Here is a 56,291-nt window from a genome sequence, read left to right as displayed (position 1 = left end):
GCCAAAAGCAGGCCGACCTCCGAGCGGTAAGCAACCGTTGCCACGAAGTCATTCGGCCGTGGCTGTGGCCGGATTGGTAACAAACGGCAGAGCAATCGCGGGGGTGAGGGCAGTCAACCACGCGATGCTCGAGGAGCACTCGAACCGGTTCAGCAGAGCGGGGCGACCGGTTCGTCCGAGCCCGTCTGCAGGTAGGTGTCCGACACGTAGTGGCCGGAGCCGATGCGGTCCCAGATGTTGCTGGTGCCGAACTTGCCGGTGACCGTGTCGCCGAGGGTGTAGCACTCGATGTTCACCTTGGCGTAGTTCGCCGCGAGGCCCTTGATCGCCGCCGACGTGCTCGCGCTCGCGCGGACGTTCATCGGGTCGCCCGCGGTGCTGACCACGCCGGTCGGGCCGGAACCGGTCCACAGGTAGGTGACGTTCACGTTGCCGTTGTCGGACATGCCGAGCCCGTCCCAGAAGACGCCGTCGGCGAGGTCGATGCCGGCCGGGTTCGCCACCTTGTACCCGAGGCCGCTCTTGCCGCCGTTGTACCCGTTGTAGTACGCGGCGTACGCCTCGGGCTGGCCCTGCGGCAGGTCCTTGAACTTGGTCCGGGTCGCCGCCGGGTTCCAGTAGTCGTCCTGCTCGTTCCACGGGCCGATGTCCCACACCGGCGCGTACTCGCACTTGCTGCCGTCGGTGCGGCAGACGCGGACCGAGTAGGTGCCGGATCCCTTGCCGGACAGGCCCTTCCCGGACGGCAGCGCGACGAAGTGGTCGCGGCTGGTGATCACGTGGCCGTTGGCGGTCGTCCCGCCGATCAGGCCTTCGCGGGTGCCGTAGACCTTGTAGGTCAGCGCGGCCGCCGCGGCCAGCGCGTTGACCTGCGGCGCGTTGTCGGCGCTCAGCGTGATGTTCTTGACCGACGGCCGCACGCCGTCGGTGGTGCTGTGCAGGGTGACGCGCACCTGCACCGAGCCGACGGCGGACTTCAGCGTGGTGCCCGCGGGTGTCCACTCGGTCCAGTCGTTCACGCCGGTCCGCCCGCGCACGTCGACGTCGACCGACGTGCCCTTCGGGGTGTCGGCGGACAGTTCCGCGCTGACGCGGTTGGCCGGCGCGCCCAGCGTGTGCTCGGCGGTGGTGAGGCTGCCTTCACTGCCGGCGAACACCCGCGCGGTTCTGTGCCACGCGGCGTCGGCCAGTGTCAGCGTCCCGCCCGAGGCGGCGACGTTGACGTCATCGGTGTCCACAGTGGACAAATCCGCGGTCCAGCCCGCGCTGTCCGTCGTCGCGGCGTGGGCGGGGCCTCCGGCCAGCGCCGTCACCGCCCCCGCGGCCAGAACCACCGCGGTCACGCGGCCGGTCTTCCTGATCCGGATCATCCCCGGTTCTCCCTTCGCACCTGTTCACTCGAACGTGGCGAAAGACTGACGGGACGGCGTACATGATCCGTACAAGCAGGTGGTGCCTCAGGCGGAGACGATGTGCGGAGGCTCGGCCGCGGCGGGCTCCGGCGGGCGCGACGACAGCTCACGCCAGATCGCCAGCGCGCGCTCCGAGTAGTCCCGCGAGCGTTCCGGCTGCGCCAGCGCCCGGTGCAGCTCGCCGAGCAGCTGCGAAACCTCCGCCTCCGACCGCCGGTCGCCGTTGCGCCGGTGCACCGAAAGCGAGTTCACCAGCAGCAGCTGCGCGTGCGCGAAGTCGCCGCTGTGCAGGCACAGCTCGCCGAGGTTCTGGTTCGCGTACCCGACGCAGTGGTCGTCGCCGAGGTCGGTGAAGATCGCGATCGCGCGGTCGACGTGCTCGCGGGCCGCCGCCAGGTTGCCCTGGTGCTGGAACAGCAGGCCGAGCCGCTTGAAGGCGTGGGCCTCGCGGTGGCGGTCGCCGATCTCCGCCGACAGCTCCAGCGCGTCGGTGAACCAGCGCTTCGCCGCCGCGTAGCAGCCGCGTGACATCCAGACCGCGCCGGCACTGATGCGGGCCACCGCTTCCCCGTGCCGGTCGTCGGCCTCGGCGAACAGCTTCAGCGCTTCGTGGCAGTGCTCGAGCGAGCGGTCGTCCTCACCCTCGATGCGCAGGATCGTCGCGAGCCCGGTCCGCGCGATGCCGATGCCCGAGGCGTCGCCGACCCGCTCGAACAGCGCCTTCGACTCCTCGAACGCCACCCGCGACTCGGCGTATTCGTCCTGGTAGAGCAGGTACTGGCCGAGGTTGCGCTGCACGATCGCCTCGGCGCGCAGCGAGCCGGTCCGGCGGGCCGCGGCGAGGGCGATCGTGTGCGTCGCGTGCCAGTCGTCCTGGTGGCCGCGCAGGTCGAAGTACGGCGTCAGCGCCGAAGCCAGCTGCCAGGCCAGGTCGTCGAAGCCGTGCTCGGCGGCCAGCGAAACCGCCGCGACGCTCGTGTGCCGCTCGGCCGCGAACCACGCCGCCGGGTCGTCCGGCAGCACGTCGGCGGGCACCGCCGGGCGCGGCAGCTCGTCGTCGCAGTACATGCCGAAGAAGTGCAGCGGCATCCGGCGCGCGGCTTCCAAAGCCAGTGCCAGGTACCCCTCGAGGACCCGGCGAAGCCCGGCACGCGTCTTCGCCGCGTCACTCTGCTCGACGAGCTCGACCGCGTACACGCGCAGGAGGTCGTGCAGGCGGTAGCGCGGCTGCCCGGCGGAGTCGGAGCCGACGAGCTCGACGAGGTGGCCGTCGACCAGGACGTCGAGGACGTCCTCGGCGTCGCGGCGGCCGAGCACGGCGGCGACCACCCAGCCCGGGAACTGGACCGGCCCGAGCAGCCCGAGCCCGCGGAACGCGGTGGCCGCCGACATCGGCAGCAGGTCGTAGGACAGTGTCACGCTCGCGCGGACGGCGAGGTCGCCGACGCGCAGCTCGTCGAGCCGGCGGTGCTCGTCGCGCAGCCGGTCGGCCAGCAGCCGCAACGTCCAGCCCGGCCGGTGCGTCAGCTTCGCGCCGGCCACCCGGATCGCCAGCGGCAGGTGCCCGCACTGGCGCAGGATCGCCGCGGCGCTCTCCGGCTCGGCGGCCACCCGCTCGGCGCCGACGATGCCCTCCAGCAGCCGCGCGCCCTCGTCTTCGGGCAGCAGGTCGACGTCGACGGCTTTCGCCCCGGCGAGCCCGGGCAGCCGGAGCCGGCTGGTCACCAGCACCGCGCAGGCGCCCGCGCCGGGCAGCAGCGGGCGCACTTGGGCGGCGCTCCCGGCGTCGTCGAGCACCACGCACATGCGCCGCCCGGCCAGCCGCGACCGCAGCAGCGCCGAGCGCTCGGCCGGCTCGCGCGGCAGACCGGCGTCCGGGATGCCCAGCGCGTGCAGCAGCTCGGCGAGCACGCCCATCGGCGCCCGCGGCGACGACGACGTGCCGGCCAGGTCGACGTGCAGCTGCCCGTCGGGGAACTCGTCGCGGACGGCGTGCGCGATCCGGACGGCGACCGCCGACTTGCCGACCCCGGGCGCACCCGAAAGCACGATCACCGCCGGGGCGCCGGAGTTCGCGCGTTCCCGCATCAGCGTGACGACCTCGCGGAGCACGTCGTCGCGGCCGGTGAAGTCGGGCAGGTCGAGCGGCAGCTGGCAGACCGGGACGACGTCGGCGGGGCGCGGCGCGAGCACGCTCTCCGGCACCAGCGTCGCGCGCAGTTCGCGCAGCCGCGCGCCGGGTTCGGCGCCGAGCTCTTCGGCGAGGACACGCTCGGCGGCTTCGTACGCTTCGACGGCGTCCACGGTCCGGCCGGCGGCCCGCAGCGCGACGATCAGCTGCGCCCAGAGCTCTTCGCGCAGCGGGTGCTCGGTGACCAGGCCGCGCAGCTCGGCGACGGCCTCGCCGGTGCGGCCGAGGTCGATTCGCGCCCGCAACCGCTGTTCCTGCACCGAAAGCCGCAGCTCGGCGAGCCGGGCGACGGTCGCGCCCCAGCTGTGGTCGTGCGGCAGTCCTTCGAGGACTTCGCCGCGCCACAGCGCGTCGGCCCGGTCGAGGAGTTTGAGAGCGCTCTCGGCGTTCCCGTGCTCGAGCGCTTCCTGCGCTTCGCCGGCCACGGCGGTGAAGGCGAGGTGGTCCAGTTCGCCGGGCGACGCGGTCAGCAGGTAGCCGGAGGCCCGGCTGCTGATCCGCTCGCCGAGGGCGGGGTCGATCTCGGCGAACCGTCTTCGCAGCGAGTGCACGTACGTGCGGATGTTCGCCGCGGCCGAGCGCGGCGCCGACTCCGGCCACAGCACTTCCACCAGCACGTCCGCCGACACGACGATGTTCGGCTGCAACGCCAGCGCGGCCAGCAGCAGCCGGGGCTTCGGCCCGCCGAGGCCGACCACCTGCCCGCCGGCGGTGACCTCCAGTGGCCCGAGGACGCGGATGGTAAGCGAGGTGGTCTCAACCTGCCCGATGAGTTCCCCCATGCCCGGATGTTATTTCCCGCCCAGGCGAACGGATAGATCCATTCGGAGTGTCTGCGCGCAGGCCACGGTCTTTGTACGGGACGTGTACGGCCCGGCGTCACGCTCCCGCCATGAAGCGTTTGAACCTCCGGCGGATCGCCGGGATCGGGGTCGTCCTCGCGGCGGTCGGCGCGCTGGCCGTGGGTGGTGCGCTCGAAGCGTCCGCCGCGGCGACCGGCACCGTCAAGACCGCGGGTGACCCGCTCAACGTCCGCCGGGCGCCCACCGCGGGCGCCACGGCCGTCAAGACCGTCGCCAACGGCGCGTCCGTGACCATCGACTGCCAGCTCACCGGCTCGTCGGTGACCGGGACCTACGGCACGAGCACGTTGTGGGACTACGTGCCCGCGCTCGGCGGGTACATCTCGGACACCTACGTCTACACCGGCTCCGACCAGCGGATCGCGCCGGACTGCGGCGTCGGCACCGGCAGCGGCCAGTGCGCCGGCGCGTGCGCGGGGGAGGCGCAGTACCGCTCGTCCGACTCGCACTTCCTGGTCTACGACACCGATGCCGACGGCTACTCGGCCGTCGTCGCGTACTGGCTCAAGGGCGGCGCCGGGCCGTTCTACGTCTGGAACTCCGGTGGTGAGGGCACGAAGGTCGACAAGGCGGTGAGCGTCCCGCACGGCGGCTGGGTCTTCTACAAGGTCTGCGTCGCGAACTACACGACCGCCAAGCCGGACCTGAAGTCCTGCAGCGACGGCATCACCGACTTCGCGGCCTGACCGCGTTTCCCCTCCCCGAAAGGTCTTCCGACATGGTTCAGGTCAACCGGCGCAAGGTGCTCCTCGGCGGGCTCGCCGCGGTCACCGCCACCGCGGCTTCGGCGGCGCTGCCGTCCTGGGCGAACGCCCGCACCACCGCGGCCGCGCCCGCCATCCACGACCCCTTCCAGCTCGGCGTCGCCTCCGGCGATCCGCTCCCCGACAGCGTGGTGCTCTGGACGAGACTCGCGCCGGCGCCGCTCAACGCCGACGGTTTCGGCGGCATGCCGGACGCGACCTACGCGGTCGACTGGGAGATCGCGGACGACGAGGCGTTCTCCTCGGTCGTGCAGAGCGGGTCGGTGAGCGCGGTCCGGGCGTCCGCGCACAGCGTCCACATCGAACCGGTGGGCCTGCAGCCGGCGCGCGAGTACTTCTACCGCTTCAAGACTTCCGGCTACATCTCCCCGGTCGGCCGGACGCGCACCGCGCCCGCCGCAGGCGCCGCCGTCAACCAGCTCAAGTACTGCTTCACCTCCTGCCAGCACTGGGAGGAGGGCTACTACCACGCGTACAAGGGCGTCGTCGCCGACAACCCGGACCTGGTGCTGTTCCTCGGCGACTACATCTACGAGAAGAAGTCGGGCCGCGCCGCGGCGGACCGCAACCCGCGCAGCCTCGCCGTCGCCGACGACGCGACCACGCTCGCGCTGTACCGCGCCCGCCACGGCCAGCACAAGACCGACGCCGATCTGCAGGCCGCGCACGCGATCGCGCCCTGGGTGGTGGTCTTCGACGATCATGAAGTGATGAACAACTGGAACGGCACCACCTCGCCGGCGTCCGCCGCGCGCAAGGCCGCCGGGTTCCAGGCGTTCTACGAGCACACCCCGATCCGCTCGACCGCGAAGCCGAACGGCGCGTCGATCCAGCTGTACCGCCAGGTCATGTGGGGCAACCTGGCCCGGTTCCACATGCTCGACACACGCCAGTTCCGCAACGCGCAGGTGGCCGACCCGTCGGGCTCGGCGGGCCCGGCCTGCACCGACATGCGCAACACCTCGCGCAGCATCCTGGGCAGCACCGAAGAGGCGTGGCTGCTCAAGCAGTTCGAGTCGCACCCGGCCACCTGGGACTTCCTCGGCCAGCAGGTCTTCTTCGCCACGCGGGACGGCGACGGCAACAAGGCCACCTGCGAGAGCCCCGACTCCTGGCAGGGTTACGAGGCTTCGCGCGACCGGATCGCGAAGGGCTGGGTCGACCGGAAGGTCGCCAACCCGGTGGTGCTCACCGGCGACGTCCACCGCCACTGGGCCGCCGACCTGCGCCTGGACTACTTCGACCACAGCGACCCGCTGATCGGCTCGGAGCTGGTCACGACGTCGGTGACGAGCAACAGCGACGACGCGGCCCCGCCGAGCGCGGCCTGGCTGGCGAACAACCCCCACGTCAAGTACTGCAAGGGCGAGCGCGGCTACGTCCGCGTCACGACCACGCCGTCGCAGATGCGTGCGGACTTCATGACCACCTCCGACACCAGCGTCTACGACCCGGCGAAGGTCGTGATCAAGAACGACGTCAGCTACGTAGTGCAAGCGGGGAAGCCTGGCCTGCAGAAAGTCTGAACCACAACGCTACGCTGTGTGACGTGACCGATGAACTGGGCCTGCGGGAGCGCAAGAAGCTCCGCACGCGGGCGGCGATCTCGACGGCGGCGATCGGGCTCTTCCTGGAGCGCGGGTTCGACGCCGTCGGGGTCGCCGAAGTGGCGAAGGCGGCCGAGGTGTCCAAGCGGACGCTCTTCGCGTACTTCCCGACCAAGGAGGACCTGGTGCTGCACCGGTTCGCCGACCACGAGACCGACGCGGCGGACGTCGTCCGCGCCCGCCGGCCGGGCCAGGGGCCGCTGGCCGCGCTGCGGGAGGCGTTCCTGCGGGGGCTCGACGAGCGTGAACCGGTCACCGGGCTGTGTGACGAGCCGGCCGTCGTCGCGGTGTTCCGGCTGGTCACCGGCACCCCGGCGCTGGTGGCGCGGCTGGCGGCGTTCACGTCGGCGGGGGAGTCGGCACTGGCGGCCGCGCTCACCGAGGCCGGCGTCCCGGCGCGCGACGCGGGTCTCGCCGCCGCGCAGATCGCGGCCGTCCGCCGGCTGCTGGCCACGGCGAACATGGACGCCGTCGCGGCCGGGGTGCCCGCGGCGCGGCGGCTCCCGGAGGCCGTCGAGGCGGCCGAACGGGCGTTCACCTTGCTCTCCTCCGGCGTAGGTTTTCCGTGACCGGCGTCGATCATGACGGATTCATGGGCACGGCCGTGCGCCAAGCACGGTTTCCTCGGGCCCGACGGAGGTAGACTCCGGAAATCTTGACGAGGACACCGGGGGGACCCGCGTCCGACTGGGGGTGACGCGGGTCCTCCCCGGCTTTGTCGGGAAAAGGGCGTGATCTTGACAGTTCCCACGCGCCACTCGTAATCTGAGTGCTCCGCCGTCGTGCCGAATTTTTCGATTCCATGACAAGGCGGGTTCACGTGAAAGCGAAAAGAACCGTTCTGCTGATCACCTTCGCGGTGGCGGGACTGGTGGCCACCGGCGCCGGGGTCTCCTCGGCCGCGCCCGGCGGCGTTTACGACGTCAAGGACTACGGGGCCAAGGGAAACGGTTCCACCAACGATTCCGGGGCCATCGACAAGGCGATCACCGCGGCCAACGCGGCCGGTGGCGGCACCGTCCGGTTCACCTCCGGCAGCTACAAGTCGGCCAACACCGTCCACCTCAAGAGCAACGTGACGATCCAGCTCGACGCGGGCGCGACGATCAGCGGGTCGAGCGCGGACAGTTACGACAAGCCCGAGTCGAACCAGTGGGACGAGTACCAGGACTACGGCCACAGCCACTTCCACAACGCGATGTTCTCCGGCGACAAGCTCACGAACATCGGGTTCACCGGCGCGGGGACGATCGACGGCGGGGGAAACCTCATCACCGGCAACCCGAAGTCCGGCGAGGCCGACAAGATCCTTTCGCTCACTCGCTGTGACAGGCTCACGCTGTCGGGGATCAAGCTGCGCCGCGGCGGGCACTTCGCGGCGCTGATCAACGGCTGCACGAACGTCGTGTCCGACAAGCTCACGATCGACACCGCGAGCGACCGCGACGGCTGGAACATCATCAGCACGACGAACGTCACGATCACCCATGCGAACATCGCGGCGAACGACGACGCACTGGTGTTCAAGAGTGACTACGCGCTCGGCGCGAAACTGCCGAACGGGAACGTCACGGTGAACAACGCGAAACTGTCGGCGCAGTGCTGCGACGCGCTGATGTTCGGGTCCGAGACGTGTGGTGACTTCACCGGCTACCAGTTCTCCGACATCACCATCACCAGCGCCCACAAATCGGGCATCGGCATCGTTTCGATGGACGGCGCGAAGATCTCGGACGTCCATTACCGCAACATCACGATGTCCGGCACGTACTCGCCGGTCATGATGAAGATCGGCACGCGCAAGCGGTGCGGCAACTCGCCGGGGGTCGGCTCGATCAGCGGCATCACGTTCGACAACGTCACCGGAACGCACACCGGCACCAACTTCAGCCCGACGATCTGGGGCGCCGACAGCACGCACCGCGTCTCGGACGTCACCTTCACCGGCGTGCACCTGAACGTCCCGGGCGGCAACGGCACGGCGGGGACCGGCGTCCCGAGCAACGACGCGACCGACTACAACCCCAAGAGCATCGGCACCCGCCCGTCGTACGGCTGGTATCTGCACTACGCGTCGGGGGTGAAGTTCGTCGACAGCTCGGTGGAGTTCGCCAAGGACGACGGCCGCCCGGCGAGCATCGTCAACAACAGCTCCGACATCACGTTCGACCACTTCACCGCGGAGAAGGGCTCGAAGAGCCCGTTCGACATCGGCTTCCAGACGGTGACGGGCTACTGCGTGAAGGACTCGGCCACCACATCAGGCGCGTCCCTCCGCCTGAACACCTCAGGCTCCACCTCCACCTGCTGACACCAACGGACGACACGCGTACTCCGGTGGACGACACGCGTACCTGAGTGGACGACACGCCGGGCGGTCGCTCGCCCGGCGTGTCGTCCGTCTGCGTACGCGAGTCGTCCGGCCAGGTACGCGAGTCGTCCGGCTGGGTACGCGTGTCGTCCGTTGCGGTACGGACGAAGGGGCCCCGGCCTGGTGGCCGGGGCCCCTTCTGCGGCGCGCCTCGTGGTCAGTGGCTGTACTGCTCGTTCATGATGAGGAACGCGCCCAGGCCGTGGAAGTCGTTGGTCTTGCGCGCGCGGGCGTAGTAGTACGACAGGTCGCCGACGTTGGTTCCTTCGCAGATGTCCGTGATGTTCGTCAGGCCGTCCGAGCCCACCGAGACCTTCCGGAGGACTCCGGCGTACCCGCGGTCCGCCACCGCCTGGTACGACGCCGGCAGGTAACCGCGCTGGACGCCGCGGGCCATCGTGAACGTGTACATCGACGACGCCGACGTCTCCAGCCAGTTCTTCGAGTCGGCGCCGCGGTCGACCACCTGGTGCCACCGGCCGGTCGCCGGGTCCTGGTGACGCTCGTAGCCCGCCGCCAGGAACCGCACGATGTCGATCAGGGCCGCGCGCCGCGGGTGGTTGGCCGGCAGGACCTCGAGGATGTCGATGGCGGCCATGCCGAACCAGCCGATCGCGCGGGCCCAGTGGTACTTCGAGTGGTGCCCGGCGCCGGACGCCCACGACTCGGAGCCGTCCTCGTCGTAGGCGTGGTACAGCAGGCCCTTCGCCGGTTCGCGAAGGTGGCTGAAGTACACCACCAGGTTCTTCGCCGAATCCTCGAAGCAGTACGCGCCGTCGTCGAACGCCGCGCCGTACAGCGCGAGGAACGGCTGGGCCATGTACACACCGTCGCCCCACAGCTGGCCGACCTTGCCGGTGGCGTGGAACATGCCGCCGTCGGACGTCCGCGGGTACGCCGGGAACCGCTTGCGCAGCTGGTCGGCCGCCGTTTTGTACTTCGTGCGGCCGGTCTCGGCGAACAGCAGCGGGAGCAGCTGGCACGAGCGCATCGAGTCGAGGTTGGTGAAGCTGTTCGAAATCCCCTTGTCGGTGATGAAGCGGTCGTACCACGCGACGATGTAGTCGAGGTACTTCTTCTCGCCGGTGCGCTTGTAGAAGAGGTGCTGACCGTAGAGGTACAGCCCGAGGGTGTACCCCCAGCCGCCGATCTTGTCCGGGGTGTAGCGCTTCATCGTCGAGTCGATGACGGCCCGCGACCAGTCCGGCGGCGCCGCCGCACCGGCCGGGAGGGCCGCCTGTGCGACGGGACCCGCCGCGGCGAGGGCGCCGAGGGCGCCCAGGGTGCCGGCCAGGACCGCGCGCCGGGTCGGGCGAAGGGGGTGCTCGGACATTCGTCGTCCTTTCGTGCACTGGCCCCCGCGACGCGGTGAAAGGGTGGCCGGGATGCCGATCCGCCGTCCGTCGGCATCCCGACCAGCTCTGGGGGGCGCGGCGTGCTGCCCGTGTCGCCGGAGCGGTGGTCTTCGAGCGAAAGCGCTCTCTGGCCTGAACATCTACTCGCCTCCCGGACGCCCAGTCAAGCAGAGATCGGATCTCTAGCTTCATATATCAGATATTTAACCCGTATGGCGGCAGATTCGGTGTACCGGCAGTCGAAACACGCGAAAAAGGTCGGACCTGAGGGTTGACCGTCCGGCGAACGCAGGAGTACACCACCGAGTGGACCAGACCACTGGAGGTCACTCATGTCAGCCAGGTTCCTCCGCCGGATAGCCGTCGCGTTCGCCGCGGCGCTCGTGGTGTCCGGGCTCCTCGCCGCACCGGCGTCGGCCGATCTGCAAAAGCCTTCCCAGCAGTGGCTTCGCGACAGCCAGGCGGGCCTGTTCCTGCACTGGGGCATGCGCACCTCGCCGGGCTACACCAGTTGCAGCGCCTGGGAGAAGGCGGTCACCGACGGCGGGTGGAGTCCCGCTTACTGGGTCGGCGAAGCCAAGAAGCTGCACGCGTCCTACCTCGTGCTCGCCTCGTTCCACAGCCGGCTCGGCTACTCGCGGGCCTGGCCGTCGAAGATCCCGGGCAGCTGTGCCACCAAGCGGGACTTCCTCGGCGAGCTGATCGCCGCCGCGAAACCCCAGGGCCTCAAGGTCATCCTCTACATGACCAACGACGCCCAGTGGCACGACGAGGGCGGCCACGAGTGGCTCGACTCGGCCGGCTACTCGAAGTACAAGGGCAAGACCGTCAACCTCGACAGCCAGGACGGCTTCGGCCAGTTCAGCTACGACAACTTCTTCGAGGTCATGAAGAACTACCCCGACCTCGGCGGGTTCTGGATCGACAACGACAACGCCTACTGGGAGTCCCACGACCTGTACAAGCAGATCTACCAGCAGCGCCCGGACTACCTGCTGAGCAACAACAACGAAGACACGCCGATCATGGACACGATCAGCAACGAGCAGAAGACCGGGATGAGCCCGTCCTACGACTACCCGCAGGCGACGTACACGGCGATGCCGCGGCTCACCGAGGCGTGCTTCAAGCTGCCCGACAGCGGCTCGTGGTGGTACGGCGGCACGAACTCCTCGGTCGACAAGAAGCTCAACATCGGCCGGCTGGTCACGAACTCAGGCTCGTCGATCAAGTCCTTGATGGCCGAAACGGCGATGGTCAACGGGAAGTTCCCGTCGAACCAGGAGGCGTTCAACAACTTCGCGAGCACCTACCTCGACGGGATCTGGGAGTCGCTCGGCGGCACCGAAGGCGCCGGGTACCTGTACGGCGGCATGCAACCAGGCTTCTGGAACGACGGCGCGCACGGCGTGATCACCATCAAGGGCGACACGCAGTACGTCAACGTGCTGACCAAGCCGTCGACGCGCACCCTGAAGATCCGCGACAACGGCTACCGCGTCGGCAAGGTGACGAACCTGCGAACCGGCACCCCGATCACCTTCACCCAGGGGGGCGGCAGCCTGACGCTGTCGGGTCTGTCCTCTTGGGACACCTACGACACGGTGTTCAAGGTCGAGACCGCCGGCCGCGTCGGGACGTACGACCCGAAGACGGTGACCCTCAAGGCGAGCGCGTCGGCGACCGGCCACAGTGGACAGGCGGCGAGCGACGGCGACTACCTGACCTACTTCGACAACAACAAGACGCTCCCGGTGAACCTGGACTACGACCTCGGCTCGGCCAAGAAGGTCCAGTACCTCGGGATCAACCAGCGGGAGGACTCGGTCAGCTACGCCCGATCGGAGGGTGAGCAGTCCGCGCGGATCAAGGCGTACCAGGTGTTCGTCTCGAGCGACGGCAAGAACTGGGGGAGCGCGGTCAAGTCCGGCACGCTCCCGAGCCACCGCGGTGTCCAGTTCGTCGACCTGTCGGCGGTGACGTCGAGGTACGTGCGGCTGCAGGTGACGAGCACGTACGCGGCGTCCAGCGACAGCACCCGGTACAAGCGGCTGCGGATCGACGAGACCTGGCTCGGGTCGGACTACGCGACCGCGGCGGGCTGAGCGAGGAGGTCGAGGGTGAGGGCCGCGGTCCAGCTGAACGAGCGGGTGCCGTGGCCCTCTCCCGTGCGCGGGTCCACGTACTCGGCGAAGTCCGTGCGGGCGGCCGTCGCGACGAGGTCGTCACGCAGGTGCGCGGCCAGGGCGTGCTCGCCGTGGCGCAGCAGACCCTCCCGGACCAGCCAGCCGACGTTGAACCACGACGGCCCGCGCCAGTAGCGGGCCGGGTCGAACGTCGGCGCGGTCAGGTCGTGGCTCGGGACGCCGTGGACGCTCCCGAGCCGGAACCGCGGGCCGGTGGCCGTCGCCAGCAGTGCCGGGGCGACGGCCAGGTCCGGCAGCAGCAGCGGCAGCAGGCCCGCGCAGGTGTGCTCGGGCGCGAGCGTTCCGGTGCGGACGTCGCGGGCGAAGAAGAAGCCGTTGTCCCACAACGTTTCCTGCATCGCCTTCGCGACGCGTGCCGCGGACTCGCGGTGGCCGGCGGCGGCCGCCGGCAGGCCGAGCTCTTCGGCGATCTCGGCCAGCGCGAGCTCGGCGTCGGCCAGCAGCGCGTTGAACCCCGGGTCCTCCACGGCGAAATCGCCGGGATCCTGGTAACCGCTGTCCCGGTAGGCGGCCGCGAGCCGGACGTACCGGCCGTAGTCCTCGTCGCTCGGGCGGTCGGCCGCGGCGCCGTGCTGCAGGTCGCGGCGGACGAACCCGCCCACCGGCGTGACGCGCGAAAGCGGCCCGTCCCAGGCCGGGCTGTTGTCCATCCCGGACTCCCACGGGTGCACGATCGCCGCGAGCCCGCGCCCGCCCGCGTCCCGCGAAACCCGCAGGTACTCGTGCCAGGCCCGCAGCTTCGGGTACAGCGTCGCGAGGAAGCCGGGGTCGGGCTCGGCGCGGTGCACGGCGAGCACCGCCCGTGCGTGCACCGGCGGCTGGATCAGCCCGGACGTGCGGTTCGCCCGCCAGAAGTCCGGGCCGGGGAAATAGGCCTCCGGTGGTGTGTCCGGGTTGAAGAGGATGTGCGGCACGCGGCCGTCGCGCCACTGCGCGGAAAAGAGCGTCTCCAGCTCGAGCCGCGCTCGCGCCGGGTCCAGGTGACGCAGGCCGAAGGCGATGAACGCCGAGTCCCAGCTCCACTGGTGCGGGTAGAGCCCGCGCGAAGGCACCGTGGACGCGCCGAGCCAGTTGTCCGCCAGGACCGCCGCGGCCCGCCCCCATGTTACGTCCATGTGTCCAATCTATCTCCTACTTATGTCTTGTCAATGGACAAAAGTCCGGGACTGAGATGATGCCACCAGACCGAAGAGGGGGTTCGGGATGACGGCTCCGACGTCGGCCGGCGAGCTGTTGCGGCTGGTCAGGACCGGGCAGGCGACCACGCGCAAGGCCCTGCTCGTGCGCAGCGGGCTGTCCCGCTCGACGCTGACCGCGCGCCTGGAGCAGCTCCAGACGGCCGGTCTGCTGATCGAAGGCGGCCAGGAGGACTCGACCGGCGGCCGCCCGGCGCGGCAGCTGCGCTTCGACGACCGGCACGCCGTGGTCCTCGCCGCGAGCATCGACACGATGCACGCCGAGGCGGCGCTCACCGACCTGTCCGGACGGCGGCTGGCGCACCGCGAGGGCGCCGTGCGGGTCGCCGACGGCCCGGAACCCGTGCTCGGCCGGATCGCCGAATGGTTCGAGGCGATGCTCGCGGAGGGAGACCGGCCGGTCTGCGGTGTCGGCATCTCCGTCCCCGGCCCGGTCGAACCCGGCCGCGCCCGCGTCACGCAGCCGCCGATCATGCCCGGCTGGGACGGCTACCCGATCGACGCCTACCTCGGCGCGCGGTTCGGCGCCCCGGTGCTGGTCGACAACGACGCGAACCTGATGGCGCTGGGGGAGCACCGCGCCCGGCACCCGGACTCGGCCGCGCTGGTGGTCGTCAAGGTGTCCACCGGGATCGGCGCCGGGCTGGTGATCGGCGGTGAGGTGTACCGCGGCATCGACGGCGGCGCCGGCGACATCGGGCACATCCGCCTGCCCGGCCACCCGGAGGCCCGCTGCATGTGCGGCTCGCTCGGCTGCCTCGCGGCGGTCGCCAGCGGGGGCGCGCTGGCCGCCCGGCTGACCGAGCTGGGCCTGCCGACGACGTCGGGCTCGGGCGTCCGCGACCGGATCCTGGCCGGCGAGCCCGCCGCCGTGCGGCTGGCCGAGTTCGCCGGGCGCCAGGTGGGGGAGGTGCTCGCGACGCTCGTCTGCGTGGTCAACCCGGGGGTGCTGGTGGTCGCCGGCGACCTCGCCGAACCGCACTTCGTCGCCGGGGTCCGCGAAGTGCTCTACCGGCGGGCGCTGCCGCGCGCGACACAGCGGTTGCAGGTCGAAATCGGCGGCCGCGGCGAAGCGCTCGGCGGGGCCGTGGTGATGGTCGTGGAGTCCGTGTTCGCCCCGGCCGAGGTGGACCTCAGGCTCGCCGCGCGGGCCTGACCACGGCCGAAGTGCCGTCACGGCCGGGGGAGTCCAGAGTGGACGGAGCATCCGACTTTCGTAGGTGGCGGGGGCCCGGCCGGCGTGGTCCGTAATACGGTCACGAACCGGACTTACCGCGCATTGAGTATTATTCTTCGCGTTTTCCGCACGACAAATCGGATTTCCGTACCACGCCCGTGCGCACGTGAATTCGCGACCAGATAACGGTTCCGCAAGCACTTCCCGCGAAGGGAACGCCGATCTAGTCTCGTCCGGTGTTCTAGGTCCTTCAACTGGGGGCCGCTTTCGAAGAGGGAGATTTCTGTGCGAAGAAGCTCCACCCTGCTCCTTTCGCTCGCGGTGGTGGGTGGCCTGACCGGCGCCCTGCCGGCGACGGCGTCCGCGCAGGGACGTCAGGACATTCCGCAGTCGCACCCGTTGTGGGCGAACGCGCAGGCGAAGGTCGCCGACACGGCGCCCGCGTCCAAGCTCAGCTTCCGGGTCTACCTGAACCAGCGCGACAACGCCGGCGCCGAGGCGCTGGCGCAGGCCGTGTCCGACCCGGACAGCAAGACCTACCGCCAGTTCCTGAGCACCGACCAGGTGCGGGACCGGTTCGCCGCCAGCGACGCGACGGTCAACGCCGTCAAGGCGTGGCTGACCGGCAGCGGGTTCAGCATCGGCGACGTGCCGTCGAACCGCGCGTACGTCGAGGCCACCGGCACCGCCGACCAGACGCAGAACGCCTTCGCGGTCAAGCTGGGCAAGTACAAGGTCAAGGGCCAGACCCTCCGCGCCGCCGACAAGAACCTGTCGGTGCCGGCGAACCTGGCGAACGACGTGCTCGGTGTTGTCGGTGTCGACCAGGCCACCAACCTGTTCAAGCCCGACCACGCCACCGGCTCCGCGACGCCGTCCGACGTCCCGCCCGGGCCCGGCTTCCGCAACGCGAAGCCGTGCAGCGCGTACTACGGCGAGAAGGTCGACACCACCGACCCCGCCTACAACGGCAAGCACCTGCCGTACGCCCCCTGCGGCTACACCCCGGCGCAGCTGCGCTCGGCCTACGGCGTCGACAAGGTCGGCGCGGACGGCAAGGGCACCACGATCGCCATCGTGGACGCGTTCGCCTCGCCGACGATCTACTCCGACGCGAGCACCTACGCGAAGAAGAACGACCCGCAGCACCCGCTGAAGCAGAGCCAGTTCAAGCAGCACGTCTTCCCGGCGAACCCGGTCCTCGAGCCGCCGGACCAGTGCGACGCGGCGGGCTGGTACGGCGAGGAGACGCTCGACGTCGAGGCCGCCCACGGTCTCGCGCCGGGTGCGGACATCCTGTACGTCGGCGGCGAGTCCTGCGAGGACAACGCCCTCGACGTGGCGCTGAACTACGTGATCGCCGGCCACAAGGCCGACATCGTGTCGAACTCCTACGGCGACACCGGTGAAGACATTCCGGCCGACGAGGTCAAGGTCTTCAACCAGATCTCGCTGCAGGCGGTGCTCGAGGGCATCGGCGTCTACTTCTCCTCGGGCGACAACGGTGACGAGGTCCTGCGCCTCGGCACGCCGTCGCCGGACTTCTCCGCCTCGGCGCCGTGGATCACCGCGGTCGGCGGCACGTCCATCGCGATCGGCAAGGACGGCAAGCGGATCTTCGAGACCGGCTGGGAGACCAGCAAGTCCTCGCTGACCAACGGCGTCTACGGCCCGGCGGCCTACACCAGCGGTTCCGGTGGCGGCACGAGCCGGCTGTTCACGCAGCCCTTCTACCAGAAGGGTGTCGTGCCGGACGCGCTCGCGAAGAAGAACCAGACCGGGAACACCAAGGGCCGCGTCGTGCCGGACATCTCGGCGATCGGTGACCCGAACACCGGCTTCCTGGTCGGCCAGACGCAGACCTTCCCGGACGGCGCCTACTACGACCAGTACCGGATCGGCGGCACGAGCCTCGCGTCGCCGGTGTTCGCCGGCATCATGGCGGTGGCCGACAGCTTCGACCACTTCCACCACGGCTTCATCAACCCCGTGATCTACAAGCTGACCTCGCGCACCCCGGCGATCAGCGACGTGAAGCACGTGGACGCCGCGGTGGAGCGCGTCGACTACGCGAACTCGACCGACGCTTCGGGTGGCCTGCTCACCTCGGTGCGCACGCTCGACTACCAGGGTCTGACCATCCACACGACCCCGGGCTACGACGACGTGACGGGTCTCGGCACGCCCAACGGGCTGCTGTTCCTGCTGCTCGTCTAGTTTCGCCTTGATCGGAAGGCCCCCTCGCCGTGTCGGTGAGGGGGCCTTCCGTTATTCGCTGGGACGCCGGGGGATCCGGGGTTATCTTGCGGAGCGCCACCCCGCACGAGAGGAGAGCGTCATGTTCGCCGGTTCCGACCAAGACCTTCCCGGTCAGCGCGAACCCGCCCGGCCGTCCTGAGCCCGCGGAGCTTCGCGCCGGCCAGCACTCCTCGAAAGGGAGTTCATGGCGCTCGAAGCCGAACGCAAGCAAGCCATCATGGAGGAGTACGCGACCTTCCCGGGTGACACCGGTTCCCCGGAGGTCCAGATCGCGCTCCTGACCCATCGGATCCGGGAGATCACCGAGCACCTCGAAACCCACCGGCTGGACCACCACAGCCGCCGGGGGCTGCACGTGCTCAACGGCCGCCGTCGCCGGTTGATCGCCTACCTGCGCCGGACCGACATCCAGCGCTACCGGACGCTCATCGCGCGTCTCGGCCTGCGTAAGTGACCGGAGGGCTCGTGGGCGTCAGCGGACGCTCACGAGCCCGCCAGCGGGATGACCGCGCAGACCGTGGTCCCGCCGGCGCCGCTGCGGACTTCGAGCTCTCCGCCCAGCGCTTGCACGCGGTCCCGCAGCCCCGCCAGTCCCGTGCCGCCCTCGAGGTCCGCGCCGCCGACGCCCGAATCGGTCACCTCGACCCGCAGCTGCGCTTCCTCGATCGCGATCCGCACGTCCACGTGGTCGGTCTGAGCGTGCTTCAACGCGTTCGTCAGCGCCTCCGACGCCACGAAGTACGCCGTCGCCTCGACCGCCGCGTCCACCCGCGGCACTTCGCCGACCGAGAGCGCGACCTCGATCGGGATGCGGTCCGCCAGCGACCGGACCGCCGGGACCAGGCCCGCCTCGGTGAGGATCGCCGGGCGGATGCCGCGGGCCAGCTCGCGCAGCTCGGTGATCGCCGTCTGCAGCTCGTCGACTGTGCCCGTGAGCAGCCCCCGGACGGCCGGGGGCAGCGCGCCGCCGTGCTTGCGGTCGGCCATCCGCAGCAGCAGCACCACGCTGACCAGCCGCTGCTGGGCGCCGTCGTGCAGATCGCGCTCCAGGCGGCGGCGCTCGTCGTCGCCCGCCGCGACGAGCCGGGCGCGTGACGCCCGCACCTCGGCCAGCCGCTGTTCCAGCTCCGCGGTGAGCCGCTGGTTGTCGAGCACCAGCCCGGCGGCCGCGTTCAGCGCGTCGATCGACCGGCTGTCCTTCCACACCTCGTCGTCCTGCACCAGCGCCGCCAGCCCGGTGCCGTCGCGTTCCAGCAGCAGCCGGATCATCTCGGCGTTGCCGACGCGGGCGCGCAGCACCCCGACGAGGAACGCCAGCGGCCACAGGCAGAACAGGATCCGGTAGAGCTGCAGCAGCGGCGCCGACAGCGGATGGCCGTCCCCGAGCGCCGTGCCGGTGCCCGACGCCAGCGCGCCGAACAGCGCGATGACGATCACCGGCGAGAGCAGCCGTCGCTGCGGCAGCCGGCCGGACAGCCACCGGTAGAGCAGGACGACGACCACGCCCGCGCTGATCGCCGTCGCGACGAGCTCCAGCGCGCGGTCGGCGAAGGCGCCGCCCGCCGAGTCGGGCGAAATCGCCAGGAGGTCGCGGGGGTCGTCGTTGAACAGCAGCCCGACCACCCCCGAGCCGAGCACGACCAGGTACGCGGCCACGACGAGCAGCCGCTCCCAGCGCGACCGCAGCCTGCCGTGCGGGAACGCCAGCACGAGGTGCGCGATCACCGGGCTGGACGCGGCCCGCAGCGGCACGGCGATCGTGTACAGCAGCGGGCTGCGCGTGAACTGCAGGTCTTCGAGGAACAGCGCGACCCCGGCGAGCGCGATCAGCACGCCGATCGGGTTGGCCGGGCGGCGGACGTGCGCGACCGCGCCGGAGAGGAGGAACAGGAAGCCGGTGACGGTGCTCAGCGCGGTGTCGAGCGCGGAGTGGCTGCCTTCCGCCGCCTTCAGCGCCAACGCGGTGACGCCGAGCGCAAAACCGGCCGTGAGCAGGCCGGTCATCGCGAGCGTCCGCGGATGCTGCACCACACCACCCTCTCGGTGTGCTTCGCGGATCCAGCTTCGGGCAATCCTGGCGGGACCCCGCGGTGGTCCGGCAACGGCTAACCGTGATTCGCCCGTTCGGGCCGTCGCGTTACACCGGGCGGGCGCGCTTTAGGGTGACGCCGACGAGGAGGCAGCACATGAGCGGACTGGACGCCGACGTCTTCGGCGGGCGGATGCCCACCGGAGGCCGTGACCTGGCGATCGAAACCCACGGGATCGCGCCGGTCCCGGCGGGCAACCGGTTCGGGAAGCCGTGGCGGCTCTTCAGCGTGTGGTTCGCGCCGAACCTGACGATGACGGCGGTCTTCACCGGCACCCTCGCCGCGTCGCTCGGCCTCGGGTTCTGGACCGGGCTGGCCGCGATGCTCGCCGGCACCGTCCTCGGCTCGCTGCCGGTGGCGTACCTGTCCACCTGGGGACCGCGCACCGGCACCGGCCAGCTCCCGCTCGCGCGGCTGCCGTTCGGCCGCGCCGTGGTGCTCCCCGGCCTGGTGCAATGGCTCGGCTCGATCGCCTGGGACGCGCTGGTCGGGCTGTTCGGCGGGGAGGCGCTGGCCGAGCTGACCGGGCTGCCGTTCTGGGCCGCGGTGCTGATCGTGCTCGTGCTGCAGTGCGCGCTCGGGGTGTTCGGCTACGCGCTGATCCACCGCGTGCAGGCGGTGATGAGCGTGCTGCTCGTGCTCGCCTTCGCCGCGCTCACCGTGAAGGTCCTTTCCGGGCACCCGGTCGCCGCCGCCGACACCGCGTCGGGCACCGACCTGGCCGGCGGCGTGGTGCTGTTCACGACGATCACGCTGTCGCTGGCGATCTCCTGGGCGCCGTACGCGTCGGACTTCAGCCGTTACCTGCCGGTCGAGACGTCGTCGCGGGCGGTCTTCTGGGCGACGCTGCTCGGGCTGACGGCGTCGTACGCGATCGGCGAAGGGCTCGGGCTGGCGTTGGGCGCGTCCCTGGGCGACCAGACGGCGGCCGGGGTCGCGCACCTGCTCGGCGGTGGGTTCCTCGGCGCGCTCGCGCTGGCGGTGATCGCGCTCGCGGCGGTGTCGTCGAACGCGATGAACGACTACAGCGGCTCGCTGGCCCTGCAGACCGTCGGCGTCCGGCTGCGGCGCCCGGTGTCGGCGGTGCTGGTCACGGTGCTCGCGTTCGCGCTGATCCTCTGGATGCACAGCGGCGACCTCTCGGCGAAGTTCGAGAACGTCCTGCTGTTCGTGAGCTACTGGATCCCGCCGTTCCTCGGGGTGGTCGTGCCGGACTGGCTCGCGCGGACCCGCGGCGGGCAGCGGGTGGACGTCCTCGCGGCGGTGACCGTCCGGCCCTGGGCGGCGGTGGTGGCGTTCGTCGTGGGGTTCGGGGCGGCGGTGCCGTTCATGAACACGTCCCTCTACACCGGACCGGTCGCCGCGGCCCTGCACGGCGCGGATCTCGCGTACTACGTCGGGCTCGTCGTTTCGCTGGCAGCGTATTTCCTGCTCCGGCGTCCGGTTGACCTCAAGTAATGTAGAGGTTTCACGATGGCGGGGTAGCCCTCTCGAGGAGGAACCCATGCCCACCGCACTGATCACCGGCGCGTCCGCCGGGCTGGGCCGCGCGCTCGCGACCGCCCTGGTGAGTCGCGAGTGGACGGTCGTCGGCACCGGCCGGGACGCGGCCGCGCTGGCCGCGGCGGCCCGGGAGACCGGCTTCACGGCCGTCCCCGGCGACGTCGCCGACCCGGCCCACCGCGCTTCACTGGCCGACGCCTGCCCGTCTCTTGACCTGCTCGTCAACAACGCCAGTTCCCTCGGCGTCAGCCCGCTGCCGCCGCTGGGCCGATATCCCTTGGCGGAGCTGGAAAACGTCTACCGCGTGAACGTCTTCGCGCCGCTCGCCCTGACGCAGCTGCTGTTGCCCGCGCTGACGGCGGCGCGCGGCGTGGTCGTCGACGTCAGCTCGGACGCCGCCGTCGAGCCGTACGAAGGCTGGGGCGGTTACGGCTCGGCGAAGGCCGCGCTCGACCAGCTCACCGCCGTGCTCGGCGTGGAGAACCCGGAGCTGGCGGTGTACGCGGTCGACCCGGGCGACCTGCGCACGGCGATGCACCAGCGCGCGTTCCCGGGCGAGGACATCTCGGACCGCCCGCTGCCGTCGTCCGTGGTCCCGGCGTTCCTCCGCCTGCTCGACGAGCGCCCGCCGAGCGGCCGGTACCGCGCCGCCGACCTTTTGGTGACGGCATGAGCATCCGGTTCGACCTCCCGGACGAGCTGTCGGCCTCGGCGCCCCCGGAGGCCCGCGGCCTGGCCCGCGACGAGGTCCGCCTCCTGGTCGCTTCGCCGTCGGGCGTCCACCACACGGTGTTCTCGTCGCTGGGTTCGCACCTTTCGCCGGGCGACCTGCTGGTGGTCAACACATCGGGAACCCTCCCGGCGGCGCTCGACGCGACCCGGGCCGGCCGCCCGCTGGTCGTCCACTTCGCGACGGAGCTGGACGACGGCGCGTGGATCGTCGAGCTGCGCGCCCCTGGTGGGCCACTCCTCGACGGCCGCGCGGGCGAGCGTGTGGAGCTGCCCGAGGGTGCGTCGCTGACGCTGCTGGCCCCGGCGGTCCCGGGCGCGTCCCGGCTGTGGCGGGCGACGGTGTCCGTGCCGGTCAGGGGCTTGCTGGCGTCGGCAGGCCGGCCCATCCGGTACGGCTACGTCCCGCGGGCATGGCCGTTGTCGGACTATCAGACGGTGTTCGCCCGCGAGCCGGGCAGCGCGGAGATGCCGTCGGCGGCCCGTCCGTTCACGACGGCCCTGGTGACCCGGCTGGTGACGGCGGGGGTGCTGTTCGCGCCGCTGCTGCTGCACACGGGGGTGTCCTCCCCGGAGGCGGCCGAGCCACCCCAGGCCGAGCGCTTCCGAGTCCCGGCGACAACGGCGGCGCTGGTGTCGTGGGTGCGTGAGCGTGGCGGCCGGGTGATCGCGGTGGGCACGACGGCGGCTCGAGCGCTGGAGTCGGCTTCGTCCGGTGGTGTGGTCCGGGCGGCCGAGGGGTGGACGGATCTGGTGCTGGGCCCGGACCGGCCGGCCCGCGTGGTCGACGGGATCATCACGGGGCTGCACACACCGGACGCGTCGCACTTGTTGCTGCTGGAGGCGGTGGCGGGAGCGGGGTTGGTCCAGCGTGCGTATGACGCGGCGGTGGAGCGACGGTACTTGTGGCACGAGTTCGGCGACGTGTCCTTGTTGCTGCGCCACTGACCGACCCCACCGCGGGGCCCGCCCTCCCTGGCAGGGTCCCGGCAAAGTCGGGGCGAACGTGACCGGCGGGCCGCTGCGATGTCGTGAATGACTCATTCACCTCGTCAGAGGTCATGAATGAGTCATTCATGACCTTTCCGGGCCGCTACTGGCTCCTCAGCGACCCACCGGCTCCCGCGCCTGCCGCCGCGACCGCACCAACCCCGCGACCGCAACCACAGCGATCCCGAACCCCACCCCGGTCACCACCGAAGCCACCAAACTTGCGGTCGCCGTCGCCAGGCCGAACGCGCCACCCAGATACACCGGGATGCTGACCGCCACCGGCAGCCAGTTCCGCAGCAGGAACGCCCGGTCCGAAGCGAGCCACAGCACCAGCGCCACGGCTCCGCCCGTCAGGACCGGGATCGCCCAGACGACCAGGCTCGTCGCCGCGTCCATGCCGAGCGACCGGAGCCACTCGAACGACGCCTGGCCCAGGCCGACGAAGAGCACGACCAGCGCCACGCGGACGCCCGTGGCCCCTTGGCCTCCTCGGTGTGCGGTGCTCGTCATGACATCCCTCCCGATCTCGTGGTCACCCATACCACGTTCGGGTGGAGCGAGCGGTTGCCCGGATCGGGGGATTTCCTGACTGGGCGTCCAGATGCCGGGAACATCGGACAGCGGGCTCCGCACCCCGCATGCTCGTCCGGCACCACCTGAGAACAGGTCCCCCGTAGGGGCACTGGCCATCGATGTCAAGGAATCTCACGAGAATTCCCGGGATGCGGATGGCTATGCGCCCCAGTGGGTGACCGTGCGAACCTCGCCCCGAACACCGATCCCCGAAAGGCGACGCCGACGTGCGCACCCACCACAGAACCCGCTTCCTGGCTCCGGCGCTGACGGCCCTGGCCGCCCTGACCGCGGTCGGCCTGCTCGCGGGCTGCTCCCGCGCCGCGGAGAGCGCCGCGCCCGCCGCCAACGCCGGCGCGGCCGCCGAGGTGCGGCTCGGGTTCTTCCCGAACGTCACGCACGCGCCGGCGCTGATCGGCGTCAAGAAGGACTTCTTCAAGCAGGAGCTCGGCTCGACCAAGCTCACCACCCAGACGTTCAACGCGGGCCCCGAAGAGGTCAACGCGCTGCTGGGCAACTCCCTCGACATCGCCTTCATCGGCTCCGGCCCGGCGATCAACGCCTTCACCAAGTCCAAGGGCACCATCCAGCTCATCTCCGGCGCTGTCTCGGGTGGCGCTCAGCTGGTCGTCAAGCCGGACATCACCAGCGTCGACGGCCTCAAGGGCAAGACCATCGCGACGCCGCAGCTGGCCAACACCCAGGACGTCGCGCTCAAGAAGTTCCTCGCCGGCAAGAACCTGACCGGCCAGGTCAAGATCACCAACCTGGACAACTCCAAGACGCTCGACGCCTTCAAGAAGGGCGAGGTCGACGGCGGCTGGCTGCCCGAGCCGTGGGCGTCGCGGCTGGTGCTGGACGCCGGCGCGAAGGTCCTGGTCGACGAGAAGGACCTGTGGCCCGGCGGCCGCTTCCCGACCACCGTCGTCATCGTGCGCAGCGAGTTCCTGCAGCAGCACCCGGACACCGTCCGCGCCGTGCTGAAGGGCCAGCTGGCCGCGATCGACTGGGCGAAGGCCAACCCGGCGGACGCGAAGACCGTCGTCAACGGCGCGCTCAAGGAGCTCGCCGGCAGCAGCCTGAGCCCCGCGGTCATCGACCGCGCCTTCTCCGGCATCGAGCTGACCACCGACCCGGTCCCGGCCGAGTTCCCGCAGCTCGCACAGGACTCGGTCACCGCCGGAGTGGTGAAGACCGCGGTCGCGCTCAAGGGCTTCGCCGACTTCGGCCCGCTCAACGACGTGCTCAAGGAGAAGAACCAGCCCGCCGTGAACGCGCCCGAACTCGCCAAGTGACCCGGAGAGGCAGCTCACGATGACCACCACCCTCCCGACCGGCCGGACCAGTCCTCCCGGCGCGGCCGCGGTGCGCCTGGACGGCGTACGCAAGACCTTCGGCCCGGCCGGGCGGGCGGTGGTCGCGCTCGACGGGGTCGACCTCGCGGTCGCGCCCGGGGAGTTCGTCTGCCTGCTCGGCGCGTCCGGCTGCGGCAAGAGCACGCTGCTGAACCTGGTCGCGGGCCTGGACGCGCCGTCGGCGGGGGAGATCACGCTCACGACGTCACGGCCGGCGGTCATGTTCCAGGAGGCCGCGCTGATGCCGTGGCTGACCGCCGCGCGCAACGTCGAGCTGCCGCTGCGGCTGGCCGGGTTCGGCCGGGCCGAGCGCCGGGCGAAGGCCGCCGAGCTGCTGGAGCTGGTGCGGCTGACCGGCGCGGGGGAGAAGCGGCCGCACGAGCTGTCCGGCGGGATGCGGCAGCGGGTCGCGCTCGCCCGCGCGCTGGCCGCGACCCTGCGGGTCGGCGGCGACACCGAGCAGGCGCTGCTGCTGATGGACGAGCCGTTCGCCGCGCTCGACGCCATCACGCGTGACGTCCTGCAGGGTGAGCTGCTGCGCGTCTACCGCAGCACCGGCACTTCGGTGCTGTTCGTGACCCACGACGTCCGTGAGGCGGTCCGGCTCGGGCAGCGGGTGGTGCTGCTGTCGTCGCGGCCGGGACGCGTCGTGCGCGAGTGGACCGACGTGCCGCTGGCCGATCCCGAAGAGCTCTCCGACGAGATCACCGGGCACCTGCGAGAGGTGATCAGCACCCATGCCGCGGCTTGACCGGGCCGCCGAGGCCGATCTCGACGCGGTCGGCGCGGGCCTGGACTCGCTCGACGCCCCGGCCGGGGAACGCCGTCCGAGCTTCTGGAAGCGCTTCGCCTGGGGGTTCCTGCCGCCGGTGGGCGCGCTCGTGCTGCTCGTGGTCGTCTGGCAGGTCCTCTGGGCCGCGGCCTTCTGGCCCGAGACGCAGCTGCCCGCGCCGCTCGCGGTGTGGGACGAGTTCTGGAGCCGCGTCGTCACCGGTGAGGTGTTCGAGTTCGTCTGGACGTCGGTGCACCGCGCGGCACTCGGGTTCTTCGCGGGGGTGGTCATCGGCACGCCGCTGGGCCTGCTCGTGGCGAAGGTCCGCGTGGTGCGGGCCGCGATCGGGCCGCTGCTGACCGGGCTGCAGAGCCTGCCGTCGGTGGCGTGGGTGCCCGCCGCGATCCTGTGGTTCGGGATCAACGACGGCGCGATCTACTTCGTCGTGCTGCTCGGCTCGGTGCCCTCGATCGCGAACGGCCTGGTCTCCGGCATCGACCAGATCCCGCCGATCCTGCCGCGGGTCGGCCAGGTCATGGGCGCGAACCGGCTGTCCTCGGCCCGGCACATCCTGCTGCCCGCGGCGCTGCCGGGCTTCCTCGCCGGCCTCAAGCAGGGCTGGGCGTTCTCGTGGCGCTCGCTGATGGCGGCCGAGCTGATCGCGCTGTCGCCGCAGCTGGGGGTCGGGCTCGGCGCCTACCTCAACCAGGGGTCCTCGCTCAACAGCATCGAGACGGTGATCGCGGCGATCTTCCTGATCCTGCTGGTCGGCATCGGGATCGAGCTGCTGGTCTTCCGCCCGCTGGAGCGTGCGGTGCTGCGGGCCCGCGGTCTCACTTCGTCGCTCTGAAAACTTCTCGCCCGGTGATGTCGAAGCCACGGCTTCGGCGTCGACGTCCCCTTCGCAAGCCGACGAAGGGAGCAGGCGATGGTGGTTCCGGTGCTGGTGGCGACGGTGGCGGCGTTCGTGGTGAGCGCGGTCTGGTACTCGGTGTTCGGCCGGGTCTGGGCGCAGCTGAGCGTGGCGGGGGCGGCCGCCCGGCCGTCACCGTGGCGGATGGGGGCGGAGTTCACCCGGACGCTGGTGCTGGTGGTGGTCTTCGCGGTGCTGGCCGCCGCGACGTCCTGGCCGGTCCTGGGCCTGGCCGCGCTGGTCTGGGCAGGGTTCCCGGTGCTGATCCTGGCGGGCTCGGTGCTGCACGAGCGCGTCCCGGTCCGGCTCGCGGCGTTGCACGCGGGCGACTGGCTGGTGAAGATCGTGGTCGTGGCGGCGGTGCTGGCGGTGTGGCGATGACGGGCGTGCTCCTCGACGGGATCGCGTTCGGCGAGTCCCCGCGCTGGCACGACGGCCGTCTGTGGTTCGCCGACTGGCTCGCGCACGAGATCGTGGCCGTTGATCCGGGCGGCACGCGCGAGGTGGTCTTCCGCGCGGACTTCCCGACCATGCCGATGTGTTTCGGCTTCCTCGACGGCCGGCCGCTGGTCGTGTCGTCGTCGGACGGCCTGCTGCTGCGGCTGTCCGCCGACGGTTCCCTGGTCACGCACGCCGAGCTGGGCGGAACGGGCTACAACGAGATCGTCGTGGCCGGTGACGGCGGCTGCTACGTCAACGGCGGCGGGTTCGACCTGATGGCGGGGGAGGCGCCGCGCCCGGGCGCGATCCTGCACGTCACGCGCGACGGCGTCGTGCGGCGAGTGGCCGAGGACATCGAGTTCGGCAACGGCATGGCCCTCACCCCGGACGGCTCGACGCTGCTCGTGGCGGAGTCCTACGCGAACCGGCTGACGGCGTTCTCGGTCCGGCCGGACGGCGGGCTGACCGGCCGCCGCGTGTGGGCCGACCTGGGTGAAGGGGTGCCGGACGGCATCGCGCTCGACGCGTCCGGCGCGGTCTGGGTGTCGGACGTGCCGGGCCGTTCGTGCACCCGGCTCCGCGAGGGTGGTGAAGTCCTCGAGCGGCTGACGTTCGACCACGGGTGCTTCGCGTGCGCGTTGAGCGAAGACACGCTTTACCTGGTGACGCAGGAGTGGCGCGGGGTGTCCGGAGTCGGCACGGGGGCGGAGCGGACCGGGCGGATCCTGACGCATCCGGTCGAGGTCGGCCGGGCCTGAAGGCGCGGTGATGCCCCTCACGGAACGACTCGGCGGTGGCGTTCGTTGACGTAACCTACGGCACCGTAACTTACGGCTCCGTAGGTCTCGCCCCGATTCCGGAAGGACGTGCGCATGACCGTTTCCGAGAGCACCGCACTCATGTACGAGCTCGAGGGGACGGTCGAGGAGAACCTCAACCGCCACCTCTCGGCCGCCCAGGAGTGGATGCCGCACGAGTACGTGCCCTGGAGCGAGGGCCGGAACTTCGCCGACCTGGGCGGCGAGGCGTGGGACCCTGAGCAGTCGCGCGTGACGCCGATCGCCCGGACCGCCCTCGAGGTCAACCTCCTGACCGAAGACAACCTGCCCAGCTATCACCGCGAGATCGAGCGCGCCTTCGGCCGCGACGGCGCGTGGGGCACCTGGGTGCACCGGTGGACGGCGGAGGAGGGCCGGCACGGCATCTGCATCCGCGACTACCTGCTCGTGACGCGGGCGGTCGACCCGGTCGAGCTCGAGCGGATGCGGATGGCGACGATGCAGGCCGGCTACGAGACCGAGGACAAGCCGCTGCTGCGCGTCTGCGCGTACGTCTCGTTCCAGGAGCTCGCGACGCGGCTTTCGCACCGCAACACCGGCCGCTACACCCAGGACCCGCTGGCGGAGAAGCTGCTCGCGCGCGTGTCCACCGACGAGAACCTGCACATGGTCTTCTACCGCAACCTGATGAAGGCGGCGCTGGAGATCTCCCCGGACGCGGCGATGCGCGCCATCACCGACGAGGTCCTCGACTTCGCGATGCCCGGCGCGGTCATCCCGAGCTTCGCCCGCAAGGCGGCGCTGATCGCCAAGGCGGGCATCTACGACCTGCGCATCCACCACGACGACGTCGTGATGCCGCTGCTGCGGTACTGGAAGGTCTTCGAGCGCCAGGGGTTCGGCGAGGTCGGCGAGACGGCCCGCGAGGAGCTGGCGACGTTCCTGAAGGGCTTGGACGGCCAGGCCGCGCGCTTCGAAGAACGCCGTGACGCCGCGGCGGCCAGGGCGGCGGCCCGAGGCCTCCCGGCGGTGTGACGGCTGCGAAGTCATGAACACGGCGAAGGCCGCCTCGGAACTTTCCGAGGCGGCCTTCGCTCTGTCTGGACTTGGGGGTCAGCGCCCGCCGCGGCGGCCACCGGCGCGGGTGCCCGACGAGAACGCCGCCGCGCCGCCGCTCGAAGCCGACCGGCGGTTGCCCGCGGCCGGGGCGCCGGAGCGGCGCGAACCACCCGACGGGGCACCGGACCGGCCACCGGCGGCGGCCGAACGGCCCGCGGCGGCACCCGAGCGACCCGAAGTGCCGCCCGAACGACCCGAACCCTGACGCTCCGAGCGAGGCTGCTCTTCGCGCCGCGCCTGGCCCGCCGCGCGGGAGCGCTGGCCCCCGCGGTTCTCCTTCGGGGCGCCGGGGGCGCCACGGCGGCCGCGGCCCGAACCCGGCGCGGCACCCGAGGCCGTGACCTTCTTCGGGCGGTTGTCCACCGGCGGCCGCTTCGGCGACGCCGTGAACGACCGCTCGCCCGGGGCCAGCTCCGCCAGCAGCGGGTGACCCGGGCCGAGCTGGGTCGTGGTCGGCTTGATGCCGGCCTTGCGCGTGAGGTCTCGGACGTCGCGGACCTGCGCGTCGGTCATCAGCGTCACCACCGTGCCGGACGCGCCCGCGCGCGCCGTGCGGCCCGAGCGGTGCAGGTACGCCTTGTGCTCGACCGGCGGGTCGGCGTGGATGACCAGCCGGACGTCGTCGACGTGGATGCCCCGCGCCGCGATGTCGGTCGCGACCAGCGTCTTCGCCGCGCCCGAGGAGAACGCCTCGAGGTTGCGCGTGCGCGCGTTCTGGCCGAGGTTGCCGTGCAGCTCCACCGCCGGGACACCCGCGGCGAGCAGCTTGCGGGTCAGCGCCTTCGCGCGGCTCTTCGTCCGGGTGAACACGAGCGTGCGGCCCGGCGCCGCGGTCAGGTCGACCAGCACCGGCAGCCGGTGGGTCTCTTCGAGGTGCAGCACGTGGTGCTCCATCGTCGAGACCGGCGACTGCGCCGAGTCGACGCTGTGCGTGACCGGGTCGTTCATGAAGCGCTTGACCAGCACGTCGACGCCGTTGTCCAGCGTCGCGGAGAACAGCAGCCGCTGCCCGCGCTGCGGGGTGGCGTCCATGATCCGGCGCACCTCGGGCAGGAAGCCCAGGTCGGCCATGTGGTCGGCCTCGTCGAGCACGGTGATCTCGACGGCGTCGAGCTTCACGTGCCCGGAGCGCATGTGGTCGGCGAGCCGGCCGGGGCAGGCGACGACGATGTCGACGCCGTCACGCAGCTTCGTGATCTGCGGGTTCGCGCTGACCCCGCCGAAGATGGTGGTCGCCTTCAGGCCCAGCGGCTTGGCCAGCGGCAGGATCGACGCTTCGATCTGCGTCGCGAGCTCGCGGGTCGGCGCCAGGATCAGCGCGCGCGGACGGCCGGGCTTGCGGCGCGTCGGGCCGGCGGCGAGGCGGGCCAGCACGGGCAGCACGAAGCCGTAGGTCTTGCCGGAGCCGGTCCGGCCGCGGCCGAGCACGTCACGCCCGGCGAGGGTGTGCGGCAGGGTCGCCGCCTGGATGGGGAAGGGCTCGGTGACGCCCTGGGCGGCCAGCGCGTCCACGAGGGTGGTGGGCAGGCCGAGTTCAGCGAAAGTGCTCATAAGTGCATGCGGGCACGCGAGTGCCCTGGTCTCCATAACCTGAGAAGGGTTGTCCTGCCCGGCGCAGACCCGGGTTCGGCCGCGGCGCGTGGTAGTCGACAACAGCAGCGGGCCGAGGCAGAACTGAGCGGCCCGCATGATCAGTATACCAATGAGGGTGACGTACCCCCAGTGAGATTGCCCGCACTCTGGGGGGCTTGCTAAGTTACCGGTCGGTAATCGAGGAGGCTCACCCATGCTGCTGAACCCGCACGAGTACGACCCGGCCCACTTCGACGCGGAGACGCGCCGGCTGCTCCGGGCCACCATCGACTGGTTCGAGCAGCGCGGCAAGGCGAAGCTGACCGAGGACTACCACAACCGCGCCTTCTACGCGGACTTCCTCGAGTTCGCCGGCAAGGAAGGCCTGTTCTCGACCTTCCTGACGCCGTCCGCGAACGCCGACGGCAACCCGGACAAGCGCTGGGACACCGCCCGCGTCGCCGCGCTGTCGGAGATCCTCGGGTTCTACGGGCTCAACTACTGGTACCCGTGGCAGGTCACGATCCTCGGCCTCGGCCCGGTGTGGCAGAGCGGCAACTCCGCGGCGCGTGAGCGCGCGGCGGCGGCCCTCGACGCGGGCGGCGTCGGCGCCTTCGGACTGTCCGAAAAGGACCACGGCGCGGACATCTACTCCTCCGACCTGGTGCTCACGAAGGACGGCGACGGCTACCGCGCCACCGGCTCGAAGTACTACATCGGCAACGGCAACTGCGCGCGCACGGTGTCGGTTTTCGGCCGGATCGACGGGGTCGAGGGTCCGGACCAGTACGTCTTCTTCTACGCCGACTCCGAGCACCCGAACTACCACGTCGTGAAGAACGTCGTGCCGTCGCAGATGTACGTCGCCGAGTTCCGGCTCGAGGACTACCCGGTGCACGCCGAGGACATCCTGCACGTCGGCGCCGAGGCCTTCAGCGCCGCGCTGAACACGGTCAACATCGGCAAGTTCAACCTCTGCTTCGGCGGCATCGGCATGGCGACGCACTCGCTGTACGAGGCCATCACGCACGCGCACAACCGCGTGCTCTACGGCAAGCCGGTGACGAACTTCCCGCACGTCCGCCGCGAGTTCGTCGAGGCCTACGCCCGGCTGACCGCGATGAAGCTGTTCTCCGACCGGGCCGTCGACTACTTCCGCAGCGCGAACGCCGAAGACCGCCGCTACCTGCTCTTCAACCCGATCACCAAGATGAAGGTCACGACCGAGGCGCAGAAGGTGATCGGCCTGGTCGCCGACGTCGTCGCGGCCAAGGGTTTCGAGGCCGATACGTACCTCGCGATGTCGAAGAACGACATCGACGGCCTGCCGAAGCTCGAGGGCACGGTGGCGGTGAACCTCGCGCTGATCGCGAAGTTCATGCCGGCGTACCTCTTCGCGCCGCAGGAGTACGCGTCGGTGCCGACCCGCACCGACGCCGCGGACGACGAGTTCCTCTTCCGCCAGGGCCCGGCGCGCGGCCTGTCGAAGGTCCGCTTCCACGACTGGAAGACCGCGTACGCGCAGGCCGCGCACATCCCGAACGTCGCGCTGTTCACCGAGCAGGCCGCGTCGCTGGTCAAACTGCTCACCGAGGCCGCGCCGGACGAGGCGCAGCAGGCCGACCTCGACTTCGGGCTGGCGCTGACCGAACTGTTCACGCTGGTCGTGTACGGCCAGCTGGTCCTGGAGCAGGCCGGGATCACCGGGCTCGACGAGCAGGTCGTCGACCAGATCTTCGCGGTGCTGGTGCAGGACTTCAGCGCCGCGGCGGTCGACCTCAACGGCAAGGCGAGCTCGACCGAGGCCCAGCAGGCGATCGCGCTCGCGGCGCTGCGCAAGCCAGTGGTCGACGCCGCGCGTTTCGAGAACGTCTGGGCGCGGGTCCGCGACCTTTCCGGGGTCTACGCTATGACCCCGTGATGGCCAGGGAGTACCGGCTCGGCGTGACGCGGAAAGCCGCGAACGTGGTCGTGAAGGCGTTGCTGGCGCGCGGGATCCCGATCGTGGGGAGCACCGGGTGGCTGCTGACCACGCGCGGGCGGCGCTCCGGCGCCGACCGCACGACCCCGGTCAACGTCCTCGAGGTCGGCGGCGTGCGCTGGCTCGTGTCGCCGTACGGGCAGGTCGGCTGGGTGCACAACCTGCGCGCCGACCCGGCCGCCCGGCTGTGGCGCGGCCGCCGGCGCGAGACGTGGGCGGTCGAGGAGGCCGACGCGGCGACGGCCGGGCCGGTGCTGCGCGCGTACGTCCGCAAGATCCCGGTGACGGCGCCGTTCTTCGACGCGAAGCTCGGCGACCCGGCGGAAGCCTTCGCCGCGGAAGCCGATCGACACCCGGTCTTCCGGTTGGCAAGATCACGAACGTGAACCGAGAGCGGGCGGCGGAGCTGATCTGGGACGCGTGGCTGACCGGGAAACGGCTGGCGGGCCTTCCCGAGGACGCCCGCCCGCACGACGCGGCCGAGGGCATGGCCGCGCAGGCGTCGCTCGCCGCGCTGGGCGGGCCGGTGTCCGGCTGGAAGATCGCCGCGACGACCGTGTACGCCCGGCAGTACCTGACCGTTCCCGGCCCGCTGCCGGGGGTGATGTTCGAGCGGTTCCACCACCACGAAGGCGAGCCGGTGCCCGCCGACACGATGACGATGGGCGTCGCGGAGCCCGAGTTCGCGTTCCGGCTCAAGGCCGATCCCGGCCCGTCGCCGTCGCTGACCGCGGTGCTCGACGCCGTCGACACGATGTTCCTGGCGGTGGAGCTGCCGGACAGCCGCTACACCGACCACCAGGGGGTGGGCGGCCCGCAGCTGCTGGCGGACGTGGCGTGCGCGGGCCGGTTCGTCGAGGGCCGCCCGGTGCCGGGCTGGCGCGACCTCGACCTGCCCCGCCGCCCGGTGGTCCTCCACGCGGACAGGCAGGAGTTCTCCCGCGGCGCGGGCAGCCTGGTCCTCGGCGACCCCCGCCTGGCCCTGCACTGGCTGGCGATGGAGCTCCCCCGCCACGGCGCCCGGCTCCGCCCGGGCGACATCGTGACGACGGGAACGGCGGCCCCACCCTGCCCGATCCACCCGGGCGGCGAGGTGGTCGCCGACTTCGGCGAGCTGGGCAGCGTCGAAGTGCGGTTCGCCGCATGACTTTCCGGGCCGGGTTCGTCGTGGTCGCCATGCTCGTCGTCGCCTTGGACGCCGGGTTCTGGTGGTTCGCGCGGGGCCAGCACCAGCCGACCGCGCGGATCGGCTTCCTCGTCGCCTACGTCCTGCTGCTGGCGGTGCTCGCCGCGGCCGCGGGGCTGGTGCGCTGGGAGGTCGCGGCGCCGCTGGGTGCGGCCTCCACCTCCGGCCTGCTGTTCGTCGGCGCGGCGGCGATCTTCAGCGTCGGCTTCGGGTTCGTGCTGCTGGCCGTCGTGGAGGCGGCGCTGGTCCGCCGTCTTGTGCTCGACGCGTCCCCGGCCGGCTGGCGCAACGGCACCGGCCTGGTCAGCTCGGCGGCGGCGGTGGTCCCGGCGGCGTTGTTCGCGGTCGGTCTCTTCGCGCTCCGCTGACCCGGAACGCCGACGGGCTTTCCCCGAACTCGGCGCGGAACACCCGGCTGAAGTGCGCGGCTTCGACAAAGCACCACCGCGCGGCGATCGCCGCGACGCTCCGGTTCGCCAGCAGCGGGTCGCGCAGGTCGCGGCGGACGGCGTCGAGCCTCAGCCGCCGGATGTGGTCGGTGACCGTGTGCTCCTCGGCCTCGAAGAGCCGGCTCAGGGTGCGCGGCGACATCCCGTGCGCCGCGGCGATGCTCGTCCGCGAGAGCCCGGGATCGGCCAGGTGCCGCCGGACGTGGGCGAGCACGCGGGCGCGCAGGGCGTCCGGGACCTCGTCGACGCCGACGTGGTCGCTGAGCGTGCCGGCGAGCAGGCTGAGCCCGGCGTCGCCGAGGCGGCTGGCCGCGGCTTCGTAGAGGTGCCCGCCCTGCGCGACCGACGCCGTGACGAAGTCCGCGAACACCGCGCCCGGGCCGGAGGTCGCCGGGTAGGCGTGGTCCATCGCGTGCGCGACCGGCAGCCGCAGGACGTCGCGCGGGAAGGCCATCACCGCGGACACCCACTCGCCTTCGAGGCGCAGCGCGTACGGGCGGCCGGTGTCGTAGATCGCGAGGTGCCCGGGTTCGACGACGACCTCGCGGTCGCCCTGCACGACCGTCGCGCGGCCGCGGACCTGGACGCACACCTTGAGCAGGTCGGAGGGGTTCTGCCGGATCGTCCCGCGCGAGCGGCGGACCACCTGCGGCGTGCCGGCGACGGTGAACACGTGGACGTCACCGAGCGGCGTGGTGACGACGTCACCCGAGGGAACGGAGGCGTCCAAGGGCTCGGGGTACAGCTCGCTGAAGGCGCCGCCGAGCTTCGCCCGCCAGGCCTCGCCACGGTGGTACATGGGCGCTCCGGTCGTCGCTGACCTGATCAGGCTAACACCGTGACCCGCAGAATCAACGCGCTCGAATGCCGCGTGAGAAGGCTGGAAGCACGGACCGATCGCGGGAGGAACGCATGCTGGACGACGTCGACTGGCGCGGGGAGATCTTTTCGGGCGGCTGGGTGCCGGCCCACGGCGGCACGCTCCCGGTGACCGAACCGGCCACCGGCGAGGTGCTCACCGAGGTCGGGCTGGCCGACGCGCAGGACATCGACAACGCCGTGACGCGGGCCGCCGCCGAGCAGCCCGCGTGGGCGGCGACGCCGGGCCCGGAGCGGGCGGCGCTGCTGCGCAAGGCCGCGCGCGTCCTGGAGGACAACCGGTCGGAGTTCGAGCACTGGCTGGTCCGCGAGGGCGGCGCGATCCCGCCCAAGGCGGCGTTCGAGGTCGACCTGGTGCTGGCCGAGCTGTGGGAGGCGGCCGCGTTGCCGACGCAGCCGTAGGGGCATCTGCTGCCGACGAGCGAGGCCGGCCGGGAGAGCATCGCGCGGCGCATCCCGCTGGGCGTGGTCGGCGTGATCAGCCCGTGGAACTTCCCGCAGATCCTGTCAGTGCGGGCGGTCGCGCCGGCGCTGGCGCTGGGCAACGCGGTGGTGCTGAAGCCGGACGTCAACACGGCGGTGGCGGGCGGCACGCTGATCGCCCGCCTCTTCGAAGCGGCGGGCCTGCCCGACGGCCTCCTGCACGTCCTGGCGGGCGACGCTCCCGCCGGATCCGCGTTGACGGAACACCCTGGCGTCGCGGCGATCTCGTTCACCGGCTCGACGGCGGTGGGCCGTCTGGTCGGCGAAGCGGCGGGCCGGACGTTGAAGCGGGTCAGCCTGGAACTGGGCGGCAACAACGCACTGGTGATCCTGGACGACGCGGACCTGGAGGCGGCCAGCTCGGCCGGCGCGTGGGGCGCGTTCCTGCACCAGGGCCAGGTCTGCATGACGGCCGGCAGGCACATCGTCCCGGAGTCGGTGGCCGACGAGTACCTGGACCGCCTGACGGCCCGAGCGTCGAAGCTCCCGGTGGGCGACCCGTTCACGGGCCAGGTGGCGTTGGGCCCGCTGATCAACGAAAAGCAGCTGTCCAATGTAGACCGGATAGTCACGGAGACGGTCTCGGCGGGAGCGACGGTCCGCGCCGGAGGAACGTACGAGAAGCTGTTCTACCAGCCGACGGTCCTGGCCGGCGTGACGACGTCGATGCCGGCGTTCCGCGAGGAGATCTTCGGCCCGGTGGCCCCGGTGATCGTGGTGTCCTCGGAGGACGAAGCGGCAACGGTGGCCAACGACACGGAGTACGGCCTGGTGGCGGCAGTCCAGACGGGTTCGGTCGACCGAGGACGCGCGTTCGCCGAGCGGCTGCGGACGGGCATCGTGCACGTGAACGACCAGACGTTGAACAACGACGCGTTCGCCCCGTTCGGTGGAACGGGCGCCTCGGGCAACGGCAGCCGGTTCGGCTCGGCGCACAGCTGGGACGAGTTCACCCAGTGGCAGTGGGTCACCCTGCGGGAGCAGGCCCACGGCTTCCCCTTCTGACGAATCCGCCGGTGCCGGAGTGCGGCCCGCGATCCGGCACCGGTCCGTAACAGCCCGGCGCTCCCGGCGACTCCTTCCGAGCAGGGTGATCAAGCGAGGATCGAGTACGAGGTACGGCATGGGCTTCTCCGTCAAACTCGCTCCCGGCGTCCGGGTTCGCGCGTCCAGCAGGGGGCTGCGGGCGAGCGTCGGGCCGCGAGCAGCGCGTGTGCACGTCGGAGGCGGGCGCACCGGCTTTTCGAGCGGTGCCGGGCCGGTGGGCTTCTACACCTCGCTCGGCGGCGCTCGGCGGGCGACATCGCGGCGGGCGTCCACCGGCGCCTCGTCCCGGTCGCTGGCCGCCGCGGTCAAGGCCCAGCAAGCCGAGACACTGGCCGCCGCTTTGCAGGCGATCCTCGCGCTGCACCGGCCGGATTTTCCGGTGGCCGAACGGCCGGTGGCGCCCGAACCCGAGACACCGGACGAGCAGTCGGTCATCGCCCGGCACCGCAAGGATCGCCTCGCGGGCCTGGGCCTGTTCGCCAGGCAAGCTCGTGCGAAGGCGAGAGCGGAAGCTGATCAAGCCGCGCTGATCGAGCTGGCGAACCTGCGGGAGCAGAACCGGCGACTGCGTGACGAATGGCAGGCGGAGCTCGACGCGTTGTGGCAGCGACTGGTCCGCAACGACCCGGACGTCGTCCTGGGCACGCTGGCCGAAGCGTTCGAAGACAACGAGGCGGCCGCAGCGCCGATCGGAGTCGACGGTGCCGAGGCTTCGGTCGTTGTCCTCGTACCGGGCCCGTCGGTGATTCCCGAGCGGCGGCCGACAACTACGGCGGCCGGGAATCTGTCTCTGAGAAAGCTGACCAAGCGCGAATCGGCGGATTTCTACAAACTACTGGTGTGCGGATACGTCCTCACCACGGCCAAGGAGGCGTTCTCTGTCGCGCCGGGCTTGCGGTCGCTGAGGATTGTCGCCCTGCGCTGCTCGGATGCCGACGCGTATGGACGAGTCGACGCCGAAGCGATACTCGGTGCGCGGTTCACTCGTGACGCGCTGGTCGGTGTTCAATGGGACACCGCCGACGCGGCCACGGTGGTCAACGACACCAGTGCCGAGTTGCAGGCGAAGTTCGTCGGCCCGAGCCGCGAACTCGTCCCGCTCGACCTGCACGGGGAGCCGGACCTGGCGGCTGTGGTCGCCGCGGTCGATTTTGATGAGCTCCAGGGAGCGGTGACCGGCGAGATCGAGCGGGGTGGCCGATGTGACGTCGTCCTTGCCGCCGCCGGGCCGAGGAGGATTCAGGTGATCAAGCTCGTCCGCGAAGCGGTGCCCGGTCTCAGCCTGAAGGAAGCGAAGGATCTGGTCGAATCCGCGCCGAAGGCGGTGTTGACCAACGTGGACAAGCAGCGTGCGGAAGCGGTCAAGGCGCAACTGGAGCAGTTCGGAGCCCGTGTGGTGCTGATGGGGAGCTGAGCTGTCGACAGCGAAGGCCGCCTCCGGAGAGCTCCGGAGGCGGCCTTCCCCATGAGTCCTATTTGTTGCCGAAACCGGCTCGCCGCAAGGCGTCCGCCATCGAGCCGCTGCCGCCCGAGTTGCCGCCGCCGGAGTTTCCACCCCGGCCGCCACCGCCGCGCTGGCCGCCGGAACCGCCGCGCCGCTGAGCGCCGCCGCCCCCGCCGCCACCCTGACCGCGATCACGACCGCCGCCGCCACCGCGGTTTCCGGCCGGAGCGCCCGGCTCGTCGTCCAGCCGCAGCGTCAGCGAGATCCGCTTCCGCGGCACATCGACATCCAGCACCTTCACCTTCACGATGTCCCCGGGCTTCACAACCTCCCGAGGATCCTTCACGAAGTTCTTCGAAAGAGCCGAAACGTGCGCGAGCCCGTCCTGGTGCACACCCACATCGATAAACGCCCCGAACGCCGCCACATTCGTGACGACACCCTCCAGCCGCATCCCCGGCTTGAGGTCACCGATCTTGTCGACACCCTCCGCGAACGTCGCCGTCTTGAACGCCGGGCGGGGGTCGCGGCCCGGCTTGTCGAGCTCGGCCAGGATGTCCGTCACTGTCGGGAGACCGAACGTCTCGTCGACGAACTCGGAAGGCCGCAGAGAAGACAAAGTCCGCGTGTTGCCGATCAGGGAGCGCAGGTCGGTTCCCGTGGACGTCAGGATCCGCCGCACCACCGGGTACGCCTCCGGGTGGACCGACGACGAGTCGAGCGGGTCGTCACCGTCCGGGATGCGCAAGAAGCCAGCGCACTGCTCGAACGCCTTCGGGCCCAGGCGCGCGACCTCCTTCAACGCCGTCCGGGAACGGAACGGGCCGTTCGAGTCGCGGTGGGACACGATGTTCTCCGCCAGCCCCGTCGTGATGCCCGAGACGCGGGTCAGCAGCGGCGCGGACGCCGTGTTGACGTCGACGCCCACCGCGTTCACGCAGTCCTCGACCACCGCGTCGAGCGAGCGGGACAGCGAAACCTCGGACAGGTCGTGCTGGTACTGCCCGACACCGATCGACTTCGGGTCGATCTTCACCAGCTCGGCCAGCGGGTCCTGCAGCCGCCGGGCGATCGAGACCGCGCCGCGCAGTGAGACGTCCATGCCGGGCAGCTCGGCCGAAGCGAACGCCGACGCCGAGTACACCGACGCGCCGGCCTCCGACACCACGGCCTTCGTCAGGTTCAACGAAGGGTGCTTCTTGATCAGCTCCGCGGCGAGCTTGTCCGTCTCGCGCGACGCCGTGCCGTTGCCGATCGAGATCAGGTCGACCTGGTGGCGCGCCGCCAGCGCGGCCAGCTCGGCCAGGGACTGGTCCCACTTGTTCGCCGGCTGGTGCGGGTAGATGACGTGGGTGTCGACGACCTTGCCGGTCGCGTCCACGACCGCCACCTTGACGCCGGTGCGGAAGCCCGGGTCGAGGCCCATCGTGGCGCGGGTGCCGGCCGGTGCGGCCAGCAGCAGGTCGCGCAGGTTGGCCGCGAACACGCGGACGGCGTCGTCCTCGGCGGCCTGGCGCAGCCGCATCCGCAGGTCGATGCCCAGGTGGAGCAGGATCTTGGTGCGCCACGCCCAGCGCACGGTGTCGCCGAGCCACTTGTCGCCCGGGCGGCCCTGCTGCGCGATGCCGAACTTCGCGGCGATGCGCGACTCGTACTCCGTCGGCCCGACCTGCGGCTCGTCGGTGGGCTCATCGGGTGCCATCGTGAGGTCGAGGACCTCTTCCTTCTCGCCGCGCAGCATCGCGAGGATCCGGTGCGAGGGGAGCTTGGTGTAGGGCTCGGAGAAGTCGAAGTAGTCCGAGAACTTGGCGCCCTCGTCCTCCTTGCCCGAGCGGACCTTGGCGACCAGGTGGCCCTGGCCCCACATCTTCTCGCGCAGCTCACCGATGAGGTCGGCGTCCTCGGCGAAACGCTCGACGAGGATCGACCGGGCGCCGTCGAGCGCCGCCTGCGCGTCCGCGACACCCTTGTCCGCGTCGACGAACACCGCGGCCGCGGCCTGCGGGTCCGTGGTGGGGTCGTTCAGCAGGCCGTCGGCCAGCGGTTCGAGACCCGCTTCGCGCGCGATCATCGCCTTCGTGCGGCGCTTCGGCTTGTACGGGAGGTAGATGTCCTCCAGCCGCGACTTCGTGTCCGCGGCGAGGATCGAGGCCTCGAGGGCCTCGTCCAGCTTGCCCTGGCTCCGGATGGACTCGAGCACGGCGAGCCGCCGCTCGTCGAGTTCCCGCAGGTAGCGCAGCCGCTCTTCGAGCGTGCGCAGCTGCGCGTCGTCGAGCATGCCGGTGACTTCCTTGCGGTACCGCGCGATGAAGGGGACGGTCGAACCGCCGTCGAGCAGCTCGACGGTGGCCTTGACCTGTCCTTCGCGCACGCCCAGTTCTTCGGCGATCCTCTGCTCGACCGACACGCTCACTGCTACACGCTCCTGCTTCGCCCTGGTTCCGATCGTCTCATTCTGCCGTTTCCGCCGCCCCGACTTTCGGATGGGGCTCCTTGACATTCAGATTGGTCTAGTCCACTTTGTGGTGACCTGCCTCACCACCGTCGTGGAGGTCGCCCGTGGTCCCCAAGGTCCGGCTAGCCCTGCTTTCGTTGCTTTCCGTGGTCGCGCTGAGTCTCGGCGTGACGTTCGTCCTCGCCGGCAGCGCTTCGGCGGCGAACATCCTCGCCAACCCCGGCTTCGAATCCGGCACTTCGGGCTGGACCTGCACGGCCGTCCCGACCGCGGTGAGCACCCCGGTGCACAGCGGCAGCCGGGCCCTGAGCGCGACCCCGACGTCGTCGGACAACGCCCAGTGCTCGCAGACGCTCACCGTCTCGCCGAACACCGCCTACAAGCTGTCGGCCTGGGTCCAGGGCAGCTACGTCTACTTGGGCGCTTCCGGCTCGGCGACGACCAGCACGTGGACGCCGGGCGCCAGCGGCTACACGCAGCTCTCGCTGAACTTCACCACCGGCTCGAGCACGTCGCTGACGGTCTACCTGCACGGCTGGTACGGCCAGCCGACGTACTACGCCGACGACGTCAGCCTCGACGGCCCGGGCACCCCGCCGCCGACGACGCCGACCACCCCGACGACGCCGACCACCCCCACCACGCCGCCGACGACGACCACCCCGCCGACGACGACCACGCCGCCGCCGACCCAGGGTGACCTGCCGAAGCACGTCCTCACCGGCTACTGGCAGAACTTCTACAACGGCGCCAAGGCGCTGAAGCTGGCCGACGTCCCGACCAAGTACAACATCATCGCGGTGTCCTTCGCGGACGCCACCGGCACGCCGGGCGCGGTGAGCTTCACGCTCGACTCGGGCCTGTCTTCGCAGCTCGGCGGCTACACGGACGCGCAGTTCAAGGCCGACATCAAGACGGTCCAGGCGCGCGGCCAGCGCGTCATCATCTCCGTCGGCGGCCAGAACGGCACGATCAGCGTCGGCGACTCGAACTCGGCGAACAACTTCGCGAACAGCATCAAGTCGCTGATCTCGAACTACGGCTTCGACGGGGTCGACATCGACCTGGAGAACGGCGTCAACGCCACCTACATGGGCCAGGCGCTGCGCAGCATCTACAACGGCGGCGGCAAGGTCATCACGATGGCGCCGCAGACGATCGACATGCAGTCCACGCAGGGCGGCTACTTCCAGCTCGCGCTGAACATCAAGGACATCCTGACGATCGTGAACATGCAGTACTACAACTCCGGCACGATGCTCGGCTGCAACGGCAGCGTGTACGCCCAGGGCACGGTCGACTTCCTGACCGCGCTGGCCTGCATCCAGCTGCAGGGCGGGCTGCGGGCCGACCAGGTCGGCCTCGGTCTCCCGGCGTCGTCGCAGGCGGCCGGCGGCGGTTACCAGGCCCCGGCCAACACGGTCTCGGCGCTGAACTGCCTGGCTCGCGGAACCTCGTGCGGCAGCTTCAAGCCGTCGGCGACCTACCCGTCGATCCGCGGTGCGATGACGTGGTCGATCAACTGGGACGCGTCGCAGGGGTACGCGTTCGCCAACACGGTGTCGGCCGGGCTCGCGGGCCTGCCGTAACCCGTGCGCGTCATGAAGGGGCCCTTCCGGATCCTGTCCGGAAGGGCCCCTTCAGGACACCCCCAGCCGGCGCGTCCGGACCCCCCGGCCGCGCGCCTGCGGCTCCACCCTGGCGCACCGGGCGTGTGCGAATGTTGAGAAAATGTTGAATCCGCAGGTCAGGCCGGGTTTCGGGGGACGACGGGCAGCCGTAGGGCGCCCGGCGCGTCCGCCGGGACGACTGGCGCGGCCGGCGGCACCGGCGCCACCCGCCGGTAGGCGGCGCCCAACGGCGGCCGCGGGTCGGCGTCACCGCGGTTCGGCCAGCAGGCCATCGCCCGCTCGGCCTGCGCGGTGATCGTCAGCGACGGGTTGACGCCCAGGTTCGCCGAGATCGCCGAGCCGTCCACGACGTGCAGGCCCGGGTGGCCGTACAGCCGCTGGTACGGGTCGACCACCCCGGTGCCGGGGGAGTCGCCGATCGCGCAGCCGCCGATGAAGTGGCCGGTGATCGGGATGTTGGCCAGGTCCGTCCACGCGCCCTGCGGCAGCCCGCCGATCTTCTCGGCGACGCGCCGCGTGACGTCGTGCCCGGCCGGGATCCACTCCGGGCTCGGTGTTCCCGAACCCTGCTTGGTCGTCATGCGCCGGCCGAAGAGCCCACGCCGGGTGTAGGTCGTCACGGAGTTGTCGAGCGTCTGCATCACCAGCAGCCCGATCATCCGCTCCGACCAGCGCCGCGGGTTGTGCAGGCGGACGACGTCGCGCCGCTGCTGCCAGAGCTCGCGCAGGCCCAGCACCCAGCGGCGGCGGCCGGTCTGCGCGTCCACCAGCACCGTCGTCATCAGGCCCATGAAGTTGCTGCCGCGCCCGTACCGCACCGGCTCCACGTGCGTCACGGCGTCCGGGTGGATCGACGACGTGATCGCGACACCGCGGGTGTAGTCGGTGTCGTCGCGCAGCGATCGCGCGGCCAGGACGGCTTCGGAGTTCGTCCGCGCCAGCAGGCCGAGCCGCGGGGACAGGTCCGGCAGCGTCCCGGTGTCGCGCAGGCGGTGGAGCAGGCGCTGGGTGCCGAGCGACGCCGCGGCGAACACGACCTGCGACGCGGTGAACGTCCGCCGGCCCTTGCGGACCCAGCGTCCGGTGCGTTCGGTGTCGACACCGTACCCGCCCTCGATCGGCCGGACGGAGACCGCGGTCGTCAGGGGATGCACCTCGGCGCCCGCTTGCTCGGCCAGGTAGAGGTAGTTCTTCACGGTGGTGTTCTTCGCGCCGACACGGCAGCCGGTCATGCACTCGCCGCAGAGCGTGCACGACTGGCGGGCGGGTCCCGCGCCGCCGAAGAACGGGTCCACCCCGGACTGTCCGAAGTAGACGCCGACCGGCGTGCGGCGGTAGGTGTGCCCGATGCCCATGTCCTCGGCGACCTCGCGCAGGACGCGGTCCGCGGCCGTCGTCGCGGGGTTCTCGACCACGCCGAGCATCCGCTTCGCCTGGTCGTAGTACGGCGCGAGCTCGTCCTTCCAGTCCGTGATGTGCGCCCACTGCGGGTCTTCGTAGAACTTGTCCGGCGGCTCGTACAGCGTGTTCGCGTACACCAGCGAGCCGCCGCCGACGCCGGAGCCGCTCATCACGAAGGTGTTCTTCAGCAGGGTGAGCCGCTGGATGCCGAAGCACCCGAGCTTCGGCGCCCACAGGTACCTGCGCAGCCGCCACGACGTCTTCGCGAACTCGTCGTCGGCGAACCGGCGGCCGGTCTCCAGCACCCCGACGCGGTAACCCTTCTCGGTCAGCCGCAACGCCGTGACGCTGCCGCCGAACCCCGAGCCGATCACCAGGACGTCGTAGTCCATCACGCCACCACCCGGAAGTCCGCGGGGTCGAGCCGGCGGGTCCGGCGGTCGTACTCGGTGACCAGGCCGGGCCAGTTGGTCGTCACGCGGCCGTCGGCCTGGCGGTACCAGCTGGTGCAGGCGCTCCAGACGCTGTGGCCGAGGCGCTTCTGCACCTCGTCGTCGTAGCGCTCCTCGACGTCCGGTCGTACGTCCACATAGGACACTCCGGGGCGCGAGAGCTGTTCCACGGCTTGACGGATGTAACGCGCCTGGCGCTCGATCATGTAGATGATGGACCCGGCGCCGAGGTTCGTGTTCGGCCCGTAGACGCAGAACATGTTGGGGAACCCGGGCACGGCCATGCCCAGGTACGCCCGCGCGCCGCCGGACCAGGCGTCCCGCAGCGACCGGCCGCCGAGGCCGCGCACGTCCAGCCGGCCGAGGAAGTCCGTCGCGGCGAACCCGGTGCCGTACACGATGACGTCCGCCTCGACCTCGGTCCCGTCCTCGACGCGGACGCCCTTCTCGGTGATCTCGCCGATCCGGCGCGTCTCGACGTCGACGTCCGGCTGCGCCAGCGCGGGCAGGTAGTCGTTGGTGAAGAGGATCCGCTTGCAGCCCAAGGGATACGCCGGCGTGAGCTTCGCGCGCAGCTCGGGGTCCTTGATGTGGCGGTGGCGCAGCTGCGCGGTCCGCAGCTCGAACATCTTCGCGAGCAGCGGGTGCTTGGTCATCGCGTAGGTGGCGTACTCGGCGAGCAGGAAGATCCGCAGCCGGCCGAGCAGCTGAGTCGGCGGCAGGTGCTCGAACAGCCAGTGCTGCCAGCGCCGGTAGGTGGGATCGGACTTCGCCATGACGTACGGCGGCGTGCGCTGGAAGACGGTGACGTGCTGGGCGTGTTTCCGCAGCTCGGGCACGAACTGCACGGCACTGGCCCCGGTCCCGATGACGGCGACCCGCTTCCCGGTGAGCTCGACGCCGTGGTCCCACCGCGCGGAGTGGAAGGCGTCCCCCGCGAACCGGTCCCGCCCGGGGATGGCGGGCAGGACCGGCCGCGACAGCTGCCCGACGGCCGGGACGAAGACGTCGGCCTCGTAGGTTTCACCGGTCTTCGTCTCGACGCGCCAGAGCTTCCGGTCTTCGTCGAAGGCGGCCGCGGTGACCTCGGCCCGGTACCGGATGTGCGGCCCGAGGCCGTACTTGGTGATGACGTCCCGCAGGTAGGCGAGGATGTCCGGCTGGTGCGAAAACCGCTTCGGCCACCGCGGGTTCGGCTCGAAGGAGAAGGAGTAGAGCGGCGACGGAATGTCACAGGCGGCGCCGGGATAGGTGTTGTCCCGCCAGACGCCGCCGGGCTCGCCGGCGCTTTCGAGCAGCGTGAAGTCACTGAAGCCGGCCCGCTTCAGTTCGATCGCCGTCCCGATCCCACCGAACCCGGTACCCACGATCAGCACCGACGGCCCCTTCGCCGAACCACTCATGCTGGGAAAGCTACGCATCCGACGCCTGTGACAACAGGACACGAACGGTCACTCGATCGAGAATTCCGGCCAACGGTCACGCGGGTGGGTGGACGCGCACCTCCCGGCTCTCCGCCCCCGGCTCGGCCCAGCTCACCAACCGCCCAGCTGCGCTCTCCAGCCCCGCCAGATCCCGCTTCGCCAGCTTCTCGAACGGCGAAAGCTCCACCACCGCCGCCTTCCGCTCCTTCCGCAGCTCCCAGAAGCCCCTTACGAACCCGCCCACCAGCAGCGTCCCCTTGACCAGGCCGTTCTGCGTGATCACCCGCTTGCGGTACTCGTCCGAAATCACCCGCGTCCGGTCCGCGTACGACAGGATCGTCTGGTCGAACGGCCCCAGCAGCCGCGGCGGCGCCGGGACGTCCTCGGCCGGGACGGTCAGCGACGGCAGGTCGACCAGCTCCCGGCCCTCCGGGTCGCGATACCGCCGCAGGTCCATCGACGCCGCCACCTCACCCAGGCGCGTGATGCCCGCCCACGCCTGGACGTCCGCCACCGACGCCGGGCCGAACGCGCGCAGGTACCGCGAAATCAGCGAAGCGGGCGAAGGCGGCGACAACGGCTCGCCCACCCACGAGTCCAGGCACGCGTACGTCGTCTGGCCCGCCTTGCCCCAAATTGCCCGCGGGGGTGTCTGCACCAGCGGGAGCTGCCCGCGCGCGAGGTGGGTCAGGGACGCCGCCGGGACGTCCGGCCAGCGCTGCCCGAGTGACGCCCCCAGCGCCGTCCCCGTCAGGGGCGAAGCCAGCAGCTCCCGCGCGGCCGACGCGACCTCGGCGTGGTCCAGCCCCTCCAGCGCCCGGGCGTGCTGGGTGTTCGTCTTCAGGTCGCGGTCGTAGAGCACCTGGACCACCGGCCGCCACGCCAGCGCGTCCGCCGCCGTCACCAGGTGGACCGTGCCGCGCATCAGCGCGATCCGGACCACCCGCCGGTCCTCCAGCAGCGTCGCCAGGTCCGCCGGCCGGAACCCCTGCAGCCGCGCCCACAGCGCGTAGTACGGCGGGAACGGCGCCTGCGCCTGGAGCCCGGCCAGGTGCTCGACCGCGTCGTACGCGGACATCTTCGCGGGACGCAGCAGCAGCTGGCGCTCCAGCGTCGCCCGGTTCAGGGCCCGTCGGCTCAAGGTCTCCACGGCACTCACCCTAACGATCACCCCGGACAGTTCCGGTCCTCGATTCGACGCGCGCACGGCCGTCATCCATACTTCCGGCCATGGCCGAGCTCGCCGCGCCCGCCGTCGGGGACTGGGACTTCCCGCGCGGCACCGCGAGCATCGAGCTGATGACACGATTCGCCGCCGAGCGCGGCCTTCCCGCCGGGAAGCTGCTCGCCGCGACGACGCTCTCGCCGGAGCTGCTCTCGGACCCCGCCGTCCAGGTCGACGCGCGCCAGGAGCTGGCCGTCGTCCGCGCCCTGGCCGAACTGGACGGTTCGGACACGACGGCCCTCGAGCTCGGCCGTCGCTACCGCGTCACCACCTTCGGCATCTTCGGGTTCGCCTGCATCAGCAGCCCGACCCTGCGTGACGCGATGCTGTTCGCCCTGCGCTACTTCGACCTGAGCTTCGCCTTCTGCATCCCGCACGTCGGGGTCGACGGCGACCGGCTGACCCTCGAGCTCGACGACAGTCGCGTCCCCGCCGACGTAGCCCGGTTCCTCGTGCTGCGCGACCTGTCCGCGATCTTCGCGGTGATGCGTGACCTGCTGCCGGAGATCGTGCTGGACGACCTGAGCTTCCGGCACGAAGCGTCCACAGTGGACTCCTATGTGACGGCGTTCGGGCTGCGGCCCCGGTTCGGCGCCGACGCCTGCCGCGCGACGCTCGACCCGGCGCTGCTCAACCGGCCGCTGCCGCAGGCCAACGAGCAGACCGTCGCCCTCTGCGCCGCGCAGTGCGAAGCGCTCGTCACGCGCAAACGGCAGCGGTCCGGCATCTCGCAGCAGGTCCGGGAACGCCTGGTCCGCCTCGGCGGCGTCGACGCCGGGATGGACGAGATCGCCCGTCAGCTGACGCTCAGCACGCGCACCCTGCGGCGTCGTCTGGGCGAGGCCGGCACCAGCTACCGCGCGCTGGTCGACGAGGTCCGCCTGGCGCTGGCCGAAGAGCTGCTCGACACGGGGGTGCTGTCGGTCGAGGACGTCGCGTACCGGCTCGGGTACGCGGAGGCGTCCAGTTTCATCTACGCGTTCAAGCGCTGGACCGGGATGACGCCGGCGGCGTTCGCCCGCCGCTTCCGGGCCGCCCGGCAAGCACCGCCGGGTAGGTGAGCTTCAGCAGGTTGAGGATCGAATCGGTGAGAAAGGTGCGCAGCGCCGCGCGGTCGAGCGTGCCGCGGATCAGCCATTCGCGCGACGCCGCCCGCAGCATCCCGCCGAACGACCGGATCATCGCGCGCAGCTCCTCGCGGCCCTCGGTCACGCCGGTCATCAGCGCGGCTTCGAGCACCCGGTCGGCGGCGATCTCGTCGGCTTCCAGCATGATCCGCTCGATCTCCGGGTCGCGGCCCGCCGACTCGGGCCCGATCACCGTCAGCCACGCGTCGCGGTTGCGGTCCACCACCTCGATCCACCGCTCGACGCCGATCGCGAGCCGCTCCTCCATCGTGGTTTCCGGCAGCGCCTCGGTGACCGGCGCGGGCACGATCATCAGCTGCCGCACCACTTCCAGGTAGAGCTCCCGCTTCCCGCCGAAGTAGTGGTTGATCAGCGGGCGCGCCACCCCGGCAGCCTCGGCGATGTCCGAAGTGGACACCGACGCGTAGCTGCCCGCGCCGAACAGCCGCCGCGCGGCGGCGAGGATCTCCGCACGCCGCTCGGCCGGTTCGAGCCGGCGGCGCCGGGGCCGGGTCCCACTGGTCATCCGCCCAGCCTCGCGGCGGACCGGCACGCTGTCAACATGCAGTTGACTTCTCGTCAAGAGAGTGACTCCGTTGGCGGGCAACCGAAGTTTCGCGTCAACCTTTGCCGTTACGCAACCGGAACAACTCGCCGGTAACTTCCCGGCGTCCGGATGCGACGAGACGGCAGGGGACCGTGACCGGGGGTAGGAGCAGATGAACGAAGAAGGCGCGCCGATCCGGCCGGCCGGGCGCTGGGTCAGCGTCCGCCTGCAGCATCGTCACGTCAGCTTCGACGAGGGCTTCGAAGCCGACGAGCCCCTGCCCGACGGCGACTGCGCCGACGAAGAGTCCCTCTCCTACTCCGGCATCGTGATCACCGGGTACGACCAGGGGTCGAAAGTGTCCGAGCGCTGGATCCCGCTGGGGGTCGACCCGTCCGAAGCGGACGACGAACAGCTCATCGAGCAGCTGCGCGAAGCCCTTCTCTGGCAAGCGGGGCGCCCGCCCCAGACCGCGGAGGACTGACCGGCCGCGTCACTGCGGTCCGGCGGCCACCAGTTTCGCGGTGAGCGGCTCGAGCACGGCGACCAGCTCGTCGTGCTCGGTGGGGGAGAGGGCCTCGTACGGCGGCTCGGCGAGCTCGTCGGTGACGTCTTCGATGCGCTGCTTCAGCTCGCGGCCGGCGTCGGTGAAGTGGCCGTCGGCGTCGACGAGCCCGCGCTCGCGCAGGCCGGCCATGACGGCGGCGAGCCGTTCCTTCGGCAGGTGGTGGATCCGCCCGAACGACTCCGGCGGGTGGATGCCCATCTCCAGCGCCGAAAGCACGTGGGACTCCGTGCCGCCGACGCCGGCGCCGACAAGTGCGGCGATGTGGCCGTCACCGCGGTGCTCACGCAGCATGGTCGCGGAAAACCACAGCCGCGCGACGGGTTCCTCGGGCACCGGGAGGGTGCGCAGCCCGGCGTACATCACCCGGCCGGCGGTGGGCGCGCTCCACGCGGCCTTGGTCGTCAGGTCGGCGGCGCGGACCAGGCCGGGGGAGCCGGCGAGCCCGTCACCCAGGATGCGCCGCAGGGAGGCCGCGCTGCCCCGCTGCCGCGCGGCGACGGACGCCTCGGGCGGGATGGTCTCCCACGCGCTCGGGATGTGCCGCGCGGCCTCTCCCTCGGCGAAGTTGTAGAAGGCCGCGTGCACGACCTGCGCCGGCACCCGCCCCAGCGGCGCGGCGCGGCTCGCGAAGTAGCCGTCCCAGTAGGTGCGGTGCCCGAGCGCGGCCAGCTCGTCGTTGCACTCGCCGGCGGTGAAGGTGACCAGGCAGATCGGCTCGAGCAGCTCGAACATCCGGCGCGCGCGGTGGCTCATGGCCTGCATGATGCCAGCGACGGCCGCCGGTTCGCCGGATCTCCGCCCGGGAGACCAGCGGAAGTCGGCCGGCGATCTGTCCGGACCGAGCGTGGTGTGGGCCCTGCCGGTCGGAAACGCACACGCTCAAGTCGGGACTATGCCGCCGATTTTGTCAGGAACTTCCAGGTGGACTACGAGTCCGGCTACGATCCGTCCGGCCGGATCGCTCTGCGACTGCGGGGAATTCCGTTGGCGGCGGTTCCGATCTCACTGGTCATCGACAAGCAGCAGCGCGTGGTCGCTGTTCACATCGGCGAGATCCTCGAAGAGGAAGTAACCCCCTTCGTTCACCGGAACCGGTTCAGGACGTCGTGCGCAGGCCCTCGAACGCCACCTTGCAGACGGCGTCCGCCACCTCCGTCGCCGCCGAACCGCGCCGGGGTTTGTACCACTCGACCAGCGAGTTCACCATGCCGAAGATCAGCCTCGCCGTCACCGCGGGGTCGACGTCCGGGCGGATGTCGCCCTCGGCTTCGGCCTGTTTCACCAGGTCCGTCACCAGCAGGTCGAACTCGCGCCGCCGGGCCAGGGCCGCCCGCTCCACCTTCGTGTTGCCGCGCACGCGCAGCAGCAGCGTCACGAACGGCAGCCGGTCGGCCAGCACCAGGACGCTGCCGCGCACCAGGTGCTCCAGCCGGTCGATCGCCCGGCCGTCGAGCCGGTCGGTCGACGCGGCGACCTCGAACAGCCCGTCCAGCGCCCGGTCCACCGACAGCCGCAGCAGCTCCTCCTTGCTGGGCACGTGGTGGTAGATCGCGGACTTCGTGATGCCGAGCTTGCGGGAGAGGTCCTCCATGCTCGTGCCGTCGTAACCCCGCTCGTTGAACAGCTTCACCGCCACCTGCAGCAGTGATTCGAGGTCGTAGCCGGGGCGCCCGCGCCGCGGCGTGGTCACGGCCGGTCCCGCTGGTCGACGATCCGGCGCATCTTGCCCATCGACCGCTCCAGGGTGTCCGGGTCGACGACGTCCACCGACACGGTGACCCCGACCCCGTCCTTGACACCCGAGATCAGCGAGGCGGCGGCCTCGTCGCGCGAAGCGGCCGAAGCGTCGTGACGCGCTTCGACGAGCACGGTCAGATGGTCGAGCCGCCCGCGCGTGGACCGGACGAGCTGGAAGTGCGGGCTCAGCCCGGCCGTCCGCAGCACGATCTCCTCGATCTGCGTCGGGAAGACGTTGACCCCGCGCAGGATGATCAGGTCGTCGGTGCGGCCGGTGACCTTGGCCATCCGCCGGAACGCCGGCCGCGCTGTCCCCGGCGAGAGCGCCGTGAGGTCGCGGGTGCGGTAGCGGATGATCGGCAGCGCCTCCTTGGTCAGCGACGTGAACACCAGCTCGCCGGTGTCGCCGTCGGCGAGCACGTCTTCGCTGAACGGGTCGATCACCTCGGGGTAGAAGTGGTCCTCCCAGATGTGCAGGCCGTCCTTCGTCTCGACGCACTCCTGCGCGACACCCGGGCCCATCACCTCCGACAATCCGTAGATGTCGACGGCGTCGATCGCGAACCGCTCCTCGATCTCCGAGCGCATCTGCTCGGTCCACGGCTCGGCGCCGAAGATGCCGACCTTGAGCGAGCTCGCCTTCGGGTCCACGCCCTGGCGCTCGAACTCGTCGAGCAGGGTCAGCATGTACGACGGCGTCACCATGATGATCTCGGGCCGGAAGTCGGTGATCAGCTGCACCTGCCGCGCGGTCATCCCGCCGGAGGCCGGGATCACGGTGCAGCCGAGCTTCTCCGCGCCGTAGTGCGCGCCGAGCCCGCCGGTGAACAGGCCGTAGCCGTACGCGTTGTGCAGCTTGTGGCCCGGCCGCCCGCCCGCCGCGTGGATCGACCGGGCCATCACCGTCGCCCAGGTGTCGATGTCGCGCTCGGTGTAGCCGACGACGGTGGCCTTGCCGGTCGTCCCGCTCGAGGCGTGGATCCGGCGCACCTGGTCCTGCGGCACGGCGAACATCCCGAAGGGGTAGTTCTCGCGCAGGTCCTGCTTGGTGGTGAACGGGAACTTCGCCAGGTCGGCGAGTTCCTTGCAGTCGTCGGGGTGGACGCCGGCCTCGTCGAACTTCTTCGTGTACGCGGGCACGTTCGCGTAGGCGTGTCTGAGTGTCCACTGCAGACGCTCCAGCTGGCGGGCGGCCAGCTCGTCCGCGCCGATGTTCGCCTCGATCATGGTCAGTCCCGTTTCGCGGAGAGGACGCGGCTGCGGCCGCGGAATTCGGCGACGACCTCGGGCCCGCCGGGGGTCTCCCGGTGCACGGTGACGTCGTAGATGCCGTTGCGGCCGTAGCGGGTGCGCTCGGTGGCCGTGGCGACGAGGTGGTCGCCGAGCCGGCCGGCCGCGACGAAGGAGATCTCGGCGCCGGCGGCGACGGTCACCGGGCCGTGGGTGTTGCAGGCGCAGGCGAACGCGGTGTCGGCCAGCAGGAAGACGTAACCGCCGTGGGCGATGTCGTGCCCGTTGACCATCGACGCGGTGATCGTCATGGTCGCGACCGCGCGGCCGTCGCCGGCTTCGGCCAGTTCGATGCCCAGCGCGCGGGACGCCTCGTCGGCGGCGAACATGGTGTGCGCGGCGTTGGTCATGGACCCTCCGTGTCGACTGACCGAATGGACGGTCACCTGGCGGTGCCGCTCAGTAAAGGCAGTGCCCAGGGGCCGTGTCAAGCGCCACCCCTTCCGATCTCCGGGGTCAGCGGCTACCATGGCAATTACTGAACGTCCGGTAGGTAATTCGGTGGAGGTCGGGACCTGATGGCAGTGCTGCGCAGCTACGTCTCCGGGGAGTGGCACACGGCGGACGACGGCGTCCCGTTGCACGACGCGGCCACGGGCGAGGAAGTCGCCCGGATCTCGTCGGCGGGCGTCGACTTCGCGGGTGCGCTGGAGTACGGCCGTCGCGTGGGCGGCCCGGCGCTGCGGGAGCTGACGTTCCACCAGCGTGCGGCCCTGCTGAAGGCGCTGGCCTCGCACCTGCGCGAGCACCGCGAGGAGCTGTACGCACTCTCCGCGCGGACCGGCGCGACGCTGGGTGACTCCAAGTTCGACATCGACGGCGGCATCGGCGTCCTGTTCTCCTACGCCTCCAAGGGCAAGCGCGAGCTGCCGAACGACACCGTCTACGTCGACGGCAACGTCGAGCCGCTGAGCAAGGGCGGCACGTTCGTCGCGCAGCACATCGCGACCCCGCTGCGGGGTGTCGCGATCCAGATCAACGCGTTCAACTTCCCGGTCTGGGGGCCGCTGGAGAAGTTCGCCCCGGCGTTCCTGGCCGGTGTCCCGAGCCTGGTCAAGCCCGCGAGCCAGACGGCGTACCTGACCGCGCGCCTGGTCGAGCTGATCATCGAGTCCGGGATCCTGCCGGAGGGCTCGCTGCAGTTCGTCGCGGGCAGCGTCGGCGACCTGCTCGACCACGTCACCGCGCAGGACCTGGTGTCGTTCACCGGCTCGGCGTCGACCGCGCAGAAGCTGCGCGCGCACCCGGCGATCATCCGCAACGCCGTCCGCTTCAATGCCGAGGCCGACTCGCTGAACTGCTCGATCCTCGGCCCGGACGCGGTCAAGGGCACCACCGAGTTCGACCTGTTCGTCAAGCAGCTGACCTCGGAGATGACGGTCAAGGCGGGCCAGAAGTGCACGGCGATCCGCCGCGCGTTCGTGCCCGCGTCCCTGCTCGACGACGTTGCCGAGGCTGCTTCGGCGCGGCTCGCGAAGGTGACGGTCGGCAACCCGACCGCCGAGGGCGTCCGGATGGGCGCGCTGGCCAGCCTGGAGCAGCGCGAAGAGGTCCGCCGCTCGCTCAAGGCCCTGCTCGACGCCGGCAGCGTCGTGTTCGGCGACCCTGAGAAGGTCGACGTCGTGGACGGCGACGCCGAGCGTGGCGCCTTCATCTCGCCGGTCCTGCTGAAGGCGGACCCGGAGCGCTCGGAGTCGCACGAGGTCGAGGCGTTCGGCCCGGTCTCCACGCTGCTGCCCTACACCTCGGCCGAGCAGGTCGTCGAGCTGGCCGCGCGTGGGGGCGGCAGCCTGGCGGGCTCGATCGTCAGCGCCGACAAGGAGTTCGTGCGGGACGTCGTCCTCGGCGCGGCGCCGTACCACGGCCGCCTGCTGGTCCTGGACGCCGACGACGCGAAGGAGTCCACGGGCCACGGTTCGCCGATGCCGCAGCTGGTCCACGGCGGCCCGGGTCGCGCGGGTGGAGGCGAGGAGATGGGCGGTGTTCGCGGTGTGCTGCACCACATGCAGCGCACGGCCGTGCAGGGCTCGCCGGCGGTGCTCTCCACGGTCACCGGCCGCTGGGTCACCGGCGCACCCCGCACCGAGGGTGACGTCCACCCGTTCCGGAAGTCCCTGGCCGAGCTGAAGATCGGCGACTCCGTCGTCGCCGGGCCGCGCACGGTCAGCCAATCCGACGTCGACCACTTCGCCGAGTTCACCGGCGACACCTTCTACGCCCACACCGACCCCGACGCCGCGGCGGCGAACCCGCTGTTCGGCGGGATCGTCGCGCACGGCTACCTGGTCGTCTCGTTCGCGGCCGGGCTGTTCGTCTCGCCCGAGCCGGGTCCGGTCCTGGCCAACTACGGCCTGGAGAACCTCCGGTTCCTCACGCCGGTCAAGGTCGGCGACTCGCTGACCGTGACGCTGACCGCCAAGCAGATCACCCCGCGGATCGACCAGGAGTACGGCGAGGTCCGCTGGGACGCCGACGTCACCAACGCCGACGGCGAGTCCGTGGCCAAGTACGACGTCCTGACCCTGGTTTCGAAGGAGCAGCCGTGACCGCTGTCGCCGAAAACCTCGAAGAACACTTCGAAGCGACGATCGAGCGTGACCAGCGCATCGAGCCGCGCGACTGGGTGCCCGAGGGCTACCGCAAGACGATGATCCGGCAGATCGCGCAGCACGCGCACTCGGAGATCATCGGCATGCAGCCGGAGGGCAACTGGATCACGCGCGCGCCGTCGTTGCGCCGCAAGGCGATCCTGCTCGCCAAGGTGCAGGACGAGGCCGGCCACGGGCTCTACCTGTACTCCGCGGCGGCGACGCTCGGCGCCGACCGCGCGGACCTGACCGACAAGCTGATCACCGGCAAGCAGAAGTACTCGTCGATCTTCAACTATCCGACGCTGACCTTCGCCGACGTCGGCGTGATCGGCTGGCTGGTCGACGGCGCGGCCATCTGCAACCAGGTGCCGCTGTGCCGGTCGTCGTACGGGCCGTATGCGCGGGCGATGATCCGGATCTGCAAGGAGGAGTCCTTCCACCAGCGGCAGGGTTACGAGCTGCTGATGACGATGATGAAGGGCACCCGGCAGCAGCGGGACATGGTCCAGGAGGCCGTGAACCGCTGGTGGTGGCCGTCGCTGATGATGTTCGGCCCGCCGGACGCCGATTCGCCGAACACCGCGCAGTCGATGGCGTGGAAGGTCAAGCGTCACACCAACGACGAGCTGCGGCAGCGCTTCGTCGACATGTCGGTGCCGCAGGCCGACGCGCTGGGAGTCACGTTCCCGGATCCTCATTTGAAGTGGAACGCCGAGCGGGAGCACTACGACTTCGGCGCGGTCGACTGGGACGAGTTCAAGAACGTGTTGAAGGGCAACGGCCCGTGCAACGCGTCGCGGATCGCGCACCGGCGCCGCGCGCACGACGACGGCGCGTGGGTCCGCGAAGCCGCGGTGGCGCACGCTGAAAAGAAGGGTTCGCGATGAAGCACGACTGGCCGCTGTACGAGGTCTTCGTCCGCGGCAAGCGCGGCCTAAACCACGTGCACGTCGGCTCGCTGCACGCGGCCGACGACGAGATGGCGTTGCACCACGCGCGTGACCTGTACACGCGGCGCAACGAAGGCGTGTCGATCTGGGTCGTGCGGGCCTCGGACATCACGGCGTCGTCGCCGGACGAGAAGGACCCGTTCTTCGCGCCGAGCGGCGACAAGGTCTACCGGCACCCGACGTTCTACGACATCCCCGAGGAGGTGCCGCACATATGAGTTTCGACAACGTCTACGAGTCGCTGACCGAGGAGAACGACGCCCGCTGGGCGTTCGGCACCGGCTTCGAGGACCCGCTGTCCGGAGTGGACACCTCGGTGCCGTCCGGTGTGGACGGTGCGCAGCTCGCGGCGTACTGCCTGATGCTGGGCGACGACGCGCTGATCTTCTCCCACCGGCTGCAGGAGTGGTGCACCAACGCACCCGAGCTGGAGGACGAGGTCGCGATCGCGAACATCGGCCTCGACCTGCTCGGCCAGGCGCGGCTGCTGCTGGCGCGCGCCGGCAAGGCCGACGGCTCCGCGCGTTCGGAAGACTCGTTCGCCTTCGACCGCGTGGAGAACGAGTTCCGCAACGTCCGGCTCGCGGAGCTGGGCGGCGGGCACTTCGGGCACCTGATCGCACGGCTGTTCGTGTTCTCGACCTGGCGGCTGGCGCTGTTCCAGCGGCTGGTGTCCAGTGTGGACCCGGTGCTGGCCGCGATCGCGGACAAGGGCGTCAAGGAGCTGACCTACCACCGCGACTACGCGGCGCAGTGGCTGGTCCGCCTCGGCGACGGCACGCCGTTGTCGCACGAGCGCATGCAGGAGGGCCTCGACGCCGTCTGGCCGTACGTGGGGGAGCTGTTCCGCACGCACCCGGTCGAGCTGGTGGACGCGGCGACCCTGCGGCCCGAGTTCGGCGTGGTGCTGGACCAGGCCCTCGCGGCGGCGACGCTGACCCAGCCGGCGTCGGGGGAGCTGGCGGGCGTGTCCGGCCGGACCGGCCGCGACGGCGTCCACACCGAGCAGCTGGGGTTCCTGCTGGCGGAGCTGCAGAGCGTCGCCCGGGCCATGCCGGACGCGAAGTGGTGACCGCCGCCGCCGCCGCCGCGACGGTCACCGACCCGGAGCTGCCGATGCTGACGCTCGCCGATCTGGGCGTGCTGAGGTCGGTGTCCGAAGAGGACGGCCGGGTGGTCGTCG

Annotated in this window: 47 protein-coding genes and 1 pseudogene (1 of these 48 running past the window's edge); 31 read left to right on the top strand and 17 right to left on the bottom strand. The window is 70.9% G+C overall.

The window, feature by feature from the left end; all coding sequences use genetic code 11:
* Positions 1–149: 149 nt before the first annotated feature.
* Together ACZ63E_RS23150 and ACZ63E_RS23145 are read right to left on the bottom strand one after the other, a co-directional pair.
* The gene (locus ACZ63E_RS23150; RefSeq protein WP_465338196.1) at positions 150–1,370 is read right to left on the bottom strand and encodes a hypothetical protein; all 1,221 of its coding nucleotides are present in this window, start codon (positions 1,368–1,370) and stop codon (positions 150–152) included.
* A gap of 87 nt (positions 1,371–1,457) precedes the next feature.
* Positions 1,458–4,385: an AfsR/SARP family transcriptional regulator gene (locus tag ACZ63E_RS23145; RefSeq protein WP_465338195.1), complete on the bottom strand. Its 2,928-nt coding sequence runs from the start codon at positions 4,383–4,385 to the stop codon at positions 1,458–1,460.
* A gap of 110 nt (positions 4,386–4,495) precedes the next feature.
* Here ACZ63E_RS23145 and ACZ63E_RS23140 point away from each other — a divergent pair, with 110 nt between their 5' ends.
* From ACZ63E_RS23140 to ACZ63E_RS23125, 4 genes are all read left to right on the top strand, one after another.
* Positions 4,496–5,152: an SH3 domain-containing protein gene (locus ACZ63E_RS23140; protein WP_465338194.1), complete on the top strand. Its 657-nt coding sequence runs from the start codon at positions 4,496–4,498 to the stop codon at positions 5,150–5,152.
* A 32-nt stretch (positions 5,153–5,184) separates the two neighbouring features.
* Positions 5,185–6,756, top strand: a complete 1,572-nt coding sequence (locus tag ACZ63E_RS23135; protein WP_465338193.1) for an alkaline phosphatase D family protein — start codon at positions 5,185–5,187, stop codon at positions 6,754–6,756.
* Between the two features lie 23 nt (positions 6,757–6,779).
* Positions 6,780–7,406 (top strand): TetR/AcrR family transcriptional regulator, encoded by a 627-nt coding sequence (locus ACZ63E_RS23130; RefSeq protein WP_465338192.1) that lies wholly within the window; start codon positions 6,780–6,782, stop codon positions 7,404–7,406.
* A 251-nt stretch (positions 7,407–7,657) separates the two neighbouring features.
* Positions 7,658–9,148: a glycoside hydrolase family 28 protein gene (locus ACZ63E_RS23125; protein WP_465338191.1), complete on the top strand. Its 1,491-nt coding sequence runs from the start codon at positions 7,658–7,660 to the stop codon at positions 9,146–9,148.
* 217 nt (positions 9,149–9,365) lie between these two features.
* Here ACZ63E_RS23125 and ACZ63E_RS23120 read toward each other — a convergent pair whose 3' ends face one another.
* Positions 9,366–10,541 carry a glycoside hydrolase family 88/105 protein gene (locus tag ACZ63E_RS23120; RefSeq protein ID WP_465338190.1) on the bottom strand — a complete coding sequence of 392 codons (1,176 nt, stop codon included), beginning with the start codon at positions 10,539–10,541 and terminating at the stop codon, positions 9,366–9,368.
* 354 nt (positions 10,542–10,895) lie between these two features.
* On the opposite strand from ACZ63E_RS23120, the gene ACZ63E_RS23115 reads away from it, so the two are divergent.
* The gene (locus tag ACZ63E_RS23115; protein WP_465338189.1) at positions 10,896–12,668 is read left to right on the top strand and encodes an alpha-L-fucosidase; all 1,773 of its coding nucleotides are present in this window, start codon (positions 10,896–10,898) and stop codon (positions 12,666–12,668) included.
* On the opposite strand, the gene ACZ63E_RS23110 is transcribed toward ACZ63E_RS23115, so the two are convergent.
* On the bottom strand, positions 12,647–13,885 hold the full coding sequence (locus ACZ63E_RS23110) for an MGH1-like glycoside hydrolase domain-containing protein (RefSeq protein ID WP_465338188.1): 1,239 nt from the start codon (positions 13,883–13,885) through the stop codon (positions 12,647–12,649). The two genes, ACZ63E_RS23115 and ACZ63E_RS23110, sit on opposite strands and share 22 nt — an antisense overlap.
* A gap of 88 nt (positions 13,886–13,973) precedes the next feature.
* On the opposite strand from ACZ63E_RS23110, the gene ACZ63E_RS23105 reads away from it, so the two are divergent.
* The 3 genes from ACZ63E_RS23105 to rpsO all read left to right on the top strand — a co-directional run bounded on the left by ACZ63E_RS23105 (position 13,974) and on the right by rpsO (position 17,856).
* The gene (locus tag ACZ63E_RS23105) at positions 13,974–15,122 is read left to right on the top strand and encodes an ROK family transcriptional regulator (protein WP_465338187.1); all 1,149 of its coding nucleotides are present in this window, start codon (positions 13,974–13,976) and stop codon (positions 15,120–15,122) included.
* Between the two features lie 306 nt (positions 15,123–15,428).
* Positions 15,429–17,360, top strand: a complete 1,932-nt coding sequence (locus ACZ63E_RS23100) for a S53 family peptidase (RefSeq protein ID WP_465338186.1) — start codon at positions 15,429–15,431, stop codon at positions 17,358–17,360.
* Positions 17,361–17,586: 226 nt separating this feature from the next.
* Positions 17,587–17,856 carry a 30S ribosomal protein S15 gene (gene rpsO / locus ACZ63E_RS23095; RefSeq protein WP_465338185.1) on the top strand — a complete coding sequence of 90 codons (270 nt, stop codon included), beginning with the start codon at positions 17,587–17,589 and terminating at the stop codon, positions 17,854–17,856.
* A 29-nt stretch (positions 17,857–17,885) separates the two neighbouring features.
* Here rpsO and ACZ63E_RS23090 read toward each other — a convergent pair whose 3' ends face one another.
* Positions 17,886–19,430, bottom strand: a complete 1,545-nt coding sequence (locus tag ACZ63E_RS23090; RefSeq protein ID WP_465338184.1) for a sensor histidine kinase — start codon at positions 19,428–19,430, stop codon at positions 17,886–17,888.
* Between the two features lie 158 nt (positions 19,431–19,588).
* Between ACZ63E_RS23090 and ACZ63E_RS23085 the strand changes: the two genes are divergently transcribed.
* The 3 genes from ACZ63E_RS23085 to ACZ63E_RS23075 are packed head-to-tail and all read left to right on the top strand — an operon-like array spanning position 19,589 to position 22,672.
* Positions 19,589–20,950: a purine-cytosine permease family protein gene (locus ACZ63E_RS23085; protein ID WP_465338183.1), complete on the top strand. Its 1,362-nt coding sequence runs from the start codon at positions 19,589–19,591 to the stop codon at positions 20,948–20,950.
* A 46-nt stretch (positions 20,951–20,996) separates the two neighbouring features.
* The gene (locus ACZ63E_RS23080; RefSeq protein ID WP_465338182.1) at positions 20,997–21,668 is read left to right on the top strand and encodes an SDR family NAD(P)-dependent oxidoreductase; all 672 of its coding nucleotides are present in this window, start codon (positions 20,997–20,999) and stop codon (positions 21,666–21,668) included.
* On the top strand, positions 21,665–22,672 hold the full coding sequence (locus ACZ63E_RS23075) for an S-adenosylmethionine:tRNA ribosyltransferase-isomerase (protein WP_465338181.1): 1,008 nt from the start codon (positions 21,665–21,667) through the stop codon (positions 22,670–22,672). Before ACZ63E_RS23080 ends, ACZ63E_RS23075 begins: the two co-directional genes overlap by 4 nt.
* Positions 22,673–22,828: 156 nt before the next feature.
* Here the strand turns inward: ACZ63E_RS23075 and ACZ63E_RS23070 are convergent, their stop codons facing one another.
* Positions 22,829–23,227: a hypothetical protein gene (locus tag ACZ63E_RS23070; RefSeq protein ID WP_465338180.1), complete on the bottom strand. Its 399-nt coding sequence runs from the start codon at positions 23,225–23,227 to the stop codon at positions 22,829–22,831.
* A 290-nt stretch (positions 23,228–23,517) separates the two neighbouring features.
* Here ACZ63E_RS23070 and ACZ63E_RS23065 point away from each other — a divergent pair, with 290 nt between their 5' ends.
* The 6 genes from ACZ63E_RS23065 to ACZ63E_RS23040 all read left to right on the top strand — a co-directional run bounded on the left by ACZ63E_RS23065 (position 23,518) and on the right by ACZ63E_RS23040 (position 28,585).
* Complete coding sequence (locus ACZ63E_RS23065) at positions 23,518–24,585, top strand: ABC transporter substrate-binding protein (RefSeq protein WP_465338179.1); 1,068 nt, start codon at positions 23,518–23,520, stop codon at positions 24,583–24,585.
* 19 nt (positions 24,586–24,604) lie between these two features.
* On the top strand, positions 24,605–25,396 hold the full coding sequence (locus ACZ63E_RS23060; protein WP_465338178.1) for an ABC transporter ATP-binding protein: 792 nt from the start codon (positions 24,605–24,607) through the stop codon (positions 25,394–25,396).
* Entirely contained in the window at positions 25,383–26,267 is an 885-nt protein-coding gene (locus ACZ63E_RS23055) for an ABC transporter permease (RefSeq protein WP_465338177.1), read from the top strand. The genes ACZ63E_RS23060 and ACZ63E_RS23055 overlap by 14 nt, the downstream gene beginning before the upstream one ends.
* A gap of 78 nt (positions 26,268–26,345) precedes the next feature.
* The gene (locus tag ACZ63E_RS23050; RefSeq protein ID WP_465338176.1) at positions 26,346–26,711 is read left to right on the top strand and encodes a DUF1761 domain-containing protein; all 366 of its coding nucleotides are present in this window, start codon (positions 26,346–26,348) and stop codon (positions 26,709–26,711) included.
* Positions 26,708–27,529 (top strand): SMP-30/gluconolactonase/LRE family protein, encoded by an 822-nt coding sequence (locus tag ACZ63E_RS23045; RefSeq protein ID WP_465338175.1) that lies wholly within the window; start codon positions 26,708–26,710, stop codon positions 27,527–27,529. The genes ACZ63E_RS23050 and ACZ63E_RS23045 overlap by 4 nt, the downstream gene beginning before the upstream one ends.
* A 114-nt stretch (positions 27,530–27,643) precedes the next feature.
* Positions 27,644–28,585, top strand: coding sequence for an acyl-ACP desaturase (locus ACZ63E_RS23040; RefSeq protein ID WP_465338174.1), 942 nt, complete (start codon positions 27,644–27,646; stop codon positions 28,583–28,585).
* Between the two features lie 78 nt (positions 28,586–28,663).
* Here ACZ63E_RS23040 and ACZ63E_RS23035 read toward each other — a convergent pair whose 3' ends face one another.
* Complete coding sequence (locus tag ACZ63E_RS23035; protein WP_465338173.1) at positions 28,664–30,220, bottom strand: DEAD/DEAH box helicase; 1,557 nt, start codon at positions 30,218–30,220, stop codon at positions 28,664–28,666.
* A gap of 235 nt (positions 30,221–30,455) precedes the next feature.
* Here ACZ63E_RS23035 and ACZ63E_RS23030 point away from each other — a divergent pair, with 235 nt between their 5' ends.
* From ACZ63E_RS23030 to ACZ63E_RS23015, 4 genes are read left to right on the top strand one after another with little or no spacing between them, the layout of a single operon-like run.
* A complete protein-coding gene (locus tag ACZ63E_RS23030) occupies positions 30,456–32,162 on the top strand; it encodes an acyl-CoA dehydrogenase (protein WP_465338172.1) in 1,707 nt (568 codons plus the stop codon).
* Positions 32,162–32,608, top strand: a complete 447-nt coding sequence (locus ACZ63E_RS23025) for a nitroreductase family deazaflavin-dependent oxidoreductase (RefSeq protein ID WP_465314216.1) — start codon at positions 32,162–32,164, stop codon at positions 32,606–32,608. Before ACZ63E_RS23030 ends, ACZ63E_RS23025 begins: the two co-directional genes overlap by 1 nt.
* Complete coding sequence (locus ACZ63E_RS23020) at positions 32,605–33,369, top strand: 2-keto-4-pentenoate hydratase (protein WP_465338171.1); 765 nt, start codon at positions 32,605–32,607, stop codon at positions 33,367–33,369. The genes ACZ63E_RS23025 and ACZ63E_RS23020 overlap by 4 nt, the downstream gene beginning before the upstream one ends.
* Positions 33,366–33,776 (top strand): hypothetical protein, encoded by a 411-nt coding sequence (locus tag ACZ63E_RS23015; protein ID WP_465338170.1) that lies wholly within the window; start codon positions 33,366–33,368, stop codon positions 33,774–33,776. The genes ACZ63E_RS23020 and ACZ63E_RS23015 overlap by 4 nt, the downstream gene beginning before the upstream one ends.
* Here the strand turns inward: ACZ63E_RS23015 and ACZ63E_RS23010 are convergent.
* Positions 33,712–34,656 (bottom strand): AraC-like ligand-binding domain-containing protein, encoded by a 945-nt coding sequence (locus ACZ63E_RS23010; protein ID WP_465338169.1) that lies wholly within the window; start codon positions 34,654–34,656, stop codon positions 33,712–33,714. The genes ACZ63E_RS23015 and ACZ63E_RS23010 overlap by 65 nt on opposite strands.
* 113 nt (positions 34,657–34,769) lie before the next feature.
* Between ACZ63E_RS23010 and ACZ63E_RS23005 the strand changes: the two are divergent.
* Positions 34,770–36,224 (top strand): annotated as a pseudogene (locus tag ACZ63E_RS23005) (benzaldehyde dehydrogenase).
* 256 nt (positions 36,225–36,480) lie between these two features.
* The gene (locus ACZ63E_RS23000) at positions 36,481–37,680 is read left to right on the top strand and encodes a ribosomal protein bL12 (protein ID WP_465338168.1); all 1,200 of its coding nucleotides are present in this window, start codon (positions 36,481–36,483) and stop codon (positions 37,678–37,680) included.
* A 58-nt stretch (positions 37,681–37,738) separates the two neighbouring features.
* Here the strand turns inward: ACZ63E_RS23000 and ACZ63E_RS22995 are convergent, their stop codons facing one another.
* Positions 37,739–40,123 carry a Tex family protein gene (locus tag ACZ63E_RS22995; RefSeq protein ID WP_465338167.1) on the bottom strand — a complete coding sequence of 795 codons (2,385 nt, stop codon included), beginning with the start codon at positions 40,121–40,123 and terminating at the stop codon, positions 37,739–37,741.
* Positions 40,124–40,269: 146 nt separating this feature from the next.
* On the opposite strand from ACZ63E_RS22995, the gene ACZ63E_RS22990 reads away from it, so the two are divergent.
* On the top strand, positions 40,270–41,754 hold the full coding sequence (locus ACZ63E_RS22990; protein WP_465338166.1) for a chitinase: 1,485 nt from the start codon (positions 40,270–40,272) through the stop codon (positions 41,752–41,754).
* Between the two features lie 158 nt (positions 41,755–41,912).
* Here the strand turns inward: ACZ63E_RS22990 and ACZ63E_RS22985 are convergent, their stop codons facing one another.
* From ACZ63E_RS22985 to ACZ63E_RS22975, 3 genes are all read right to left on the bottom strand, one after another.
* A complete protein-coding gene (locus ACZ63E_RS22985; protein ID WP_465338165.1) occupies positions 41,913–43,589 on the bottom strand; it encodes a GMC oxidoreductase in 1,677 nt (558 codons plus the stop codon).
* The gene (locus tag ACZ63E_RS22980) at positions 43,589–45,052 is read right to left on the bottom strand and encodes a flavin-containing monooxygenase (RefSeq protein ID WP_465338164.1); all 1,464 of its coding nucleotides are present in this window, start codon (positions 45,050–45,052) and stop codon (positions 43,589–43,591) included. Before ACZ63E_RS22980 ends, ACZ63E_RS22985 begins: the two co-directional genes overlap by 1 nt.
* Before the next feature lie 76 nt (positions 45,053–45,128).
* Positions 45,129–46,223 carry a winged helix DNA-binding domain-containing protein gene (locus ACZ63E_RS22975; protein ID WP_465338163.1) on the bottom strand — a complete coding sequence of 365 codons (1,095 nt, stop codon included), beginning with the start codon at positions 46,221–46,223 and terminating at the stop codon, positions 45,129–45,131.
* Between the two features lie 80 nt (positions 46,224–46,303).
* Here ACZ63E_RS22975 and ACZ63E_RS22970 point away from each other — a divergent pair, with 80 nt between their 5' ends.
* Positions 46,304–47,359, top strand: coding sequence for an AraC family transcriptional regulator (locus ACZ63E_RS22970; protein WP_465314191.1), 1,056 nt, complete (start codon positions 46,304–46,306; stop codon positions 47,357–47,359).
* On the opposite strand, the gene ACZ63E_RS22965 is transcribed toward ACZ63E_RS22970, so the two are convergent.
* The gene (locus ACZ63E_RS22965; RefSeq protein ID WP_465338162.1) at positions 47,280–47,951 is read right to left on the bottom strand and encodes a TetR/AcrR family transcriptional regulator; all 672 of its coding nucleotides are present in this window, start codon (positions 47,949–47,951) and stop codon (positions 47,280–47,282) included. The two genes, ACZ63E_RS22970 and ACZ63E_RS22965, sit on opposite strands and share 80 nt — an antisense overlap.
* A 193-nt stretch (positions 47,952–48,144) precedes the next feature.
* On the opposite strand from ACZ63E_RS22965, the gene ACZ63E_RS22960 reads away from it, so the two are divergent.
* Positions 48,145–48,456, top strand: a complete 312-nt coding sequence (locus tag ACZ63E_RS22960; RefSeq protein WP_465338161.1) for a hypothetical protein — start codon at positions 48,145–48,147, stop codon at positions 48,454–48,456.
* A gap of 9 nt (positions 48,457–48,465) precedes the next feature.
* Here the strand turns inward: ACZ63E_RS22960 and ACZ63E_RS22955 are convergent, their stop codons facing one another.
* The 4 genes from ACZ63E_RS22955 to paaI form a co-directional block, all read right to left on the bottom strand.
* Positions 48,466–49,293, bottom strand: coding sequence for an SCO6745 family protein (locus tag ACZ63E_RS22955; RefSeq protein WP_465338160.1), 828 nt, complete (start codon positions 49,291–49,293; stop codon positions 48,466–48,468).
* A 343-nt stretch (positions 49,294–49,636) separates the two neighbouring features.
* The gene (locus ACZ63E_RS22950; protein ID WP_465338159.1) at positions 49,637–50,230 is read right to left on the bottom strand and encodes a TetR/AcrR family transcriptional regulator; all 594 of its coding nucleotides are present in this window, start codon (positions 50,228–50,230) and stop codon (positions 49,637–49,639) included.
* On the bottom strand, positions 50,227–51,504 hold the full coding sequence (gene paaK / locus ACZ63E_RS22945; protein WP_465338158.1) for a phenylacetate--CoA ligase PaaK: 1,278 nt from the start codon (positions 51,502–51,504) through the stop codon (positions 50,227–50,229). Before paaK ends, ACZ63E_RS22950 begins: the two co-directional genes overlap by 4 nt.
* Before the next feature lie 2 nt (positions 51,505–51,506).
* Positions 51,507–51,917: a hydroxyphenylacetyl-CoA thioesterase PaaI gene (paaI, locus tag ACZ63E_RS22940; RefSeq protein ID WP_465314185.1), complete on the bottom strand. Its 411-nt coding sequence runs from the start codon at positions 51,915–51,917 to the stop codon at positions 51,507–51,509.
* 168 nt (positions 51,918–52,085) lie between these two features.
* On the opposite strand from paaI, the gene paaZ reads away from it, so the two are divergent.
* The 5 genes in view from paaZ to paaD are tightly spaced (each overlapping or abutting the next) and all read left to right on the top strand, a layout consistent with a single transcriptional unit that may run on beyond the window.
* Positions 52,086–54,113 (top strand): phenylacetic acid degradation bifunctional protein PaaZ, encoded by a 2,028-nt coding sequence (paaZ, locus tag ACZ63E_RS22935; RefSeq protein WP_465338157.1) that lies wholly within the window; start codon positions 52,086–52,088, stop codon positions 54,111–54,113.
* Positions 54,110–55,045 carry a 1,2-phenylacetyl-CoA epoxidase subunit PaaA gene (paaA, locus tag ACZ63E_RS22930; protein WP_465338156.1) on the top strand — a complete coding sequence of 312 codons (936 nt, stop codon included), beginning with the start codon at positions 54,110–54,112 and terminating at the stop codon, positions 55,043–55,045. The genes paaZ and paaA overlap by 4 nt, the downstream gene beginning before the upstream one ends.
* Positions 55,042–55,326, top strand: a complete 285-nt coding sequence (gene paaB / locus ACZ63E_RS22925) for a 1,2-phenylacetyl-CoA epoxidase subunit PaaB (RefSeq protein WP_323332469.1) — start codon at positions 55,042–55,044, stop codon at positions 55,324–55,326. The genes paaA and paaB overlap by 4 nt, the downstream gene beginning before the upstream one ends.
* Positions 55,323–56,180, top strand: coding sequence for a 1,2-phenylacetyl-CoA epoxidase subunit PaaC (gene paaC / locus ACZ63E_RS22920; protein WP_465338155.1), 858 nt, complete (start codon positions 55,323–55,325; stop codon positions 56,178–56,180). Before paaB ends, paaC begins: the two co-directional genes overlap by 4 nt.
* Positions 56,174–56,291, top strand: the start of a protein-coding gene (gene paaD, locus ACZ63E_RS22915; protein WP_465338154.1) for a 1,2-phenylacetyl-CoA epoxidase subunit PaaD. Its footprint extends 371 nt past the window's final position; the window shows 118 of its 489 coding nt (coding positions 1–118); it begins with the start codon at positions 56,174–56,176; the stop codon falls past the right edge of the window. Before paaC ends, paaD begins: the two co-directional genes overlap by 7 nt.

It is taken from the genome of Amycolatopsis sp. NPDC104819 (assembly GCF_055583145.1).
This window is presented reverse-complemented; position numbering and strand designations above follow the sequence as displayed.

What these genes read in the sequence shown, in the direction of transcription:
- ACZ63E_RS23150 (WP_465338196.1), bottom strand. Translation starts at nt 1,370, where the DNA reads ATGATCCGGATCAGGAAGACCGGCCGCGTGACCGCGGTGGTTCTGGCC.
- ACZ63E_RS23145 (WP_465338195.1), bottom strand. Translation starts at nt 4,385, where the DNA reads ATGGGGGAACTCATCGGGCAGGTTGAGACCACCTCGCTTACCATCCGC.
- ACZ63E_RS23140 (WP_465338194.1), top strand. Translation starts at nt 4,496, where the DNA reads ATGAAGCGTTTGAACCTCCGGCGGATCGCCGGGATCGGGGTCGTCCTC.
- ACZ63E_RS23135 (WP_465338193.1), top strand. Translation starts at nt 5,185, where the DNA reads ATGGTTCAGGTCAACCGGCGCAAGGTGCTCCTCGGCGGGCTCGCCGCG.
- ACZ63E_RS23120 (WP_465338190.1), bottom strand. Translation starts at nt 10,541, where the DNA reads ATGTCCGAGCACCCCCTTCGCCCGACCCGGCGCGCGGTCCTGGCCGGC.
- ACZ63E_RS23115 (WP_465338189.1), top strand. Translation starts at nt 10,896, where the DNA reads ATGTCAGCCAGGTTCCTCCGCCGGATAGCCGTCGCGTTCGCCGCGGCG.
- ACZ63E_RS23110 (WP_465338188.1), bottom strand. Translation starts at nt 13,885, where the DNA reads ATGGACGTAACATGGGGGCGGGCCGCGGCGGTCCTGGCGGACAACTGG.
- ACZ63E_RS23105 (WP_465338187.1), top strand. Translation starts at nt 13,974, where the DNA reads ATGACGGCTCCGACGTCGGCCGGCGAGCTGTTGCGGCTGGTCAGGACC.
- rpsO (WP_465338185.1), top strand. Translation starts at nt 17,587, where the DNA reads ATGGCGCTCGAAGCCGAACGCAAGCAAGCCATCATGGAGGAGTACGCG.
- ACZ63E_RS23085 (WP_465338183.1), top strand. Translation starts at nt 19,589, where the DNA reads ATGAGCGGACTGGACGCCGACGTCTTCGGCGGGCGGATGCCCACCGGA.
- ACZ63E_RS23080 (WP_465338182.1), top strand. Translation starts at nt 20,997, where the DNA reads ATGCCCACCGCACTGATCACCGGCGCGTCCGCCGGGCTGGGCCGCGCG.
- ACZ63E_RS23075 (WP_465338181.1), top strand. Translation starts at nt 21,665, where the DNA reads ATGAGCATCCGGTTCGACCTCCCGGACGAGCTGTCGGCCTCGGCGCCC.
- ACZ63E_RS23070 (WP_465338180.1), bottom strand. Translation starts at nt 23,227, where the DNA reads ATGACGAGCACCGCACACCGAGGAGGCCAAGGGGCCACGGGCGTCCGC.
- ACZ63E_RS23060 (WP_465338178.1), top strand. Translation starts at nt 24,605, where the DNA reads ATGACCACCACCCTCCCGACCGGCCGGACCAGTCCTCCCGGCGCGGCC.
- ACZ63E_RS23055 (WP_465338177.1), top strand. Translation starts at nt 25,383, where the DNA reads ATGCCGCGGCTTGACCGGGCCGCCGAGGCCGATCTCGACGCGGTCGGC.
- ACZ63E_RS23050 (WP_465338176.1), top strand. Translation starts at nt 26,346, where the DNA reads ATGGTGGTTCCGGTGCTGGTGGCGACGGTGGCGGCGTTCGTGGTGAGC.
- ACZ63E_RS23045 (WP_465338175.1), top strand. Translation starts at nt 26,708, where the DNA reads ATGACGGGCGTGCTCCTCGACGGGATCGCGTTCGGCGAGTCCCCGCGC.
- ACZ63E_RS23040 (WP_465338174.1), top strand. Translation starts at nt 27,644, where the DNA reads ATGACCGTTTCCGAGAGCACCGCACTCATGTACGAGCTCGAGGGGACG.
- ACZ63E_RS23035 (WP_465338173.1), bottom strand. Translation starts at nt 30,220, where the DNA reads ATGAGCACTTTCGCTGAACTCGGCCTGCCCACCACCCTCGTGGACGCG.
- ACZ63E_RS23030 (WP_465338172.1), top strand. Translation starts at nt 30,456, where the DNA reads ATGCTGCTGAACCCGCACGAGTACGACCCGGCCCACTTCGACGCGGAG.
- ACZ63E_RS23025 (WP_465314216.1), top strand. Translation starts at nt 32,162, where the DNA reads ATGGCCAGGGAGTACCGGCTCGGCGTGACGCGGAAAGCCGCGAACGTG.
- ACZ63E_RS23015 (WP_465338170.1), top strand. Translation starts at nt 33,366, where the DNA reads ATGACTTTCCGGGCCGGGTTCGTCGTGGTCGCCATGCTCGTCGTCGCC.
- ACZ63E_RS23010 (WP_465338169.1), bottom strand. Translation starts at nt 34,656, where the DNA reads ATGTACCACCGTGGCGAGGCCTGGCGGGCGAAGCTCGGCGGCGCCTTC.
- ACZ63E_RS22985 (WP_465338165.1), bottom strand. Translation starts at nt 43,589, where the DNA reads ATGGACTACGACGTCCTGGTGATCGGCTCGGGGTTCGGCGGCAGCGTC.
- ACZ63E_RS22980 (WP_465338164.1), bottom strand. Translation starts at nt 45,052, where the DNA reads ATGAGTGGTTCGGCGAAGGGGCCGTCGGTGCTGATCGTGGGTACCGGG.
- ACZ63E_RS22970 (WP_465314191.1), top strand. Translation starts at nt 46,304, where the DNA reads ATGGCCGAGCTCGCCGCGCCCGCCGTCGGGGACTGGGACTTCCCGCGC.
- ACZ63E_RS22965 (WP_465338162.1), bottom strand. Translation starts at nt 47,951, where the DNA reads ATGACCAGTGGGACCCGGCCCCGGCGCCGCCGGCTCGAACCGGCCGAG.
- ACZ63E_RS22960 (WP_465338161.1), top strand. Translation starts at nt 48,145, where the DNA reads ATGAACGAAGAAGGCGCGCCGATCCGGCCGGCCGGGCGCTGGGTCAGC.
- ACZ63E_RS22955 (WP_465338160.1), bottom strand. Translation starts at nt 49,293, where the DNA reads ATGAGCCACCGCGCGCGCCGGATGTTCGAGCTGCTCGAGCCGATCTGC.
- paaK (WP_465338158.1), bottom strand. Translation starts at nt 51,504, where the DNA reads ATGATCGAGGCGAACATCGGCGCGGACGAGCTGGCCGCCCGCCAGCTG.
- paaI (WP_465314185.1), bottom strand. Translation starts at nt 51,917, where the DNA reads ATGACCAACGCCGCGCACACCATGTTCGCCGCCGACGAGGCGTCCCGC.
- paaZ (WP_465338157.1), top strand. Translation starts at nt 52,086, where the DNA reads ATGGCAGTGCTGCGCAGCTACGTCTCCGGGGAGTGGCACACGGCGGAC.
- paaB (WP_323332469.1), top strand. Translation starts at nt 55,042, where the DNA reads ATGAAGCACGACTGGCCGCTGTACGAGGTCTTCGTCCGCGGCAAGCGC.
- paaC (WP_465338155.1), top strand. Translation starts at nt 55,323, where the DNA reads ATGAGTTTCGACAACGTCTACGAGTCGCTGACCGAGGAGAACGACGCC.